This is a genomic window from Brevundimonas sanguinis (assembly GCF_029636725.1).
GTDB classification, from domain to species: Bacteria; Pseudomonadota; Alphaproteobacteria; order Caulobacterales; family Caulobacteraceae; genus Brevundimonas; species Brevundimonas sanguinis.
Window position 1 is genome coordinate 643,411 of sequence record NZ_CP116770.1, and the last position, 55,049, is coordinate 698,459.

Annotated in this window: 57 protein-coding genes (2 of these 57 only partly in view); 34 read left to right on the forward strand and 23 right to left on the reverse strand. The window is 68.0% G+C overall.

Going from position 1 to position 55,049, the window contains the following annotated elements; genetic code table 11:
* A protein-coding gene (locus PIB44_RS03175) for a cell wall hydrolase (protein ID WP_278070386.1) crosses the window boundary here: on the reverse strand, positions 1-381 show its beginning. The gene continues 702 nt to the left of window position 1, outside the view; only the first 381 of its 1,083 coding nucleotides appear in the window; the start codon lies at positions 379-381; the stop codon falls past the left edge of the window.
* A gap of 427 nt (positions 382-808) precedes the next feature.
* Here PIB44_RS03175 and PIB44_RS03180 point away from each other — a divergent pair, with 427 nt between their 5' ends.
* From PIB44_RS03180 to PIB44_RS03195, 4 genes are all read left to right on the forward strand, one after another.
* Positions 809-1,006, forward strand: a complete 198-nt coding sequence (locus PIB44_RS03180) for a hypothetical protein (protein ID WP_134582320.1) — start codon at positions 809-811, stop codon at positions 1,004-1,006.
* A gap of 221 nt (positions 1,007-1,227) precedes the next feature.
* The gene (locus tag PIB44_RS03185; protein WP_025978589.1) at positions 1,228-1,590 is read left to right on the forward strand and encodes a DUF6481 family protein; all 363 of its coding nucleotides are present in this window, start codon (positions 1,228-1,230) and stop codon (positions 1,588-1,590) included.
* A 168-nt stretch (positions 1,591-1,758) separates the two neighbouring features.
* Positions 1,759-2,235, forward strand: coding sequence for a Dps family protein (locus PIB44_RS03190; protein WP_025978588.1), 477 nt, complete (start codon positions 1,759-1,761; stop codon positions 2,233-2,235).
* Between the two features lie 73 nt (positions 2,236-2,308).
* Entirely contained in the window at positions 2,309-3,556 is a 1,248-nt protein-coding gene (locus PIB44_RS03195; RefSeq protein WP_227157434.1) for a cell wall hydrolase, read from the forward strand.
* A gap of 9 nt (positions 3,557-3,565) precedes the next feature.
* On the opposite strand, the gene trxB is transcribed toward PIB44_RS03195, so the two are convergent.
* From trxB to PIB44_RS03250, 11 genes are all read right to left on the reverse strand, one after another.
* On the reverse strand, positions 3,566-4,573 hold the full coding sequence (gene trxB, locus PIB44_RS03200; protein WP_278070387.1) for a thioredoxin-disulfide reductase: 1,008 nt from the start codon (positions 4,571-4,573) through the stop codon (positions 3,566-3,568).
* Between the two features lie 76 nt (positions 4,574-4,649).
* The gene (locus PIB44_RS03205) at positions 4,650-4,991 is read right to left on the reverse strand and encodes a hypothetical protein (RefSeq protein WP_278070388.1); all 342 of its coding nucleotides are present in this window, start codon (positions 4,989-4,991) and stop codon (positions 4,650-4,652) included.
* Positions 4,992-5,150: 159 nt separating this feature from the next.
* On the reverse strand, positions 5,151-6,128 hold the full coding sequence (locus PIB44_RS03210; protein WP_278070389.1) for a mitochondrial fission ELM1 family protein: 978 nt from the start codon (positions 6,126-6,128) through the stop codon (positions 5,151-5,153).
* A gap of 157 nt (positions 6,129-6,285) precedes the next feature.
* The gene (gene greA / locus PIB44_RS03215) at positions 6,286-6,759 is read right to left on the reverse strand and encodes a transcription elongation factor GreA (protein WP_003170051.1); all 474 of its coding nucleotides are present in this window, start codon (positions 6,757-6,759) and stop codon (positions 6,286-6,288) included.
* Positions 6,760-6,948: 189 nt separating this feature from the next.
* The gene (locus PIB44_RS03220) at positions 6,949-7,149 is read right to left on the reverse strand and encodes a hypothetical protein (RefSeq protein WP_278070390.1); all 201 of its coding nucleotides are present in this window, start codon (positions 7,147-7,149) and stop codon (positions 6,949-6,951) included.
* Positions 7,150-7,191: 42 nt separating this feature from the next.
* Positions 7,192-7,389 (reverse strand): cysteine protease, encoded by a 198-nt coding sequence (locus PIB44_RS03225; protein ID WP_278070391.1) that lies wholly within the window; start codon positions 7,387-7,389, stop codon positions 7,192-7,194.
* A 70-nt stretch (positions 7,390-7,459) separates the two neighbouring features.
* Complete coding sequence (locus PIB44_RS03230) at positions 7,460-8,776, reverse strand: amidohydrolase (RefSeq protein WP_278070392.1); 1,317 nt, start codon at positions 8,774-8,776, stop codon at positions 7,460-7,462.
* A gap of 340 nt (positions 8,777-9,116) precedes the next feature.
* Entirely contained in the window at positions 9,117-12,416 is a 3,300-nt protein-coding gene (gene carB / locus PIB44_RS03235) for a carbamoyl-phosphate synthase large subunit (RefSeq protein ID WP_278070393.1), read from the reverse strand.
* 10 nt (positions 12,417-12,426) lie between these two features.
* A complete protein-coding gene (locus PIB44_RS03240) occupies positions 12,427-12,747 on the reverse strand; it encodes a ribonuclease E inhibitor RraB (RefSeq protein WP_134582329.1) in 321 nt (106 codons plus the stop codon).
* Positions 12,748-12,921: 174 nt separating this feature from the next.
* Entirely contained in the window at positions 12,922-16,281 is a 3,360-nt protein-coding gene (locus PIB44_RS03245) for a TonB-dependent receptor domain-containing protein (RefSeq protein WP_278070394.1), read from the reverse strand.
* Between the two features lie 223 nt (positions 16,282-16,504).
* Positions 16,505-17,203 carry an HAD family hydrolase gene (locus tag PIB44_RS03250; RefSeq protein WP_278070395.1) on the reverse strand — a complete coding sequence of 233 codons (699 nt, stop codon included), beginning with the start codon at positions 17,201-17,203 and terminating at the stop codon, positions 16,505-16,507.
* A 134-nt stretch (positions 17,204-17,337) separates the two neighbouring features.
* Here PIB44_RS03250 and PIB44_RS03255 point away from each other — a divergent pair, with 134 nt between their 5' ends.
* The 4 genes from PIB44_RS03255 to PIB44_RS03270 all read left to right on the forward strand — a co-directional run bounded on the left by PIB44_RS03255 (position 17,338) and on the right by PIB44_RS03270 (position 21,584).
* A complete protein-coding gene (locus tag PIB44_RS03255; protein ID WP_278070396.1) occupies positions 17,338-18,051 on the forward strand; it encodes an SDR family NAD(P)-dependent oxidoreductase in 714 nt (237 codons plus the stop codon).
* Between the two features lie 9 nt (positions 18,052-18,060).
* A complete protein-coding gene (locus tag PIB44_RS03260) occupies positions 18,061-19,368 on the forward strand; it encodes an amino acid permease (RefSeq protein ID WP_278070397.1) in 1,308 nt (435 codons plus the stop codon).
* A gap of 86 nt (positions 19,369-19,454) precedes the next feature.
* On the forward strand, positions 19,455-20,615 hold the full coding sequence (gene carA / locus PIB44_RS03265) for a glutamine-hydrolyzing carbamoyl-phosphate synthase small subunit (RefSeq protein ID WP_278070398.1): 1,161 nt from the start codon (positions 19,455-19,457) through the stop codon (positions 20,613-20,615).
* On the forward strand, positions 20,616-21,584 hold the full coding sequence (locus tag PIB44_RS03270) for a hypothetical protein (RefSeq protein WP_025978573.1): 969 nt from the start codon (positions 20,616-20,618) through the stop codon (positions 21,582-21,584).
* Between the two features lie 6 nt (positions 21,585-21,590).
* On the opposite strand, the gene PIB44_RS03275 is transcribed toward PIB44_RS03270, so the two are convergent.
* The gene (locus PIB44_RS03275) at positions 21,591-21,854 is read right to left on the reverse strand and encodes a hypothetical protein (RefSeq protein ID WP_134582336.1); all 264 of its coding nucleotides are present in this window, start codon (positions 21,852-21,854) and stop codon (positions 21,591-21,593) included.
* A gap of 186 nt (positions 21,855-22,040) precedes the next feature.
* On the reverse strand, positions 22,041-23,252 hold the full coding sequence (locus PIB44_RS03280) for a patatin-like phospholipase family protein (RefSeq protein ID WP_278070399.1): 1,212 nt from the start codon (positions 23,250-23,252) through the stop codon (positions 22,041-22,043).
* Between the two features lie 172 nt (positions 23,253-23,424).
* Here PIB44_RS03280 and dnaG point away from each other — a divergent pair, with 172 nt between their 5' ends.
* Together dnaG and rpoD are read left to right on the forward strand one after the other, a co-directional pair.
* Positions 23,425-25,299 carry a DNA primase gene (dnaG, locus tag PIB44_RS03285; RefSeq protein WP_278070400.1) on the forward strand — a complete coding sequence of 625 codons (1,875 nt, stop codon included), beginning with the start codon at positions 23,425-23,427 and terminating at the stop codon, positions 25,297-25,299.
* Between the two features lie 75 nt (positions 25,300-25,374).
* On the forward strand, positions 25,375-27,297 hold the full coding sequence (gene rpoD / locus PIB44_RS03290) for an RNA polymerase sigma factor RpoD (protein ID WP_134582339.1): 1,923 nt from the start codon (positions 25,375-25,377) through the stop codon (positions 27,295-27,297).
* A gap of 199 nt (positions 27,298-27,496) precedes the next feature.
* Here the strand turns inward: rpoD and PIB44_RS03295 are convergent, their stop codons facing one another.
* The 4 genes from PIB44_RS03295 to PIB44_RS03310 form a co-directional block, all read right to left on the reverse strand.
* The gene (locus tag PIB44_RS03295) at positions 27,497-27,850 is read right to left on the reverse strand and encodes a DUF1428 domain-containing protein (RefSeq protein ID WP_278070401.1); all 354 of its coding nucleotides are present in this window, start codon (positions 27,848-27,850) and stop codon (positions 27,497-27,499) included.
* A gap of 159 nt (positions 27,851-28,009) precedes the next feature.
* On the reverse strand, positions 28,010-28,504 hold the full coding sequence (locus tag PIB44_RS03300; protein WP_278070402.1) for a VOC family protein: 495 nt from the start codon (positions 28,502-28,504) through the stop codon (positions 28,010-28,012).
* Positions 28,501-28,977 carry an SRPBCC family protein gene (locus tag PIB44_RS03305; protein WP_278070403.1) on the reverse strand — a complete coding sequence of 159 codons (477 nt, stop codon included), beginning with the start codon at positions 28,975-28,977 and terminating at the stop codon, positions 28,501-28,503. Before PIB44_RS03305 ends, PIB44_RS03300 begins: the two co-directional genes overlap by 4 nt.
* 3 nt (positions 28,978-28,980) lie before the next feature.
* Complete coding sequence (locus tag PIB44_RS03310) at positions 28,981-29,424, reverse strand: VOC family protein (protein ID WP_278070404.1); 444 nt, start codon at positions 29,422-29,424, stop codon at positions 28,981-28,983.
* Positions 29,425-29,547: 123 nt separating this feature from the next.
* Here PIB44_RS03310 and PIB44_RS03315 point away from each other — a divergent pair, with 123 nt between their 5' ends.
* From PIB44_RS03315 to PIB44_RS03325, 3 genes are all read left to right on the forward strand, one after another.
* The gene (locus tag PIB44_RS03315; RefSeq protein ID WP_278070405.1) at positions 29,548-30,207 is read left to right on the forward strand and encodes a winged helix-turn-helix transcriptional regulator; all 660 of its coding nucleotides are present in this window, start codon (positions 29,548-29,550) and stop codon (positions 30,205-30,207) included.
* Between the two features lie 173 nt (positions 30,208-30,380).
* Positions 30,381-32,378 carry a DEAD/DEAH box helicase gene (locus tag PIB44_RS03320; RefSeq protein ID WP_278070406.1) on the forward strand — a complete coding sequence of 666 codons (1,998 nt, stop codon included), beginning with the start codon at positions 30,381-30,383 and terminating at the stop codon, positions 32,376-32,378.
* A gap of 180 nt (positions 32,379-32,558) precedes the next feature.
* Positions 32,559-32,879 (forward strand): Mpo1-like protein, encoded by a 321-nt coding sequence (locus PIB44_RS03325; RefSeq protein WP_025978564.1) that lies wholly within the window; start codon positions 32,559-32,561, stop codon positions 32,877-32,879.
* Between the two features lie 224 nt (positions 32,880-33,103).
* Here PIB44_RS03325 and PIB44_RS03330 read toward each other — a convergent pair whose 3' ends face one another.
* Positions 33,104-33,667 (reverse strand): 3D domain-containing protein, encoded by a 564-nt coding sequence (locus PIB44_RS03330; RefSeq protein WP_253119875.1) that lies wholly within the window; start codon positions 33,665-33,667, stop codon positions 33,104-33,106.
* Positions 33,668-34,061: 394 nt separating this feature from the next.
* Between PIB44_RS03330 and PIB44_RS03335 the strand changes: the two genes are divergently transcribed.
* Genes PIB44_RS03335 through PIB44_RS03345 form a run of 3 tightly spaced genes read left to right on the forward strand, consistent with a single transcriptional unit; the run spans position 34,062 to position 36,923 of the window.
* Positions 34,062-35,093 (forward strand): phospholipase C/P1 nuclease family protein, encoded by a 1,032-nt coding sequence (locus tag PIB44_RS03335; protein WP_278070407.1) that lies wholly within the window; start codon positions 34,062-34,064, stop codon positions 35,091-35,093.
* A 52-nt stretch (positions 35,094-35,145) separates the two neighbouring features.
* The gene (locus PIB44_RS03340) at positions 35,146-36,081 is read left to right on the forward strand and encodes a nucleoside hydrolase (protein ID WP_278070408.1); all 936 of its coding nucleotides are present in this window, start codon (positions 35,146-35,148) and stop codon (positions 36,079-36,081) included.
* Positions 36,078-36,923 (forward strand): ribokinase, encoded by an 846-nt coding sequence (locus PIB44_RS03345; RefSeq protein WP_278070409.1) that lies wholly within the window; start codon positions 36,078-36,080, stop codon positions 36,921-36,923. The genes PIB44_RS03340 and PIB44_RS03345 overlap by 4 nt, the downstream gene beginning before the upstream one ends.
* A gap of 163 nt (positions 36,924-37,086) precedes the next feature.
* Here PIB44_RS03345 and PIB44_RS03350 read toward each other — a convergent pair whose 3' ends face one another.
* Positions 37,087-37,296: a hypothetical protein gene (locus tag PIB44_RS03350; RefSeq protein WP_025978559.1), complete on the reverse strand. Its 210-nt coding sequence runs from the start codon at positions 37,294-37,296 to the stop codon at positions 37,087-37,089.
* Between the two features lie 125 nt (positions 37,297-37,421).
* On the opposite strand from PIB44_RS03350, the gene PIB44_RS03355 reads away from it, so the two are divergent.
* Complete coding sequence (locus tag PIB44_RS03355) at positions 37,422-38,195, forward strand: YebC/PmpR family DNA-binding transcriptional regulator (RefSeq protein WP_025978558.1); 774 nt, start codon at positions 37,422-37,424, stop codon at positions 38,193-38,195.
* Between the two features lie 3 nt (positions 38,196-38,198).
* Here the strand turns inward: PIB44_RS03355 and PIB44_RS03360 are convergent, their stop codons facing one another.
* On the reverse strand, positions 38,199-38,897 hold the full coding sequence (locus PIB44_RS03360) for a hypothetical protein (protein ID WP_278070410.1): 699 nt from the start codon (positions 38,895-38,897) through the stop codon (positions 38,199-38,201).
* 128 nt (positions 38,898-39,025) lie between these two features.
* On the opposite strand from PIB44_RS03360, the gene PIB44_RS03365 reads away from it, so the two are divergent.
* The 17 genes from PIB44_RS03365 to ftsH all read left to right on the forward strand — a co-directional run bounded on the left by PIB44_RS03365 (position 39,026) and on the right by ftsH (position 54,480).
* Complete coding sequence (locus tag PIB44_RS03365; RefSeq protein WP_025978556.1) at positions 39,026-39,544, forward strand: hemerythrin domain-containing protein; 519 nt, start codon at positions 39,026-39,028, stop codon at positions 39,542-39,544.
* Positions 39,537-40,238: an MgtC/SapB family protein gene (locus PIB44_RS03370; protein WP_278070411.1), complete on the forward strand. Its 702-nt coding sequence runs from the start codon at positions 39,537-39,539 to the stop codon at positions 40,236-40,238. The genes PIB44_RS03365 and PIB44_RS03370 overlap by 8 nt, the downstream gene beginning before the upstream one ends.
* A gap of 59 nt (positions 40,239-40,297) precedes the next feature.
* Positions 40,298-41,020: an MgtC/SapB family protein gene (locus PIB44_RS03375; protein ID WP_278070412.1), complete on the forward strand. Its 723-nt coding sequence runs from the start codon at positions 40,298-40,300 to the stop codon at positions 41,018-41,020.
* Between the two features lie 71 nt (positions 41,021-41,091).
* Entirely contained in the window at positions 41,092-41,604 is a 513-nt protein-coding gene (gene ruvC, locus PIB44_RS03380; protein ID WP_025978553.1) for a crossover junction endodeoxyribonuclease RuvC, read from the forward strand.
* Positions 41,601-42,227, forward strand: coding sequence for a Holliday junction branch migration protein RuvA (gene ruvA / locus PIB44_RS03385; RefSeq protein ID WP_227157510.1), 627 nt, complete (start codon positions 41,601-41,603; stop codon positions 42,225-42,227). Before ruvC ends, ruvA begins: the two co-directional genes overlap by 4 nt.
* 172 nt (positions 42,228-42,399) lie before the next feature.
* A complete protein-coding gene (gene ruvB, locus PIB44_RS03390) occupies positions 42,400-43,431 on the forward strand; it encodes a Holliday junction branch migration DNA helicase RuvB (protein ID WP_253119861.1) in 1,032 nt (343 codons plus the stop codon).
* A gap of 78 nt (positions 43,432-43,509) precedes the next feature.
* A complete protein-coding gene (locus tag PIB44_RS03395; protein ID WP_278070413.1) occupies positions 43,510-43,887 on the forward strand; it encodes a hypothetical protein in 378 nt (125 codons plus the stop codon).
* A 6-nt stretch (positions 43,888-43,893) separates the two neighbouring features.
* Entirely contained in the window at positions 43,894-44,343 is a 450-nt protein-coding gene (gene ybgC / locus PIB44_RS03400) for a tol-pal system-associated acyl-CoA thioesterase (protein WP_278070414.1), read from the forward strand.
* Between the two features lie 302 nt (positions 44,344-44,645).
* Positions 44,646-45,401 (forward strand): protein TolQ, encoded by a 756-nt coding sequence (tolQ, locus tag PIB44_RS03405; protein ID WP_025978549.1) that lies wholly within the window; start codon positions 44,646-44,648, stop codon positions 45,399-45,401.
* Between the two features lie 3 nt (positions 45,402-45,404).
* Positions 45,405-45,869 carry an ExbD/TolR family protein gene (locus tag PIB44_RS03410; RefSeq protein WP_025978548.1) on the forward strand — a complete coding sequence of 155 codons (465 nt, stop codon included), beginning with the start codon at positions 45,405-45,407 and terminating at the stop codon, positions 45,867-45,869.
* 6 nt (positions 45,870-45,875) lie between these two features.
* Complete coding sequence (gene tolA / locus PIB44_RS03415) at positions 45,876-46,751, forward strand: cell envelope integrity protein TolA (protein WP_278070415.1); 876 nt, start codon at positions 45,876-45,878, stop codon at positions 46,749-46,751.
* 124 nt (positions 46,752-46,875) lie between these two features.
* Positions 46,876-48,258, forward strand: coding sequence for a Tol-Pal system beta propeller repeat protein TolB (gene tolB / locus PIB44_RS03420; protein WP_278070416.1), 1,383 nt, complete (start codon positions 46,876-46,878; stop codon positions 48,256-48,258).
* A 151-nt stretch (positions 48,259-48,409) separates the two neighbouring features.
* Entirely contained in the window at positions 48,410-48,964 is a 555-nt protein-coding gene (pal, locus tag PIB44_RS03425) for a peptidoglycan-associated lipoprotein Pal (protein WP_278070417.1), read from the forward strand.
* A 107-nt stretch (positions 48,965-49,071) separates the two neighbouring features.
* Positions 49,072-50,220 (forward strand): DUF3667 domain-containing protein, encoded by a 1,149-nt coding sequence (locus PIB44_RS03430; RefSeq protein WP_278070418.1) that lies wholly within the window; start codon positions 49,072-49,074, stop codon positions 50,218-50,220.
* Positions 50,221-50,263: 43 nt separating this feature from the next.
* Positions 50,264-51,112, forward strand: coding sequence for a tol-pal system YbgF family protein (locus PIB44_RS03435; RefSeq protein ID WP_025978543.1), 849 nt, complete (start codon positions 50,264-50,266; stop codon positions 51,110-51,112).
* A complete protein-coding gene (gene tilS / locus PIB44_RS03440) occupies positions 51,112-52,503 on the forward strand; it encodes a tRNA lysidine(34) synthetase TilS (protein WP_278070419.1) in 1,392 nt (463 codons plus the stop codon). Before PIB44_RS03435 ends, tilS begins: the two co-directional genes overlap by 1 nt.
* 42 nt (positions 52,504-52,545) lie before the next feature.
* Positions 52,546-54,480, forward strand: a complete 1,935-nt coding sequence (gene ftsH / locus PIB44_RS03445) for an ATP-dependent zinc metalloprotease FtsH (protein WP_025978541.1) — start codon at positions 52,546-52,548, stop codon at positions 54,478-54,480.
* Between the two features lie 71 nt (positions 54,481-54,551).
* On the opposite strand, the gene rnk is transcribed toward ftsH, so the two are convergent.
* Together rnk and PIB44_RS03455 are read right to left on the reverse strand one after the other, a co-directional pair.
* Positions 54,552-54,959, reverse strand: coding sequence for a nucleoside diphosphate kinase regulator (gene rnk / locus PIB44_RS03450; RefSeq protein ID WP_025978540.1), 408 nt, complete (start codon positions 54,957-54,959; stop codon positions 54,552-54,554).
* 41 nt (positions 54,960-55,000) lie between these two features.
* Positions 55,001-55,049, reverse strand: partial view of a hypothetical protein gene (locus tag PIB44_RS03455; RefSeq protein ID WP_167309529.1) — the end only. Its footprint extends 119 nt past the window's final position; the window shows 49 of its 168 coding nt (coding positions 120-168); the start codon falls outside the window, past its right edge; the stop codon is at positions 55,001-55,003.

Here is a 55,049-nt window from a genome sequence, read left to right on the forward strand (position 1 = left end):
GGTCGCGCCGGCGGTTTGCAGGTTGGCGCGGCGCAGGCCGTCCTGGCCTTCAAGCTGTTCCAGGCGGGCGGTCAGCAGCTCGGCCTGGCGGTCGCGTTGGGCCGAGCCGGCGACGGAGTAGGGGTCGTGGCGGTGGGCGATGGCAAGGGCGCTGGCGTCCAGTCCGCCGGCCGCTTCGGCCAAGGCTTCCTGAGTATAGGCGCCCTGCAGGCGCTCGGCCTGTTGGCGCACGGTCGAGGCCTGGGCGGCCAGGCCGCCCAGATAGGCCCCTCCGACTGCGAGGCCGACCACGCCGCCGAACACCGCCGCGGCCGTCGTGGGGCGCAGGCGGAATGAGCGGGCGGCGTGCATCAGCGCGCGCGTCTGCGAGGAGAAAGACAAAGGCGTAGTCCTGTACAACAGGGCGAGGATGCCGCCCCCGTAGTTCCCGAACCCTGGCGACAAGGACGCGTCGCGCTTCAAGCGGGTCGGGTGAACGCCGACTGAACGCCGGCCCTCGAAGGCGGGCCTTTATCCATTGGTTTATGGCCTCAATGTGACTGATTCGCTAGAATCACAATTTCTGCAGCATCCAGAAATTGTCTAAAAGTCATTATTTTCACTGTTTTAAATCATGACGAAATTGCGCGCCAGACCTTCTTGCGAATACCGTATTGAGATGTTGACTGAAGATTTGGTGGGCCGCATCGGATTGTCGAATAAGCTATTTGAGGGGGTGTGACATCTTGGATGACAGAGTCGTGCCTTAGATGGGAACCGGGCGGTAATTTTCGCGTTCCAAGCTGAGCTATTTCAAGGAGTTGACCCCATGACCCACATCGTATCTCGTCTGGCCGTTCTGACGCTAATCGGCGCCGGCGCCCTGGCCCTGTCGGCCTGCGGCCATACCGTGGAACAGAAGGCGGCGACCGGCGCCGTGGCAGGGGCCGTGGTCGGCGGTCCGGTCGGCGCGGCTGTCGGCGGCGCTGCAGGCGCTGCGGTGGGCCACGCTCAAAAACCGCACTAACGACGCGCCTCTTCGTCGCGAACCGTGGTCGAGAGGCGTCAGTCGCATTAAATCCCATGAAATCGGGCTGTAGAGCTTGATTTCGGCGCGAAATTCGGCTTTGCCCTCCCGCCGGGCCGAGCGTGTTGAAACGCGCTCATCGCCCCGTCTTGCGGCCGTCGCTTCTCCGATCGGCCCCATTCGCCGTTTCCATTCGCTATCAAGGACACCCGCCTCTCAGCATGCGCGACCTCAAGAACACCGGCTTCAACGACCGCCTGTCCGCCCAGAAAGACGCCAAACAAGCCCTGCTGGCCCGGTTCAAGCCAAAGCCGATGGTTCAGGACCCCGAGTTCGAAAAGCTGGCCGCCAAGCGCGCCGCCGAGAAGGAGGCCCTTCGCCAGCAACACGAACTCGCCAAGGCCGAACAGCGCCGTGAGAAGGCCGAGAAGGACGCCGCCCGCCTGGCCGCCGACATGGCCGCCCAGGAAGAGGTGGACGCCGCCAAGCGCGCCGCTCGCAAGGAGCGCAAGCAACTGACCAAGGAAGAGCAGAAGGCTGCTCGCGACGCCCGTTACGCCGCCCGCAAGGCGCGCAATCGCTGATTATGACGGTTCGTGCCCCTTCCTGACCGGGAAGGGGCGACGCTGACGCCGCTCTGACATGACAGGCGCGAAGATTCCTGCGATGTGACGCCGCCGGCCCCTTGGAACGCGGGCCAGACGACCTAACTGCAAGGCTGATCTTCCCCAGCCATGCGAACAGGAGCCGTCATGAACGCCATCGACACCGGTCTGAAGCCCAAGGAACGCGCCGACGTCGCGCGCGAACTGTCCAAGGTTCTGGCCGACAGCTACGCCCTCTATCTGAAGACGCACGGCTATCACTGGAACGTGCGCGGGCCGGAGTTCTTCAGCCTGCACAACCTGCTGGAAGAACAGTACCGCGAGATCTGGGCCGCGCTGGACGAGATCGCCGAGCGCATCCGCGCCCTGGGCGAGCTGGCGCCGCAGAGCGCCGCGGCCTTCGCCAATCTGACCTCGATCAAGGACGGCGATCCTGAGAAGGATTCCGCAGCCATGCTCAAGGAGTTGGTCAAGGACCACGGCGTGGTCATCGCCACCGCCCGCGCCGCGCTCGACGCCGCCGATGAGGTCGGGGACGAAGCCTCGGTCGACCTGATGACGGTGCGGCTGGCCGCGCACGAAAAGGCCGCCTGGATGCTGCGCTCCAGCCTCGGCGACCGATAGCAGGCTGACGGATCGCCGGGCCGCCTCAAGGAACGGTAATCTTCGCGTCTGAAAAGCGCCGGATTGAGCGGTCATGCAGATCGCTGGTTTCCGGCGCCGTCAGGCGTCGCTATACGGACAGCGCATGATCCTCGGCCGCCTCACGCCGCTGAAGACGACTGGACGCCGCGCCCTGGCTGCGGCGCCCGCCGCCATGGCCGTGACCCTGGCGGCGATGGGCGTGGCCATGTCGGCCAGCTCGACGCCCCGCCCCGACATCGACCGCACGGCCGAGGCCCTGGCCCACGCCACCGGCGGCGACCTGGGCCCGAACGGTCTGGCGGCCGTGATGGCGCGCATGGACGCGGGGCAGCTGGCCGTGGCGCGACGGCACGACCCGGCGCTGGGCCTGCCCGAACTGTATGGCCTGACGCCCGGCTGGGAGAGCCTGACCTTGGGCGGCAAGCCCAGCCTGGATCAGGGCGTGGCCGGCGTCGCCGCCCAGCAGTTGAACGCCGCCATGCCCAACGCCCTGGGCGCGCTCCAGCCCGCGCGGCCCTTTGTCTTCCGCCCCGCCGATGAGGCGTCGCGCCGGCGCGCCCTGCGCTGCCTGACCCAGGCGGTCTATTATGAGGCGGCCTTGGAGCCGACCGAGGGGCAGGAGGGCGTGGCCCAGGTCGTGCTGAACCGGGTGCGCGATCCCAACTATCCCTCCAGCGTCTGCGGCGTCGTCTATCAGGGCGCCGAGCGGACCACGGGTTGCCAGTTCAGCTTCACCTGCGACGGCTCCCTGGCGCGCGGGCCGGTGCGCTGGGCCTGGGACCGGGCCGAGCGGGTCGCGGCTCGCGCTCTGAACGGCCATGTGGCCGAGCGCGTGGGCACGGCCACGCACTACCACGCCGATTACGTCCACCCCTGGTGGTCGCCGACCCTGGCCAAGATCACTCAGGTCGGGGCGCACATCTTCTATCGCTGGAAGGGCGCGGCCGGAGAGACGGCCGCTTTCGTCAACGCCTATGCGGGCCGGGAGCCGTCGATCGACGAGGCGCGCTTCGCCCAGTCGCGCGTTTTGCTGGCCACGGCGGCGGACAGCGTCGAGGAGGCTCTGGCCGGCGCCAAGTCCGGCGAACTGCGCACGGTCGAGATCGACGGCCAGACCCGCGTGGTGGGGATCGCCAGCCTCGGCGGCCGTCGGCAGGCCAGTAAGGACGAGATCGCCGCCATCAACGAGCGGCTGAAGGCCTTTGAAAGCGGCGCCGTCCCCAGCGTGACCGTAACCGCCCCGCCGCCCGCCGGCGTCACCCCCATGGCCGTCGAAGAGGTCGGCAAGCCGCAGGGGTGAGAGCGTGGTTCACCAGGCGCCGATCTTCTCGGCTTCCTTGTGGCTGATGGGATTTTGGGCGGCCTTGTGGTCTTCCTCGGCCAGGAAGCGGGCGGCCTCCAGCGCAGCCATGCAGCCCATGCCCGCCGCCGTCACGGCCTGGCGATAGACGTCGTCTGTGACGTCGCCGGCGGCCCAGACGCCTTCGATGGCCGTTGCCGCCGTGCCCGGCTTGACGACAAGATACCCGCCGGCCTTGGTCTCCAACTGACCCTGGAACAGCTCTGACGAGGGCGCGTGGCCGATGGCGATGAAGACGCCGTCGGCGGGGATTTCGCTAATTTCGCCGGTCTTGACGTTCTTCAGGCGCACGCCGGTGACGTTGCGGGCGACGCCGTCCACGACCCCGACAATCTCCTCAACGGCCGAGTCCCAGATCACCTTGATCTTGGGGTGGGCGAACAGGCGCTCCTGCAGGATCTTTTCGGCGCGGAACTCGTCGCGGCGGTGAACCACGGTCACGATCTCGGCGAAGTTGGTCAGGAACAGGGCTTCCTCGACCGCGGTATTGCCGCCGCCGACGACCACCACCTGCTTGCCGCGATAGAAGAAGCCGTCGCAGGTGGCGCAGGCGGACACGCCGAAGCCCTGATATTTTTGCTCGCTCTCCAGCCCCAGCCACTTGGCCTGGGCGCCGGTGGAGATGATGACCGTCTCGGCGAGGATTTCCGCGCCTGAATCGAGCGTCAGGCGGAAGGGGCGCTGGGACAGGTCGGCTTGGGTCACGATGTCATGCAGGACTTCCGTGCCGACATGTTCAGCCTGGGCCTGCATCTGCTGCATCAGCCAGGGGCCCTGGATGGTCTCGGCGAACCCGGGGTAGTTCTCGACGTCCGTGGTGATGGTGAGCTGGCCGCCAGGCTGAAGCCCGGCGATCATCACCGGGTTCAGCGAGGCGCGGGCGGCGTAGATGGCTGCGGTCCAGCCGGCGGGGCCGGAACCGATGATGGCGACGCGGACGTTACGAGCTTGGGTCATGGCGCCTATTTAGGCGCTGATTCCCTGAAGCGCGATCCCGGTTCGACATTTCACCCCCTGCGGCGCCGAGAGCGCGTCAGGCGTGCGCCAGCTGGCCTTCAGAACTGCGGGCGGCGCGCAGGTTCTCCAAGGTGTCGGCGACGTCGGACAGGAACGCCTCACGGCGCGCGGCCGCTTCGGCGGGGTCGGTGCCGTTGCGCATGACGCGGCCGTTGAAAACGGCGGCCTCTTCGCGGATTCGGGCCACCAGTGCGGCGAGGTGTCCCTTGCCCTTATGTTGGTCCATGACTTGGGCGTGGTTGTCGGCGTCTCGCAGACGCCGGGCCAGAGCATCATCGATATCCTGTCCCAACTCGGCGCGGCCAGCCATCTGGCTGAAGTCGTGGGCGTACATCCGGATGAAGTTTTCTACGATCAATTCGAAGCGTCCTTTCGGTGGAAAAAGAGCCACAGAGTTCAAGGCGCGGTCGGCCGCCCAGCGGTTCCGCCGTCGGATGGGGGGCCGGGTTTTGCCTTGATGCCTACATATGGGGATGGCGAGGGCGTTTCGCCACCCTAGCCGGGCGGGTCCCCAGACTCAGCGGGTCTGCAGGGCCGTCAGGATGGCGCGGGCGGCGCGTTCCGTCTCGTCCAACGGCGCATAGGTCCACGGCGTCAGCGCCCCGTCAAAGGGGCGGGCGGCGCCGCGCGCCTGAAGGTCGGCGTGCAGGCGGGCGAACTTGCCGGGCGCCTTCTTCGCGACCATCGGCAGGATATGGACGGGCTTGCCGGTCGAGGCGGCCTCGGCGGCCATGTTGGCGCTGTCCTCGGTGACGAGGATGTGGTCGGCGGCTTCGAGCATGGCGAACAGGGGGTTGTCGCCCTCGCCGTCCCAGATCCAGCCGGGCAGGGCCGACAGGCGCTCGGTCATCGCCGCCTTGGCGGCTTCCGGCGTGCGGCGCGAATAGGTCAGCAACAGGGAGCCCTTCGCAGCGGCGACGGCTTCGGCGATGCGCTCGGCCAGATCGGCGGCGTGAGCAGGCGGCAGGTCGAAGGCGGCGGAGGTTCCGCCGATCATCACCGTCACGCGCGGATGGGGCAGGGGGGCGATGCGCGCGGCGAAGGCGGGCGCCGCCTCGGCCAGTCTTTCGCGCGTGATGCGGTGGGGGCTGCCGGTGATCGACAGGACGTTGGGGCCGCTGAGGCCGTCATGGGCGGGGGCGACGATCAGGTCATAGCGGTCGTTACGCCACCGCGGGTCCTGGGTCTGGACGACGAAGGTCTCGCCGCTGCTCCAGTCGCGCACACGCGCCGACAGGGGCAGGCTGGCGCGGCCCGTGGCGATCCACAGGTCCGGCCACTGGGTCACGGTGCGGGGATCGAAAGACCCCGGCGCCAGCATGGCGGGGGACTTCAGCGCCGACGGCCACCGGTCGAAGGCGGGGCGCCAGCGGACCTGCTTGGTCTCGATCTGCGCGGGGGTCATGCGGGCGACGGCCTCGGCCAGGCCCAGGGCCTGGTTCTGGATGCCGGTTCGCCCGTCGGAGACGACCCAGATGGCAAGAGGGGCGCTCACCCCTCTCCCTCCCCGTCCCGGGGAGGGTGGTCGCGCAGCGACCGGGTGGGGAGGGCCGGGTGATACGAACGTGGCGCTTGAATAGCCAAGCCGCCCCCACCCGGCCTCGCCTGCGGCTCAGCCACCCTCCCCGGGACGGGGAGGGAGAGGCTTTGTGTTACTTCCACTCGACCTTGAGGATCTCATAGGCCTTCACGCCGCCGGGCGTGTTGACCTCGACCACGTCGCCGACCTCCTTGGAGATCAGGGCGCGGGCGATCGGCGAGGCGATGGAGATCTTGCCCAGCTTCACGTCGGCCTCGTGTTCGCCGACGATCTGGTAGACGCCTTCTTCCTCGGTGTCTTCGTCCACGAAGGTGACGGTGGCGCCGAACTTGACCTGGTCGCCCGACAGTTTGGACACGTCGATGACCTGGGCGCGGGACAGCTTGTCCTCGATCTCGGCGATCGAGCCCTCGATCCAGCCCTGACGCTCCTTGGCGGCGTGATATTCGGCGTTTTCAGACAGATCGCCATGCTCGCGGGCTTCCGCGATGGCGGCGATCACGCTGGGTCGCTCCACCGACTTCAATTGCTTGAGTTGGTCGTCGAGGGCGCGATAACCCTCGGCCGTCATCGGCACTTTTTCCATTGTGTCGTGAGTTTCTTGCTACGCCCGAAGACAGATGAGAGACGGTTTGGTGCACCGCGGCCACGGGGGCGTCGCGTGACCGGCCAAAGAAGGTAGGGCACCCCGCGCCCAAACTCAAGATGGGCCAGGCAGGTCGCTGGACGTTGTTCGTCGCGGCGGACCAGCGCAAGCCGCGCTTCGCCGCCCCTTCTATTCGCTAGACGGCGGCCGTGGCAGACGATCCTTACCAAAGGCGCGGCGTAGGGCCGTCCAGGCGATAAAGCCCAGCGCGGCCAGCGCGAGCAGCATGAAGGCGCCGGAGACGACGGCGACGCCCGTCGCGACAAAGGCGATGATGAAACAGACGGCCGAAAACAGGGCCGCGATCACTTGGATTACAGACAGGCGCATGGGGGTGTTAACGCCTCACGGATCGCCGGGTTGCGACTGAGTTCAGCGCCGGGGCCTGCGTCGCGACGCCGGGGCCGCCTTGACCGCAGGCGCGTCTTCAACGGGGCCGTGACGGCGCTTCCACAACTGCCAGGCTATCCCCGCCAGAGCGATCTTGCCCATGTGGCGGCCCATCATCGCGCGGCCGCGACGCGACAAAAGCAGACTGCTCACCAGGGTCGGCAGGCTAGGCAGGAACATGGGCGCGTCTCCGGACGGAAAGGGAATGTTCCTGCCTCAACGACCAGGACGCCGCCCGGTTCATCAGCCTTTACCGTTTCGGCATCAGGGCCTCGGCGGCCAGGACCGAACCTTCCACGCCCAGGGTGACGGCGGGCTCGGGCGTGATGCGGAACAGGCCTGAGTGGTGGCCCGGCGCGCCCTTAACCTGATCGGCCGGGGTGCCGCCGACGCGGAAGTAGACGCCCTTCACCCCCAGTTCCGGGGTGACGAACTCGGCGAAGTCTTCGGCGCCCATGCCGGTGCGCGGATTGTCGATCAGGACGCCGTCGCCCAGACCGGCCGTCAGGGCCTCGCGGACGCGGGCGGCCGTCTCGGCGTCATTGATGGTGGGCGGCGTGTTTTCCAGCGGCGATCGTACGACGGTCGGCAGCTTGTCTTCGGGCACGCCCAGGGCGCGGGCGGTGTTCGCCGAGATGCGGTCGATGCCGTCCAGCAGCTTGGCGCGAACTTCGGGGCTGTCCGAGCGTACGGTCAGCTGCATGTCGACGCGGTCGGAGATGATGTTGTGCTTGATGCCGCCCTTGATGGCGCCGACCGTGACCACGGCGCCCTCCAGCGGGCTGGTCTCGCGGCTGCGCAGGGATTGCAGCGCGACCACGATATGCGAGGCGACCAAGATCGGATCGACCCCCAGGTGCGGGGAGGCGCCGTGGGTGGCGACGCCGTGCACGGCGATGTCCACGCTGTCCGAACTGGACGAGGTGATGCCCAGCGGCACGCCGATCCGGCCCGTCGGCGTGTCGGACGAGACGTGGAAGGCCAGGGCGTAGTCCGGCTTGGGGAAGCGGGAGTAGAGGCCGTCCTGCACCATGGCGCGGGCGCCGAAGATGCGTTCCTCGGCCGGCTGGGCGACCAGGACCAAAGTGCCGGACCAGTTGGCCTTGCGCGCCTGCATCTGGCGCGCCGTGCCGACCAGGGCGGTGATGTGCACGTCGTGGCCGCAGGCGTGCATGACGGGCTTCTCCACCCCGTCGGTGTCGACCTGACGGGCGGTGGAGGCGTTGGCGAGGCCCGACTTCTCCTCGACCGGCAGGCCGTCCATGTCGGCGCGGATCATGACCGTGGGGCCGGGGCCGTTGCGCAGGACGGCGACCACGCCCGTGCCGCCGACGCCGGTGGCGACCTCATAGCCGAGAGCGCGCAACTCCTGCGCCATGCGGGCCGCAGTCTGGACTTCGAGACCCGACAGCTCGGGGTTGCGGTGGAAGTGGTCGAACAGGGCGCCGAGGTTGGCGTCGTAGTCGGCCTTGACGGCAGCCTTCAGGGCGGCGTCCTGCGCCACGGCGGGCGCGGCGCCTGCGGCCAGAACGGCGGCCAGAACGGCGGTGAGCGTGGTCTTCTTCATGATGGCGTCCCCTCCAATGTCACGCACGACCTTAGCCGCTGGTGGGGATCGGGCAACCGGGGAAGGGCGTTCCCCGCCGTCATCCTCGGGCTTGACCCGAGGATCCAGCCGTCCGCCTGCATGAAGTCGGCAAGGAAGAGCGCGGCGCTGCACTGGATCCTCGGGTCAAGCCCGAGGATGACGGCGGAAGGCGGAAGGCGGAAGGCGGAAGGCGGTGGGGGGAAGCGCGTGAAGCCGCCCCTCCACCGCTTCGCGGTCCCCCTCCCCATGAAATGGGGAGGAAAGGAAAAAGCCCCCGCTGATCGCTCGGCGGGGGCTCTGTTCAACTCGAAGCCTGGTCTCAGTTGTAGCTCTGGATCGGACGCACATCCATTTCGCCGTGGCGGACGGCGGCGATGCCCTGGGCCGCGGCCAGCGAACCGGCGGCGGTGGTGTAGTAGGGGATCTTCATCATCAGGGCCGTGCGGCGGATGGAGAAGCTGTCGGCCAGGGCCTGCTTGCCGTCCGTGGTGTTGAAGACCAGCTGGACTTCGCCGTTCTTCATGGCGTCGACGATGTTCGGACGGCCTTCCAGCACCTTCTTGACCAGGCCGACGTCCAGGCCCTGCTCGCTCAGATAGGCGTGGGTGCCGCCGGTGGCGATGACGGCGAAGCCCTGGGCCAGCAGCGTCTTCACCGCCTCGACGATGAAGGGCTTGTCGGCGTCCTTGACCGAGACGAAGGCCGTGCCCTCGGTCGGCAGGATGGTGCCGCCGCCAGTCTGCGACTTGGCGAACGCGCGGGCGAAGGCAGGCGCCAGGTCGGCCTCGCCCTCACGCTTCCAGTCCAGGCCCATCACCTCGCCGGTCGAGCGCATTTCCGGGCCCAGGATGGTGTCGACCCCGGCGAAGCGGGCGAAGGGGAAGACGGCTTCCTTGACGGCGATATGGTCCAGTTCCTTGTCGACCAGGCCGAAGGACGCCAGCGGAACCCCGGCCATGACCTTGGCGGCGACGGCGGCGACCGGCTGGCCGATGGTCTTGGCGACGAAGGGCGCCGTGCGGCTGGCGCGCGGGTTCACTTCCAGCACGAAGATGCGCGGGTTCTCGCTGTGCGGCTCCTCGATGGCGAACTGCACGTTCATCAGGCCGCGCACCTTCAGGGCCTTGGCCATGGCGGCGGTCTGGCGCTTCAGCTCGGCCACGGTCTCGGGGCGCAGGGAGAAGGGCGGCATGGAGCAGGCGCTGTCGCCCGAGTGGACGCCGGCTTCCTCGATATGCTCCAGCACGCCGGCGACGAAGACGGTCTCGTCGTCGCACAGGGCGTCCACGTCCACCTCGGTGGCGCGGTTCAGATAGTGGTCGATCAGCACGGGGTCGTCGCCCGAGACGCGCATGGCCTCGTGGACGTAGCGGTCCAGCTGCTCGCGGTCGTGGACGATCATCATGCCGCGGCCGCCAAGCACATAGGACGGGCGCAGGACGACCGGATAGCCGACTTCCTCGGCCTTCTGGGCGGCTTCCTCGGCGGAGCGGGCGAGACCGTTCGGCGGTTGGATCAGGCCGATCTCGTTCAGCATCTGCTGGAAGCGCTCGCGGTCCTCGGCCAGGTCGATGGAGTCGACGCTGGTGCCCAGGATCGGCACGCCGTCTTCCTGCAGCGCATGGGCCAGCTTCAGCGGGGTCTGGCCGCCGAACTGGACGACCACGCCGATCAGCTCGCCCTTGGAGCGCTCGACGTCGATCAGTTCCAGCACGTCCTCGGCCGTCAGCGGCTCGAAATACAGGCGGTCGGAGGTGTCGTAGTCGGTCGAGACCGTCTCGGGGTTGCAGTTGACCATGATGCTCTCGACGTCGATGTCGGCGAAAGCGAAGGCCGCGTGGCAGCAGCAGTAGTCGAACTCGATGCCTTGGCCGATGCGGTTGGGACCGCCGCCCAGGATGACCGCCTTCCTGCGATCCGAAGGGGCGGCTTCGCAGGCCGGGACCTGGCCCAGGGCCCCGGTCTCATAGGTCGAATACATATAGGCGGTGGCGCTGGCGAACTCGGCGGCGCAGGTGTCGATGCGCTTGAACACCGGGCGCACGTTCAGGGCGCGGCGGGCCTTGCGGACCTCGCCCTCGGTCTTGCCGGTCAGGGCGCCCAGGCGGGCGTCGGAGAAGCCCTTGGCCTTCAGTTTGCGGAAGTCGGCCGCCTCGGTCGGCAGGCCCTGGACGCGGACATGGCCCTCGGTGCGCACGATGTCGGCGATCTGGCGCAGGAACCACGGTTCATACGAACAGGCGGCGTGGACCTCCTCGACCGTCAGGCCGTGGCGGAAGGCCTGGGCGATGACGCGGATGCGGTCGGGCGTCGGCAGGCCCAGGGCGCGGATCACCGCCGCCTTGACCGAGGCGTCGTCCTCAGCCCCGGTCACGCCGTCGATCTCGATATCGTCGAAGCCGTTTAGGCCGGTCTCCAGTCCGCGCAGGGCCTTCTGCATGGATTCCTGGAAGGTGCGGCCGATGGCCATGACCTCGCCGACCGACTTCATCGCCGTGGTCAGCGACGGCTCGGAGCCCGGATATTTCTCGAAGGCGAAGCGCGGGATCTTGGTGACGACGTAGTCGATGGCCGGCTCGAAGCTGGCCGGGGTGACCATGGTGATGTCGTTCTTCAGCTCGTCCAGCGTATAGCCGACGGCCAGCTTGGCGGCGATCTTGGCGATCGGGAAGCCGGTGGCCTTGGACGCCAGCGCCGAGGAACGCGACACGCGCGGGTTCATCTCGATGACGACCAGACGGCCGTCCTTGGGGTTGACCGCGAACTGGACGTTCGAGCCGCCCGTCTCGACCCCGATCTCGCGCAGCACGGCGATCGAGGCCGCGCGCATCATCTGATATTCCTTGTCCGTCAGGGTCATGGCCGGGGCGACGGTGATGCTGTCGCCGGTGTGGACGCCCATCGGGTCGATGTTCTCGATCGAGCAGATGATGATGCAGTTGTCCGCATGATCGCGGACGACCTCCATCTCATATTCCTTCCAGCCCAGCACCGACTCTTCGATCAGCACTTCGGTGGTCGGCGACAGGTCCAGGCCCCGCTCCACGATCTCGTGGAATTCCTCGACGTTGTAGGCGATGCCGCCGCCGGTGCCGGCGAGCGTGAACGACGGGCGGATGATGGCGGGCAGGCCCACGAAAGCCAGGGCCTCGTCGGCTTCCTCGATGTGGTGGATGGCGCGCGAGCGGGGCGATTCCAGACCCAGCTTGTCCATCGCGTCGCGGAACTTCTGACGGTCCTCGGCCTTGTCGATGACCTCGGCCTTGGCGCCGATCATCTCGACGCCGTGGCGGGCCAGGGCGCCCGAGGCGTTCAGCGCCAGGGCGGTGTTCAGCGCCGTCTGGCCGCCCATGGTGGGCAGCAGGGCGTCCGGCTTCTCCTTGGCGATGATCTTCTCGACCATCTCGGGCGTGATCGGCTCGATATAGGTGGCGTCGGCCACCTCCGGGTCGGTCATGATGGTGGCGGGGTTCGAGTTGACCAGGATGACCCGGTAGCCTTCCGCCTTCAGCGCCTTGCAGGCCTGAACGCCGGAATAGTCGAACTCGCACGCCTGGCCGATGACGATCGGACCGGCGCCGATGATCAGGATGGACTTGATGTCTGTGCGCTTGGGCATCGGCGTCTACTCAGTTCGTCACGACCGCGCACTCCCAGCCGTCGTAGTCGAGCTGGAAGGCCGCGGCCCAGGTTTGCATCATGGCCGACACAGGCGCAAACGACGCCTCGTCGACCGGCATGGTGGTCTCCAGGACTGTCATGTCGCCCTGGCCCCGCGTCAGGAAGCCCGCACGGCGGGCCACCTCGCACAGGTCGCCGTGCGCCTCTTCCTCGCCGTAGAAGTAGAACAGCGTATGGCGCGGGGTGATCCCGCTGTCGCCCTGCTCTGCGAGCGCGGCGCGCACCATGGCGTCCTTTTCTTCATGACTGGTCAGGGCGGCGGTCTCCACGCGCGCAGACGGCCGGGCGCGAGCGCTGTCGCGGCCGATCCGTTCGGGTTGTCGGTTAAGCGGCCCGTTTAGAGAGGAGGGGGCCGGGGGGCAAGGGCTTATCCCCCCCGAGCGCACAAGAAAAAGGGGCGGCCCGTAAGGACCGCCCCCAGAGTTTCAAACCTCGTCCGTCCTTTAGAAGGGACGGAAGTTCAGGCCGACGAAGAAGCGACGGCCGTACGGGTCGAAGTTGGAGTAGATGGTGGTGCCCAGGATGTCGCGCTGTTCGGCGTCAAACAGGTTCACCACGCCGGCGCGCAGCGTCAGGTCTTCACGCACGTTGTAACGCACGGTCAGATCGTGACGGACGAAGTTGCCGGTGTCCATCTGGTCGGCCAGACGCGAGTCCGCGTTGTTCACGAAGTCGCGGGCGCGGACGATGTTGGTGGCGGACTGCCAGTCGGCGGTCCAGTTCACGTTCCAGATGTCGTTCGGACGCCAGGACAGCGACGAGGCCATGCGGACGCGCGGGTAGGCGTTGGTGCCGCTCAGGCCGATGCTGGCCGCCAGTTCGTTGTAGTCCGACGGATCCGCCTCGTTCAGGTACTGCTTCTGCTCGATCAACCACGAGCCTTGCAGACGCCAGTCGAAGGAGCCCCAGTTCTTGCCCCAATCCGCGGTGTCCCACGAATAGTTGGCGCCGAAGTCCAGACCGCGGGTTTCCAGGGCCGCGTAGTTGAACGAACGCTCGATGAAGCCGCCGATGGGATCGCCCGAGGGGGCCCCCATGCCGAACGGAATGTTCGGGTTGTTGCGGAAGATCGAGTTACAGGCGTCCATGTTCAGTTCGGCGCCGCTCACGCAGTTGGCGGCGATGCCGGCAGCCGACACGGCGGCGATGACCTTGTCGATGCGGATTTCATAGTAATCCAGCGACAGGGTCAGGCCCGGGACGTAGCTCGGCTGATAGACGGTCGAGAAGGTGAAGGATTCCGACTCTTCCGGCTTCAGGTCCGGGTTGCCGCCCGAAACGCCGGCGATGCCCGAGGTGTAGTTCGGACGGAAGTCGTCGGTGTTGGTGGCGGTTGCGCCGGCGAAGTCGAACGACAGGCCCTGCTGTGCGGCCAGGGCCGTACAGTTCTTCACGCGGTTGGCCTTGATCTCCTGGTCGTCCAGATTCGCGATGTTGGCCGTGGCGCACGGGTCGCTGAAGTTGTTGGCGAACGTCTGGCCGTAGGGCGAGTAGTTCTCACCCAGGTTCGGCACGCGGACCGAGGTGTTGAAGCTGGTCTTGAAGGTCAGATCGCGGATCGGACGGTAGACCAGGTTCACGCCGTAAACGTCGACGTTGCCGACGGTCGAATAGTCGGCCCAGCGGTACGAGCCGCTCAGTTCGGCGTATTCGCCCATGAAGGAGTCGCGGAACAGCGGCACGGAGACTTCCGCGAACAGTTCCTTGGACTCATAGCTGACTTCCGGGAAGTCGGCGCCGGTGTTCAGGAACAGCAGGCGGTCGCCGGCCGTGGAGCTGCGGCCGACGGCCGAGGTGGTTTCCTTGCGCCATTCGCCGCCGAAGGCGAAGCCCAGGTTGCCGGCGCCCCAGAAGTCCCACAGCTCGGTCGAGATCGAGCCGAGGAGCTGGTGCTGCTCGTTCATTTCCTCGACGCGGACGAAGGCGTCCACGTAGTCCAGAGCTTCGGCCGACTGGTTGCCGGCGCCGAAGATGTTCAGCGGGGTGCACTGGGCGATGGCGTTGCGGCCATACTCGGTTTCACGCAGGTCGCCGCCACGGACCGGGTCATACAGACCAGCCTGGATGACCTGGCCCTTTTCGTTGACCTCACGCATCGGCACGCCGCGCGCATTCAGCAGGGCCGAACGGCAGACGACGGCGCCGGCGGAGCCCAGCAGGCCCGTCGTGTCGACCACGGCGTCAGCGGCCAGGGCCATGCGCTGCACGTCCACGCCACGCTCGATGTTTTCGATCTCGACCTTGCCGTAGGTGTAGCCCAGATCCCACGACAGGGACTTGGCGAAGCCGATCGGGCCGTGGTCGCCGTCGAAACCGACGACGTAACGTTGCAGGTCACGGGTGTTCTTCTGCGAACGCTCGGGGCCGAAGAAGCTGTGACGCGCGATCGGCAGGCTTTGCGAGCCGATCAGCTCGCCGGCGTTCTGGGCCGTCGGCGGGGCGTAGATGTCGATCTTGTTGTTGGCGATCGCGCTCTTCATCGACTGCGGCAGGAAGGCGTTGTCGTCCCAGCGCAGGTCGAAGGCCGAGGTGGCCCAGATCGAGTTCGTCTCGCCGGCGCCATAGGAATCGTTGTCCAGGTCGACGTCGAAGAACGTCGGCTGGCCGCGCATGAAGGTTTCCTCGGTGATGTATTTGGCCGAGGCGTGGAAGTTGATCGAGTCGGTGACCTTGAAGTTGGTCCCGACCTGATAACGCTGCGATTCCGATGCCGGAATGCGGCTGTAGCCGGCGACTTCGCCGATCGGCATGCCGTCGCCGCCGATGTTGTACGGGCGGTTGATGCCGACGTTGCCGACGCGTTGACCGAAGTTGGCTTCACGGGCCGCGCCGCCGTCATAGACGAAGGTCTTGCCCGGCATGATGCCGTAGCAGTTGGCGGCGTAGGTGAAGTCGCCGTCCGAGAAACAGTTCTGGTACGGGACGTTCGGGTTGGTCAGGTCGCTGGGACGCTGCAGGTTTGCCAGGGTGGTCTGACCCCACGGCAGGATGTCCAGGCGGTTCAGGCCGTAGAAGACCTGGGCGTCCAGACGGCCGTCATACGAATTGTTCGTCGGGTCGGCGTCGATGGCCAGGCGGGCCGGGCCGCGACGGATCCAGTCGATGTCCATCGAGTCGACGTTGTCGATCTTCTCATACTCGGCGTGAGCATAGACGTTCAGACGGTCGTCGAAGAAGTTCTTGCCGATCAGGCCCGAGATGCGGCGGGTGGCTTCGCCGTTGTCGTTGATCTGGCCGTAGTTGGCGTCGATCTCCAGGCCTTCGAAATCCTTCTTGAGGATGAAGTTCAGCACGCCCGAGACGGCGTCGGCGCCGTAGACCGACGAAGCGCCGCCGGTGATGATCTCGACGTTCTGGATCAGCAGACGCGGGATGGCGTCGACGTCGACCGACAGTTCGCCGCCCGAAGAGCCGACGTGGCGACGACCGTCGACCAGCGTCAAGGTGCGGTTGGCGCCCAGCGAGCGCAGGTTGGCCAGCGACAGGCCGCCGGTGTTCAGGCTGGAGCCGGTGGTGTCGGACGGCACCGTAGAGTTCTGCAGAGCCGGGATGGTGGCCAGGTAGTCGATCAGGCTGGTCTGGCCGGTCGACAGGATCTCTTCCTGCGTAACCTGGATGATCGGGGTCGGCGCGTTGGCGGCGCTACGACGGATACGCGAACCGGTGACGACGATTTCGCCGACTTCAGTGGCTTGGGCGTCCGACGCGGGCTGTTCAGCGACCTGGGCCGAAGCAACGCCAGCGGCGGCGATGGCGCTGATCAGAACAGTGCTGCCCAGCAAACGGGAGCGGGTAATACGCATACAGTTAAGCCTCACATTGCGACACGGTACGAACCATGATCCGCCACAGGATTGCCTCAACCAGATGAGGTCAAGTTGCATCGCTCGCATGAGGGCCGAAGTACGACGGTAATGTTGCCGTGTTGCAAATTTGGGACGAAATCTGCCCAATAATGACGAGATAACGGCACGTTATTGTGACAAATGGGGCGAACTGTGTTTGAAAGTGGGCCAGGCAACCTGGTTATGGGTCGACTGTCTGAAGCCAGTCTGACACTTCATCGAAACGGCTCAGGCTGACGAAACGAGGATGGCCTTCGGGGGCTTCGGCCAGCTCGTGCGCCCATGTGATCGGGTATGGGATATGGATTCCCCAGGCGCCGGCCTCGATGGCGGGCAACACGTCCGATCGAATGGAATTGCCGACCATTGCGGCGTCGGCGGGAGCGACGCCGTGACGGGAAAATACCGTTTGGTAAGTTCGCCGGTCCTTTTCCGACACAATTTCGACGCCCGAGAAGTAGTCGCCCAGTCTTGAGGCGGCGAGCTTGCGTTCCTGGTCCATCAGGTCGCCCTTCGTGATCAGAATGAGGCGGTAGCGCGTCGACAGATCGGCGACTGTCTCGGCGACGCCTGGCAGCGTCTCGACCGGGTGGACCAGCATTTCGCGCCCGGCGGCCAGGATTTCCCGCACGATGTGGGGCGGGGCCGAGCCCTCGCACAGCTCCATCGCCGTCTCCAGCATCGACAGGGTGAAGCCCTTCACCCCGTAGCCGTAGAGCCGCAGGTTGCGCCGTTCGACCTGCGCCAGGCGGTCCATCATCACCGGCTCTTCGGCATGGTCGGCCAGCAGTTCGGCGAACCGCTTCTGGCTGAGGCGGAAGAGAGTCTCATTGTGCCAGAGGGTGTCGTCGGCATCGAGGCCGACCGTGGTGATGCTCATGGGGGGCGTCGTCCAGGCGCGAGGGGGCTGCCCGCTTCCTAAACCCGCGTGGATGGCGAAGGTAGGGCGTCATCGGTCCAGAGACGGTTCAGCGGCGTATTCCCGGAGACAGGCGCGCGCGAAAGGCGAAAGACATGAGGACGGGTTCGGCGATCATCGTGGGGGTGTCGGGCGGCGTGGGGAGGGCGCTGGCGCAGCAGCTGGGTCAGGCGGGCGACCGCGTGGTGCACGGCCTGTCGCGTACGCCGGCGGCGCCCATCGAGGGCGTGACGCACGGCTATCTGGATCTGGAGGACGAGGCCAGCATGGCCGCCGCCGCCGCGCGCATCGCCGGGGGTCCTGCGCCGACCCTGGTCATCGTGGCGACCGGGGTGCTGCACTCTGGCCAGACGCCCGAACGAAGCTGGCGCGAGTTGTCGGCGGAGCATCTGATGCGCGACTATCGGATCAACGCCGTGGGGCCGGCTTTGGCGGCGCGTCACTTCCTGCCCTTGCTGCCGCGCGACGAGCGGGCGGTGTTCGCGGCCCTGTCGGCGCGGGTCGGGTCAATCGGCGATAACCGGCTGGGCGGCTGGCACAGCTATCGCGCGTCCAAGGCGGCGCTGAACATGATCCTGAAGACCCTGTCGGTGGAACTGGCGCGCACCCATCCGCAGGCGGTGGTCGCGGGCCTGCATCCGGGCACGGTGGACACGGCCCTGAGCGCGCCCTTCCAGCGCGGGGTCAAGCCCGAGAAGCTGTTCTCGGCCGCCTTTTCCGCCGCCAGCCTGCTGACGGTGATCGAGGGGCTCACGCCGGCCGACAGCGGCGGCGTATTCGCATGGGACAGCGCGCGAATTCCCGAGTAAAGGGCGCGTATGAGCCAACTGGACGTCCTGCCTGAACCGTCGCGCCGCATCGGCTGGGGTCTGGCCGCCCTGGTGGTGGCCGGCAATATGATCGGATCGGGCGTCTATCTTCTGCCCGCCACCCTGGCGCCGACCGGCAGCAGCAGCCTGATCGGCTGGATCGTCTGCGGCGTCGGGGCCGTGACCCTGGCGCTGGTGTTCGGCGGTCTGGGGCGAATGCAGCCCGAGGCCGACGGCCTGTCGGATTTCGCCCGGCGCGGTCTGGGGCGGTTCCTGGGCTATCAGACGGGACTGGCCTATTGGGCGGCATGTCTGACCGGCAATGTCGCCGTGGCGGTGGCGGGGACCGGCTATCTGGCCTTCTTCTTTCCGGCGCTGAAGGAGCCCATGTGGGGGGCGCTCAGCAATCTGGCGCTGATCTGGCTGACCACGGCGGCCTATGCGGCCGGGTCGAAGACGGCGGCGCGCTTCGGGGCGATCACCCTGGTGCTGGGGCTGATCCCCATCGGCCTGGCCATCATCGCCGGCGTCATCGCCTTCAGCGGCGACACCTTCGCAGCGTCGTGGAGCCCGGCGGGCGAGCCGCTGATGAAGACGGTTCCGGCGTCGCTGGCCGTGATCTTCTGGGCCTTCCTGGGCGTCGAGAGCGCCGCGGCCCTGTCCAGCCAGGTGAAGAATCCGGCGACCGATGTCGGCCGCGCCTCGCTTGGCGGGGTTTTGCTGGCCTTCGTCGTCTATGTGGCGGCCAGCGTGGCGGTGTTCGGCGTCATCCCGGCCGATGTCCTGGCCCATTCCACCAGCCCTTACGCCGATCTGGTGGCGCGGGTCATGGGAGCCTCGGTGGCAGGCCTGGTGGCGGCCTGCGCCGTCATCAAGGCGACCGGCACCATCGCCGGCTGGACCATGATGGGCGGCGAGACGGCGCGCGCCTCGGCCGAGGCCGGGTGGCTGCCGCGCTGGTTCGGCGGAGCGCAGAAGGGCAAGACGCCCCTGTCCAACCCCCTGATCAACGGCGTCATCATGAGCGCCATGGTGATCGCCAGCGCCCAGCCGACGCTGGGCCAGCAGTTCGGCGTGCTGATCGGCGTGACCTCGGTGCTGACGCTGTGCCTTTACGCCCTGTGTTCGGTGACGCTGTGGAAGCTGACGACCAAGCCGGGCTGGCGTCTGCTGGCCGTCGGCGGGGCGGTGTTCTCGGCCTTTGCGGTCGCGGCGGCGGCGGGCGGGTACATCTGGCCCAGCGTCGGCTTCTTCGCCGTGACCAGCCTGGCCTGGTTGTGGGTTCGCAAGCGCCAGGGGCGCTTCCAGACGGCATAATCGCAGGCCGTGTTGACACGGCCCCTTCATCTCTTTAGCGACCCCGCCGTTTGTCCGCCCGTATTCACTGCTAGGAGCCCTGCGCCATGACGACTCAAATCCTGTCCGGCGCCACCGGCGTCCTCGTGCTCGCAGATGGAACGGTGCTGTCGGGAATCGGCGTCGGGGCGACCGGATCGGCCGTGGGTGAAGTCGTCTTCAACACCGCCATGTCGGGCTATCAGGAAATCCTGACCGATCCTTCGTACATGAGCCAGATCCTGGCCTTCACCTTCCCGCACATCGGCAACGTCGGCGTGAACCTGGAAGACGTCGAGCAGATCGGCGAGGCGCCTGAGCGCGCCGCGCGCGGCGTCATCCTGCGCGACGTGCCGACTGAGCCGGCCAACTGGCGCGCCACTGGAAGCCTGGATGGCTGGATGGCGTCGCGCGGCGTCATTGGTCTGGCCGGCGTGGACACCCGCGCCCTGACCCAGCTGATCCGCGAGAAGGGCGCCCCGCACGCCGTCATCGCCCACGACCCGGACGGCCGGTTCGACCTGGAGGCCCTTACGGCGCGGGCCCGCGACTGGAAGGGCCTGGTCGGCCTGGATCAGGCCAAGGACGCCTCGACCACCCAGGCCTTCGAATGGACCGAGGGCGCCTGGGAATGGCCGACCGGCTACGCCAAGCCTGAGGCGGGCGACAAGTCGGTGGTCGTCGTCGACTATGGCGTCAAGCGCAACATCCTGCGGGCCCTGGCCTCGACCGGGGTGAAGATCACCGTGGTCCCCGCCTCGACCACGGCCGAGGACATTCTGGCCCGCAACCCCGACGGCGTGGTGCTGTCGAACGGTCCGGGCGATCCGGCTGCGACCGGCGAATACGCCGTGCCCGAGATCAAGAAGCTGCTGGATAGCGGCAAGCCCCTGATGGGCATCTGCCTGGGCCACCAGATGCTGGCCATCGCGCTCGGCGCCAAGACGCTGAAGATGGAACAGGGCCACCACGGCGCCAACCACCCGGTCAAGGATCTGACCACGGGCAAGGTCGAGATCGTGTCGATGAATCACGAGTTCTCGGTCGACGGCGCCAGCCTGCCCGAGGCGGTCGTTGAAACACATGTGTCGCTTTTCGATGGCACAAACTGCGGCATCGCGATGAAGGACCGTCCGGTGTTCAGCGTGCAGCATCACCCGGAGGCCTCGTCGGGTCCGACCGACAGCCTCTATTTGTTCAAGCGTTTCGTGGATTCCATGAGGGCGTAAATGGCTTCACCGGCGGCGAAGTCGGCCTATCTGGGCTGGGTAACCGCCGCGATCGCGGGCGAGAGGGGGGCCTCTCCGACCTTTGCGGCGGCTGAGCATGATCTGATCCTGGGCTACGCCACCGGCTATGAAGCGGCCGATGTGGCGGTCTTTGTGCGTTCCCTGCGGGCGGTCTACGCCGGGCCCGTCGTGCTGGTGACGGATCAGGAGCCGGCGCTTCTGGACTTTCTGGCGCAGCATGGCGTGGAGTCTGCGCCGCCGCCTTCGGCCTGCAACGGCGTCTGGCGTCCGCATCCCGTAATGCAGCGCTTCGCCGCCTTCGACGCCCTGATGAGCGAGCGGCCCTGGGCGCGCCAGGTGTTGCTGACGGACGTGCGCGACGTGGTCTTTCAGGCGCCGCCGTTCGATCCGCCGCCCCAGAAGCTCGAGTTCTTCGTCGAGTATGACGGCGGGCTGAAGGGGCATGCCTTCAACATGAAATATCTGCGCGGCGTCGGCGGCGAGGCCGTGGCGCGCGCTTTGGCGGACAAGCCGTGCGTCTGTGTCGGCACCGTCGTGGGGCCGCGCGCGTGCATGATCCGTTTTTGCCGCACCTTGTTGATGCTGGCGGCCATCCCCCGGTCGGAGATCGGCGGCGCCTTCGGAGCGGATCAGGCGGCGTGCAACATCGCTCTGCACCTGGGCCTGATCGAGGGAGAGACGCGGCCCAACTACGGCCGGATCGCCACCGTCGGCCTGACGCCCGGCGACGCGCTGTCGCTGGACGGGACGGGCCGGATCGTGAACCCGGACGGCGGGGTCAGTCCGATCGTGCACCAGTATGATCGCCACCCGGCGCTGATGGCCGCCATGCACGAGCGCTGGGGGCAGGGTTTCGAGGCGCGCGAGCGGCGTCGGGGCAAGAGCCTGTCCGAGCGGGGGCGCAAGCTCAGAGATTCCGTGGCGCGACGCCTGCCGGAGCTGCGCTGAGGCGTCCTAGGGCAGGAAGGCCGGTTCGGCGCGACGCAGGGCGGCGGCCTTGCTGACGGCGACGCAGGCCGCATGCAGCCAGTAGTCGGCGTCGTCGCTGCGGTTCTCCTGACGCCGGAGCAAGCCGCGTTGGCGTCGCAGGGCGGCGTTGGCCAGCAGGCGGGCGTGTAGCGCGCGCGGGTTGAGCAGGGGAACAGCGGGAGAGCCGGGGACGGCGACGGCGTCGGGGCCTTGGGGCTCCACCGCCGGGCGGGCGATGGCGATGAACATGGAGAATACCCATCTGAAAACGGCGGTGGTCGCGGTCTGCGACGGGGCCGTCCGGCAAGCGTCTCCGTTTCTCGGAGACGTTAGAAGAATCCACAGATGCTGTGGATAGTTCCGCTGTTATACGAGAAATATTGTTCGTAATCAGATGGTTGTGGCCGCATTGCGGTCAATATAGTTAATGAAGTCCTAATGTGTCGGGGGAGCAAGGACCACCGTGGCCGGCGCCCGCTCCCCGGATCGACGGCCTGTGGGGCGCGGTTCGGACGGGTCGACGCGCCGGTCGAAGGCGCGGCCGGCCAGGGCTTCCGCCTCGCCCGTCTGGAACAGCGCGGTCATATGAGCCTGTGTGAAGTCCAGGGTGATGGCCTCGGCGTGGTCAGGGATGGCGGCGACCGCCAGCGTCAGGTCATAGCGGCGGGCGAACTGGGTGATGGCCGTCAGATCCGAGCGTTGCAGGGCCTTCATCATGGTGTCGAAGCTGCGGGCGGCGATGCTGATGGCCGAGATGCGCGAGACCTCGAAGCGCGGGTCCCATTTGCCGTTGACCACGATCCAGATGCGGGCGTCGTCCAGCGGGCGGACGTTCGGCGCGTCCAGCAGCAGGGCCTGGGGCACCACCAGGAAGCTGGACACCGTGCCGCCGTCCACGTGCAACTCCTGAATGCGGCGCCCCTGATGCTCGACATTCAACAGCACGGGCGGAAAGGCGCCGGGGATGCTGGCCGAGGCGATCAGCACATTGACGAACAGCAGACGCGAGGCCTCGTCGTTTTGCTGGGCGATGGCGCCCATGTCCCAGACGACCTGGGTCTGGGTGTCCAGGCTGGTGGTCGAGACGTAGAGGCGACGGCCCTTGCGATGCTCCTCGGCGATGGCGGTCAACAGCTCGGGCGAGATGTTGTTCAGCACCAGGTTGGTCAGAGGCTCGGGCTTGAACACGCCCGGCAACGTCAGGGCCAACAGGCCGCGCGATTTCAGCAGATCGTCCGTCTGTCCGCTGGTGTAGGCGTGCTCCAGCGCCGCGTCGAACCGAGGGCCGGCGAAGACGAAGGGGGCGATCAGGGCGCCGGTGGAGACCCCGGTCACCACCTCGAACTGGGGCCGGTCGCCGGCCTGGCTCCAGCCGACCATGACGCCAGCGCCATAGGCGCCGTTGGCTCCGCCGCCTGACAGGGCCAGGATGTCGAACGTCCCGTCCGTCGCTGCGTTCTGGGCCCTGACCGTCTCGCGCACGAAGCGGTCGCGCGCGTCTGCAGTCAGGAAGTCGTAGCGCCACGGCGGGCTGGCGGCGGCCAGATCGGCGGCGTCGAAGGCCGGGCGCGGGATCGTCTGGCAGGCGCCGAGCGTCAGCAGAACCGCCGGCAAGAGCATCAGGATCAGAAGACGAAGACGGCGCATGGTCGCAAAGGCTCCGGCGAGGCTTGAATGAGTTAAAGCCCAGACGCTCGCCCGAAGGAAGTCAGCGGTTGTCCCCGCACTTATCCCCAGGCGAGGTTTTGCTCGGGGGCCGTCCGGTCGGCGCAGCGGCGGGGGCTGGCTTTCGCCCGCCATCGGACGGCATAGGTCCAAGGTGCGATTTGACGAGCGGTTCATTGAAGAGCTGAAGGCCCGCCTTCGGCCGTCCGACATCATCGGGCGGACGGTGAAGCTCAAGCGTCAGGGACGCGAGTTCGTCGGCCTGAGCCCCTTCTCGAAGGAGAAGTCGCCGAGCTTCTTCGTCAATGACGACAAGGGCTTCTTCCACGACTTCAGCTCGGGCAAGCACGGCGACGTCATTACCTTCCTGCAGGAGACGGAGCGGCTCAGCTTCGTCGAGGCGGTCAGCCGACTGGCGGGCGAGGCGGGGATGCAGCTTCCTGCCGAAGACCCCCATGCCGCCGAGCGCGAACAGAAGCGTCAGGGCCTCGCCGACTGGATGGACCTAGCCCAGAAGTGGTTCGCCGCCAATCTGCGCCGCAACGTCGGCAAGGCGGCGCGCGACTATCTGGAAAAGCGCGGCCTGCCCGAGGATCAGTGGGAGCGCTTCGGCCTGGGCTATGCGCCCAACGACCGCGAGGGGCTGAAGCAGGCGCTGGTCCAGCGCGGGGCGCGGCCGGGCGATCTGGTCGAGGCCGGGCTGCTGATCGCGCCCGAAGGCGGGGGGCAACCCTACGACCGTTTCCGCGACCGGCTGATCTTCCCCATTCTGGATGCGCGCGGGCGCATCGTCAGCTTCGGCGGCCGGGCGATGAACCCCGACGACCGGGCCAAATATCTGAACGGGCCGGAGACGTCGCTGTTTCACAAGGGCGCGACCCTCTACGGCCTGCCCGAGGCGCGGCGGATCATGGGGGCCGAGAGCCGGGGCGAGCAGGGGATCATCGTCGTCGAGGGCTATATGGACGTCATCGCCTGTCACCGGGCGGGGCTGCCGGCTGTGTCGCCGATGGGCACGGCCCTGACCGAAGAGCAGATGGCGGTGCTGTGGCGCGTGTCGTCCGAGCCGGTGCTGAGTTTCGACGGCGACGCAGCGGGCCTGCGCGCCGCCTATCGCTCGATCGAGCGGGCCCTGCCGCTGCTGAAGTCTGGCAAGTCCTTCCGCTTCGCCCTGCTGGAGGGCGGGCAGGATCCGGATGATATCCTGAGGGACAAGGGGGCGCCGGCCCTGCGCCAGGCCATGGCGTCCACGCGGTCCTTCGCCGAGGTGCTGTTCCGCCGCGAGGTCGAGGCTGAACCGCTGGACACGCCCGAGCGCAAGGCGGGGCTGAAGGGGCGGCTGCGACAGGCGGCCAATGCGGTGCAGGACAAGGATCTGGCGGAGCAATATCGCCGCGACCTGTTCGACCGTTTCGACGCCCTGTTTCCGCGCCAGCCGCGGCCGCAGCCGCAGGGCGGTCGACCGGGGCCGGGCGGGCGCTGGCGCGGCCCGCCGCCGCTGCAGGGGCAGACGGCGGAGGGCGCTCAGGCCATGCAGGCCCTGTTCCGCTCCATAGAGCCGATCGCGGCGGCTCTGGCGCACGGGGCGTTGGACGACCCGGAGCGGCTGGACGACCACATGGAGGCGGTGGCCCGCTATGGCTTCGGCGATCCGGCGTTGGACGGGCTGGCGCAGGAGATGGTGTGCCTGCGTTTCTCAGGCCGGACCCTTGACTCCGCCGCCCTGCGCCGCCATCTGGCCCAATCGGGTCATGACGCCATGTTGCGCGAGGTCGAGAAGGCGGCGGCGAAGTCCGGCGCGCCATTCCTGGCTACAGACAAGCCCCTCGGCGAGGCGAGGACCCGGTGGTCGCAGGCGTTCGACGCTCTGACCCGCGCAGCGGCGTTGGACGAGGCGCTCGCTTCGGCAAAGTCGGAGGCCCACAAGGCTTTCGACACCTCGGCTTTCGCTCTGGTGAAGGCCGAGCGCGATGCGTTGCGACGGGCCATCAAGACCGGAACGATTTGGGAAGACTCGGCTTCTTCGTAGTGAACGAAGTTGTCGGGCGTTGTATTTTCGCCGCAGGGGCCTGATCACCCCCCGTCGGCCGTGGAGACAGACTGAATGAGCGCGCAGACCGAGACGCAGGACGCCGAAACCAACGCCGACGGGCCCCTGCTCGATCTCACCGACGCCGGGGTGAAGAAATTCATCCGCCAGGCCAAGACGCGCGGCTATGTCACGATGGAGGAGCTGAACAAGGTCCTGCCGTCCGAGGAAGTCACGCCGGACCAGATCGAAGACATTCTGGCCATGCTGTCGGAGATGGGCGTCAACGTCGTCGAAGCCGAAGAGGACGCCGCCGAGGCGACCGGCACCGACGTGGCCGCCGCCGCCGAGACCTCGGTCGCCGAGGCGCCCGCCAAGTCCGCCTATGACCGCACTGATGACCCGGTGCGGATGTATCTGCGCGAAATGGGCACGGTCGAGCTGCTGAGCCGCGAGGGCGAAATCGCCATCGCCAAACGCATCGAGGCCGGCCGCGACGCGATGATCTCGGGGCTGTGCGAAAGCGCCCTGACCTTCGAAGCCATCATGGTGTGGCGCGAGGAGCTGGCCAACAACCGCATCCTGCTGCGCGAAGTCATCGACCTGGACGCCACCTACGGCATCCTGAACCCCTCGTCCCTGCCGCATAACCAGCCCGCCCCGGCCCAGCCGACCGGCGAGCCGGACGGCGACGGCGAAGAGGATGACGAGGACGATTTCGACGACGGCGGCGCCATGTCGATCTCGGCGCTGGAAGCCGAGCTGCGCGACGGCGTCATGGAGGTGCTGGACGCCATCGCTCTGGACTTCGGCGAGTTCCGCAAGTTGCAGGACAAGCTGGTCGAGGCGCGCCTGAAGGGCGATGTCCTGACCGCCAAGGACCAGAAGACCTATGAGTCCTTGTCGACGGCGATCTCGGACCGCCTGAAGACGATGAAGCTGAACAACGCCCGCATCGAGGCGCTGGTCGAGCAGCTCTACGCCATCAACAAGCGTCTGATCGGTCTGGAAGGTCGCCTGCTGCGTCTGGCTGACGGCTACGGCATCTCGCGTCCGGAATTCCTCAAGGCCTATTTCGGCTCGGAGACCGACCCCAACTGGGCCGAGCGCATCAAGGAGATGGGCGTCCGCTGGACCAAGTTCAGCGAAAACGAGACCAGCCAGATCGCCGACATCCGCAGCCGGATCGCCGCTGTGGCGTCCGAGGCCGGGGTGCCGATCGACGACTATCGCCGCATCGTCCAGATGGTTCAAAAGGGCGAGCGCGAGGCCCGTCAGGCCAAGAAGGAAATGGTCGAGGCCAACCTGCGCCTGGTGATCTCCATCGCCAAGAAATACACCAACCGCGGCCTGCAGTTCCTGGACCTGATCCAGGAGGGCAACATCGGCCTGATGAAGGCGGTCGACAAGTTCGAGTACCGCCGCGGCTACAAGTTCTCGACCTACGCCACCTGGTGGATCCGTCAGGCGATCACCCGCTCGATCGCCGACCAGGCGCGCACCATCCGCATCCCGGTGCACATGATCGAGACGATCAACAAGATCGTCCGCACCCAGCGCCAGATGCTGCACGAGATCGGCCGCGAAGCGACCCCGGAAGAGCTGGCCGAACGCCTGGCCATGCCGCTGGAGAAGGTCCGCAAGGTGCTGAAGATCGCCAAGGAGCCGATCAGCCTTGAGACGCCCATCGGCGACGAGGAAGACAGCCACCTGGGCGACTTCATCGAGGACAAGAACGCCATCCTGCCGATCGACGCCGCCATCCAGTCGAACCTGCGCGAGACGACGACCCGCGTGCTGGCCTCGCTGACCCCGCGTGAAGAGCGCGTCCTGCGGATGCGCTTCGGCATCGGCATGAACACCGACCACACCCTGGAAGAGGTCGGCCAGCAGTTCTCGGTCACGCGCGAACGCATCCGGCAGATCGAGGCCAAGGCCCTGCGCAAATTGAAGCACCCCAGCCGGTCGCGGAAGCTGCGGAGCTTCCTGGACTCCTAAAACGATCAAAGGGCGGCTCCGACGGAGCCGCCCTTTTTTCTCCTCCCCATGACATGGGGAGGTGGATCGGCGGCGAAGCCGTCGAGACGGAGGGGCTGCTCGCTTCCGCTGTCGCAAAGCCCCTCCACCACTTGGCTGCTCCGCGCCGCCCTTCGGGTCGTGGTCCCCCTCCCCACGATGTGGGGAGGAGAGCACCGCTTTACTGCTTCTCGTCGAAAACCGTCTCGAACCCGCCCCACATCATGCGCTTGCCGTCGAAGGGCATGTCCATGTCGGCCATGGCGGGGTCGTTCGGCATCTTGGCCCAAGCGTCGTCGGCGGTCTTTTTGTCGGGCCAGATCAACCAGGAGAAGACGACCACCTCGCCATCTTCCAGCTTCACCGACATGGGGAAGCTGGTGACCTTGCCGTCGGGCACGTCGACGCCCCAGTTTTCGACATGGGCCAGGGCGCCGTAGCCCTTGAACAGCGGCCAGGCGACGCGGGCGGACTCGATGTAGCGGTCCTTGTTCTCGACCTTCACGGGGGTCAGGAAGCCGGTGATGTAGGTCATTTTAGCTCTCCTTCGGAGGGTTGGCCCCTATCGCTCGCCGCGCGGCGGCTCGCTGCTTGAGGGGCGGGGCGGATAGTCGGGGCAGGCGCAGGCTCAGGCTTGGTGGAAAGCGACAATTCAGGTCGGGTCGAGAAGGCGGAGCCTTTTGACCGCGGCCCGCTAGGAAGAAACCGCATCAGCGGCGGCGTCCAGGGCGCTGATGTCGATCTTGTGCATGGTCATCATGGCCTCGAAGGCGGCCTTGGCGCGGGCGGGATCGGGGTCGTCGTAGAAGGCCATAAGGCGGCGCGGCGTGATCTGCCAGCTCACGCCCCAGCGGTCCTTGCACCAGCCGCAGGCGCTTTCAGCCCCGCCATTGCCGACGATGGCGTCCCACAGGCGGTCGGTCTCGGCCTGATCGTCGGTCATGATCATGAAGGACACAGCCTCGGTCTGAGGGAAGATCGGGCCGCCGTTCAGCCCCATGTAGCGCCTGCCGGCCAGGGTGAACTCCACCACCAGTTCGGCGCCTTCGGGATTGGACGGATTGTCGGCGGGGCTGGCGACGACGCGGTCGATGCGGCTGTCGGGCAGGCCGAGCGAGACGTAGAACTCGGCCGCCTTCTTCGCCTGGCCCAGATCGTACCAGATACAGGGAATGATCTTGTCGCTCATGACACGCCCTCCTGCGGCGAGAGATTTTCGGCGACCTGGGCCAATTGGTCGGCGGCGGCGCCCCACCCGGTCTCGAAGCCCATGTCGCGGTGGGTCTGCATGGCTTTTTCGGTCCAGTGGCGGGCGCAGGCCGTGTAGCGCGTGCCGTCCCCTTCGGGCTCGAAGGTGTCGATGCGGACGAAGTTCATGTCGCCGGGCTGCGGGATCCAGCCCTCGGTGAAGGCGCCGGTGGTCACCAGGCGGCGACCCGGCTCCACCTCCAGCACTACGCCGCGATACTCATGCCGCTCGCCCTCGGGCGACTGCATGACGACGTCGGCCCGCCCGCCGGGGCGCAGGTCGTGGTCGACGGACACCGTGCTCCACGGGCGCGGGGTGAACCATTCGGTCGCGTGCCGGGTCCAGGCCCGCCACACCCTCTCGGGCGGGGCCTGGATGAAACGGCTGACGCTGAGTTCGTAAAGCTCGCTCATGGCTCAGCCCCCGCCGACCTGGGAGGCGAAGCCTTCCGGACCTTGCGCGGCGGCTTCCGGGTCCATCCACATGATCTCCCAGATGTGGCCGTCGGGGTCGGCGTAGCTGCGGCTGTACATGAAGCCGTAGTCCTGTTTGGCGCTGGGGTCGGCCTGGCCGCCGGCCTGGGTCGCGCGCTCGACCACGGCGTCGACGGCCGCGCGGCTGTCCTCGGACAGGCAAAGCAGCACCTGGGCCGTCTTGTGCGCGTCGGGGATGGCGCGGTCGGTGAAGGTCGCCCACTTTTCATGGGTCAGCAGCATGACGTGGATGGTCTCGGAAAAGACCATGCAGGCCGCCGTCTGGTCCGAAAACATCGGGTTCATCTTTGCGCCGACCGTCTCATAGAAGGCGACGGAGCGCGGCAGGTCGGCGACCGGCAGGTTGACGAAGATCAGCTTGGGCATCGGCGGGTTCCTCCCTCTGCGCGGCCCTCCCTCCCCGGACGGCCTGCCCTGTAGTGTGGCGATTTCTGCGCCTCGATGTTATGTTAGTCAACTATGAAGTTAGAAAAAGTAACTACTGAGCCCTTGTCCCGAGCCCGTCGGTATCACGACGCCTGCGGGGCGGCGCACGGGCTGGACCTGGTCGGCGAGCGCTGGGCCTTGCTGGTCATCAGAGAACTCATGATGGGGCCGCGTCGTTTCAGCGATCTGCGAAAAGACCTGTGCGGCCTGTCGGCCAATGTGCTGACGCAGCGGCTGGAGGGGCTGGAGGCTTCGGGCGTGATCCAGCGCCGCAAGCTGCCGCCGCCCGCCTCGGTCCAGGTCTATGAGCTGACCGACTGGGGCTATGAGATCGAGCCGGTCTTCATGGTGCTGGGTCGGTGGGCCGCGCGTTCGCCCCTGCACGACCCGACCCTGCCGATCAGCGCCGTCTCCGTCATGCTGTCGTTCAAGACCATGTTCGACCCGGCCCGCGCCCAAGGGGCAACGATGCGGCTGGGCTTTGTGCTTGGCGAGGACCCGATGGTCGTGACGGTCGCGGGCGGCGTCATCGACGCCGTCCGCGGCGACGTCGAGGGTTGCGATGTGGTGGTGCGCGCCCCGGCTCGGGCCGTTGCGGCTTTCGTTTACGGCAAGGCCCCGCTGCAGGCTCTGGAAGGCGAGGGGGCTATGGCGGTCGAGGGCGATCGGGCGGTGTTTGAGCGGTTCGTCGACTTCTTCCACCTGCCTGCCAAGGCAGGGTAGGGGGCCGCCCTATTTGCCGCTCCGGTGGTGAACGCGGGTCGATTTGTAAAAATCGGCCGCACCGCGGCCGTTATTCGTGTATAGGGAGCGCCTTTCCCGACGCCCGGCAGGCTGCGACGCCTCGCCGGGCGCGGCCGTTTAACGGTCGCCTCATCTGAATTTCCAGGCCCTTCATGCCCTTTCCCGCGATCCATCCCGCGCTTGACCGCGCCTTGCTGAACAAGGGCTATCTTGAGCCCACCCCGGTCCAGGCGGCCGTGCTGGAAGGCCACGGCGAAGGCGATCTGCTGGTCTCGGCCCAGACCGGCTCGGGCAAGACGGTGGCCTTCGGCCTGGCCGCGGCGCCGACCCTGCTGGGCGAGGACGAGCGGTTCGGCCAGGCGGACACGCCGCTGATGCTGGCCATCGCCCCCACGCGCGAACTGGCGCTGCAGGTCGCGGCCGAGCTGGAGTGGCTCTATGCCGAGGCGGGCGCCAAGATCGTCACCTGCGTCGGCGGCATGGACGCCCGCAAGGAGGCCCGCGCCCTGAACTACGGCGCCCACGTCGTCGTCGGCACGCCCGGCCGTCTGAAGGACCATATCGACCGCGGGGCGCTGGACCTGTCGGCCGCCCGCGTCGTCGTGCTGGATGAAGCCGACGAAATGCTGGACATGGGCTTCCGCGAGGACCTGGAATACATCCTGGAACAGGCGCCGGAAGAGCGCCGGACCCTGCTGTTCTCGGCCACGATCGCCCGCGACATCGCGATCCTGGCCAAGCGCTATCAGAAGGACGCGGTGCGCATCGACACCGTCGACCGCAGCCAGCCGCACAACGACATCGAATACCGCGCCATGCGCATCGCGCCGAACGAGATCGAGCGCGCCGTGGTCAACGTCCTGCGCTATTTCGAGGCGCCGGGGGTGCTGGTCTTCTGCTCGACGCGGGATTCGGTGCGTCACCTTCAGGCCTCGCTGCAGGAGCGCGGCTTCGCCTCGGTGTCGCTGTCGGGCGAGATGGGCCAGCGCGAGCGCAATGAGGCGCTGCAGGCCCTGCGCGATCGCCGCGCCCGCGTTTGCGTCGCCACCGACGTGGCCGCGCGCGGTCTGGACCTGCCCGACCTGGGGCTGGTGATCCACGCCGAACTGCCGATCAACAAGGCGACCATGCTGCACCGCTCGGGCCGCACCGGTCGCGCGGGCAAGAAGGGGATCTCTGTCCTGCTGGTCCCGCACAGCCGTCGCCGCAAGGCCGAGATGCTGCTGGGTTCGGCCGGGGTCGAGGCCGTCTGGTCCGGCGCGCCGACCGCCGAGGAGATCCGCGCTCAGGACGAACAGCGCCTGCTGGCCGCGCCTGTCTTCGCCGAGGAAGGCTCGGACGAGGATGCGGGCCTGATCGAGACGCTGGTCAAGGAGCGCACGCCGGACGATCTGGCCCGCGCCCTGCTGGTGCTGCTGCGCAAGAACCTGCCGGCGCCGGAAGACCTGAGCGATCCGGGCGAAGGCCCGCAGCGCAAGCCGCGCCGCGAACGCGATGCGGTGGGCGGCGACGACTACGCCCCCGCCCCTTGGCCGGGCGACCGCCTGCAACCGGACGAGGTCCGCTGGTTCCGCCTGGACATCGGCCGCAACCGCAACGCCGACCCGAAATGGCTGATCCCGCTGATCTGCCGCATCGGCGGCGTGACCAAGCAGCAGATCGGCTCGATCCGCACCTTCCCGGAGGAAACGCGCTTCGAGATCGCCCTGAGCCACGCCGACGCCTTCGCCCGCTTGGCTGAGATGAGCAAGGAAGAGGCCCGCATCACCCCGTCCGAGGCGCCGACGCCCGGGTCGATGAAGGGCGCGCGCAACCGCAATGCTGAACGGGACGGCGACGCTCGCCCCTACGCCAAGAAGCCCTTCCGCCGCGATGAGGACGGCCAGAGCCGTCCGCCGTTCAAGAAGAAGCCGTGGAGCCCTGACGGCGACGCGGCCCGCAGCGCGGATGGCGAACGCCCCTTCAAGAAGAAGCCCTATGCGCCCCGCGCGGATGCGACGCCGGGCGAAGGCGGTTTCAGCAAGAAGCCGAGCTTCAAGGACAGGAACGACAAGAAGCCGTTCACGCCCAAGCCGGGCTTCAAGGGCAAGCCGGACTTCAAGGCGGGCGCCAAGCCTTTCGCCAAGGGGCCGAAGGGCAAGCGGGCTTAAACACCCGCGGTTGTTTCCGCCATCCCGGCCGAAGCCTCTCTGGCGAGGCGTAGGCCGGGGACCGCCCAGGGGGCTGATGTTCGTATTCCGAGCCGTCCCGGATAGCGGCGGCGCCGCTTCCGGGATGACCGGAAGAGGGGCTCTCTTGCCCCCGGCGCGATCCGGGGGCAGGCTGGGGCCATGAGCATCGAGCAACCCCAAGGGCGGTACGCCTCGTTCGAGGCCTTCTACCCCTATTATATTCATGAGCATTCCAACCGGACGTGCCGCCGCATCCATGTGGTCGGGACGGGGCTGGTGATCGCGGCGTTCGTGGCGTTTGTGGCGACGCGCAACGCCTGGTGGCTGCTGGCCATGCCGCTGGTCGGCTACGGCTTCGCCTGGGTCGGACATTTCTTCTTCGAGAAGAACCGGCCGGCGACGTTCAAATATCCGCTGTGGAGCCTGATGGGCGATTTCCGTCTGTTCCTCGAGACGGTCAGCGGCAAGCGGAAGTTCTGACTGACGCTTTCCTCCCCATGCAATGGGGAGGGGGACCGCGAAGCGGTGGAGGGGCCGGGACGGCGAGTCCTGTGCAGGCGGTCAGTTTTTAGGTCGCGGAACCAAGCAGCCCCTCCGTCACGTCGCCTTCGGCGCCGCGCCACCTCCCCACTGCGTAGGGAGGAGAACGAAAAAGGGCGGCCGGTTCGATCCGGCCGCCCTTTTTGTCGTCAGGCTCAAAGGCCTTAGTTCGAGGCCGTTTCCCACGCCGGGGGGCAGCCGTCGAAATCGCCCGCGTCGGCGATGGTCAGGGTCTTCATGTTCAGGGTCCGGGCCTGCTGCATCGAGCCGCGGCCGTGGCCGGTGTAGAGGTCGACCTTGGCGCCCTTGATCGCGCCGCCGGTGTCGGACGCATACCAGTAGCCGTCGTGCACCGTGCCGTCGCTCATGCGCAGACCCACGGTCTCGCGGATGAACAGCTTGGTGCGGCGCGGGATGACGCGCGGGTCGACCGCGACCGTGCGCATCGGAATCGGTCGGCAGCCCAGGGAATCGTTGCCCGTCGCTCCGCCGCCGCCGGCGTGATAGAGGCGGGCCGAGGCGCGCCAGTCGGGATCGCCGGCCATCAGCTCAAGCTGTTCGGCCGACAAATCCGCCGTTTCGACGGGTTCGATGGAACCAGGGGCCGTCGCGGCGGCTTCTACGATTGCGGCGTCGCGGACGACGGCGGTTTCGTACGGGACAGGCTCTCCGGACCCGGAGAAGGCCATGGTCCACAACATGGCAAGCGCGGCGGCCGTGCTCAACATCGTTCAAACTTCACGCAGCACCGGTCCCGACACGCTCCGGCACGGCGGTTTTTGACGGCCAATTACGGCGCAATTGCGGCGAATGAGATCAGTGGCTGTATCGATAGTGGATAAGGCGCAAATGGGGCCAGTCTATCGCCGGTCGGTCTCAGACTATCATGACTATATCATATCAGTATTGGTCCGATTTAAGTTCTATACTTTGGAGGGCGTCTGCGTCGTTAACGACTTGATCGGTCTCGCTAACACTTTATTGGCAAGAAAAGCTGGCGATAACGACAAGATAACGGCGGCGTGATGGGCGCTTCGGCTGTCGTCCGGGGCGGGTAGAGGCGGGCGCGGGAATGGGATAAGCGGTCGTTTCCCCTTCTGAAATTTCCGATGGCGTCGCCCCATGAACCGACAAGTCAAACGACTGATGATTTCCGCCGCCGCCCTCATGCTGGTCGCGGCGCCCGCCGTTCAGGTCGAGGCGTGGGGCAGTTCGGGACACCGGGTGATCGGCGTGGCGGCGATGCGCCACCTGCCGGGCGATCTGCCCGCCTTCCTGCGCACGGCCGGGGCCGCCGCCGACGTCGGCGAATATTCGCGCGAGCCGGATCGTTGGAAGGGCGGGGGGCAGCCGCACGACCGCGAGCGCGACACCGCCCATTTCGTCGACATGGACGATCAGGGCCGGGTGATGGACGCGCGCGGCATGACCATGGCCGATCTGCCGCGCCTGAAATCGGAATACGACGCCGCCCTGATCCGCGCCGGTCTGGACGTGGATAAGGCGGGCTATCTGCCCTACGCCATCATGGACGCCTGGCAGAACCTGGAGCGCGACTTCGCCTATTGGCGCGTGCTGAGCGCCGCCGAGGCGCGCGAGCCGGACCTGGCCAAACAGGCCTGGTACCGCGCCGACCGTCAGCGCCGCGAGCAGTTGATCCTGCGCGACATCGGGGTGTTGAGCCACTTCGTCGGCGACGCGGCCCAGCCGCACCACACGACCATCCACTTCAACGGCTGGGCCGGCGAGACCAATCCGGAGCGTTTCACCACCTCGCGCCGCACCCACGGGGACTTTGAAGGCGCCTTCACCAGCCGAACCCTGCGTCAGGATGCGGTCGAGGCGGCCATGATCCCGATGAGCATCGAAGGCTTCGACGTGCGGGCCCGCACGGCCTCGCACCTGAACGCCACCCTGGCGACGGTCATCCCGTTCTATCGCATGGAGAAGGCGGGCGCGTTCAAGGATGCGGATCCGCGCGGCGCGGTCTTCGTCACCGAGCGGCTGGCGGCGGGCGCGTCGGAACTGCGCGACTTCGTGTCGGCCGCCTGGCGCGTGTCGGCCAGCAGCAGCATCGGCTGGCCCGCCGTCAAGGTCGCCGAGGTCGAGGCTGGACGGGTCGATCCCTGGACCTCGATGGTCGGCGAAGACTGATCTCAGGCGAAGCGCGATTGATTCGCGCCGCGGCAGGCGGCACATCAGGCCGGTGAAACAGAGCCTGATCATTGATTGCGACCCCGGCGTGGACGACGCCACCGGGTTGCTGACCGCCTTCGCCTCGCCTGACCTCGACCTGCTGGCCGTGACTACGGTCGGCGGCAACGTCAGCGCCGCCAAGACCGCCCGCAACGCCCGGATCCTGCGCCAGATCGCCGTGCGCGAGGACGTGCCGGTCTATGCCGGCGCCGAACGGCCCCTGCGCCGCGCCCCGGCCGGGGCGGGCGAGTTTCATGGAGCTGAGGGGCTCGGCGACCTGACGCCGTTCGAATCCGTGGCCCCGGTCCCCGAGGGGACGGCGGCGGGCGCCATCGTGCAGCAGGTGATGGCGCGTCCTGCTGGCTCCGTGGCCGTGGCGGTCATGGGGCCGATGACCAATCTGGCGCTGGCCATGCAGGCCGAACCGGCGCTGGCGGCGCATCTGGGGCCGGTGGTGGCCATGGGCGGCGCGCGCGCAGAGGGCGGCAACATCACCGCCTCGGCCGAGTTCAACATCTGGGCCGACCCGGACGCGGCGGCCGAGGTCTTCGCCTCCGGCTGCCGCATGATCGTCATGGGGCTGGACGCCACCCACCAGGTGCGCGCGACGGAGGAACGGATCGCGGCCATAGAGGCCCTGCCCACGGCCTCGGCGAGGACGGCGGCGGCCATGCTGCGCTTCTCCCAGCGGGTGGAGCGTCGGATCGTCGGCTGGGACGCCGGGCCGCTGCATGACCCCTGCACCGTGGCCTGGCTGTTGAAGCCGGAGTTGTTCGAACTGGCCCCCTGCCGAATCGCGGTGGAGACCGAAAGCGAGCTGACCCGCGGCCACACGGCGGTCGAGTTCCGCGTCGAGGCGGCGAACGCCAACCACTTCTGGGCGACCAAGGCCGATGCGGCCGGAATCTTCGCCCTGATCACGCAGCGGCTGGGAGAAGGCGCATGAGGATCACCGTCGTCGGCTCGATCAATCTGGACTTCGTGGCGGCCGCGCCGTCTCTGCCGGCGCCGGGCGAGACGGTGACGGGAGCCAGCCTGTCCCGCCATCCCGGCGGCAAGGGCGCCAATCAGGCGCTGGCGGCGCGTAGGCTGGGCGCCGAGGTCAGTCTGATCGGGCGCGTGGGCGATGACGAGATGTCCGGCGCGGCGGTCGCCTTGATGCTGGCCCATGGCGTCGACCTGTCGGGGGTGGAGACGGACATTGCGGCCCCCACCGGGGTGGCGTTGATCACCGTCGATCCGACCGGCGAGAACCAGATCACCGTGGCCGCCGGTGCCAACCACTTCGCCACGCCGGAACAACTGCCTGCGCGCATCGAATGCCCGCTGATCGCCCAGCTGGAGCTGCCGATCGAGACGGTCGAGGCGGCGGTTGGGCGGGCGACGGACTTCGTCTGCGTCAACCTGGCGCCGGCCGCGCCGGTGTCGGAGGCGCTGCTGCGCCGGGCCGACCTGCTGGTGGTCAATGAGACGGAGGCCGCGTTCTACGGCGACGCCCTGCACGTCGGCGGGGGCATGGTGGTCGTCACCAAGGGCGCGCGCGGGGCGGTCATGTATCGACGCGGGGTCGAGATGGCCTGGGCCACGCCGCCGCGCATCAAGGCCGTCGATGCGGTGGGGGCGGGCGACGCCTTTGTCGGGGCGATCACGGTCGCGCTGCTGGAGGGCATGACGCCGAACGACGCGCTGCATTTCGCCTGTGCGGCCGGGGCGCTGGCGGCGACCCGACCGGGCGCGCAGCCGTCGCTCGGCGACCGCGCTGAGGTGGAAGCCCTGTTGGGGAAATAAAACAAGCGCCGCCTTTCTCCCTCCCCGGCCCGGGGAGGGTGGTCGCAGCGAAGCGGAGACCGGGTGGGGAGGGCTTGGCTATTCAGTCGCGCGCCCTCATCACCAAGCCGCCCCACCCGGCCTCAGCCATCCTCCCCGAGACGGGGAGGGAGAAATCTGAGCCTTAGTCCCGGTCGTACAGACGCATGACGGCCAGGGCGCCGATGGTGGTCAGAACCCCCAGGGCGAAGGCGCCGACCAGGGAGCTGGTGGCGGCGGCGGTGGAGACCGTCACCGGGCGCTTTGCGTACCATTGTACGATCTCGCCGGCATGGGCGTGGTCGATGCCTTCGTCATAGGCGTCGTCCAGATAGGTGTCGTCAGCGGCGGCCATCGGCGTCTCCCAATCATGCCCGCGCTTAATCCCCGGCGCGGTTCGGCGGTTCCCCTCAGGTGACAGAAGGGAGCCTGTCCATTAAAGGACCTGCCCCAACTTACAAATTCCTGTCGGGTGAGACCATGGCCGGCCATTCGAAATTCAAGAACATCATGCACCGCAAGGGGCGCGCCGATGCCGTGCGCTCCAAGCTCTTTTCGCGCCTGTCACGGGAAATCACCGTGGCGGCCAAGTCGGGCATGCCCGACCCGGCGATGAACCCCCGGCTGCGCCTGGCGGTGAACAACGCCAAGGCCGAATCGATGCCGAAGGACAACATCGAGCGCGCCATCAAGAAGGCGTCGGGCGGCGAAGTCGATGCGATGGAGGAGATCCGCTACGAGGGCCGCGGCCCCGGCGGCGTCCAGGTCATCGTCGAAGTCCTGACCGACAACCGCAACCGCGCCGCTTCGGGCGTGCGCTCGGCCTTCGCCAAGAACGGCGGGGCGTTGGGCGAGAGCGGCTCGGTCACCTTCATGTGGGACCGGGTCGGCAAGATCCATTACCCCGCTGAAGCGGGCACCGAGGACGCCGTCATGGAAGCCGCCATCGAGGCGGGCGCCCAGGACGTCGAGAGCGATCTGGTCAAGCCGGACATCTATGAGGACGCGCCGGGCCACACCATCTGGACCGCCTTCGAGGACCTGAACGAGGTCGCCGAGGCCATGTCCAAGGTTCTGGGCGATCCCAAATCGACCTCCATCGTCTGGAAGCCGCAATCGGAAATCGACCTGGCGGGCGACTCCGTGGGCGTCCTGTTCAAGCTTCTGGACGCGCTGGACGCCGAGGACGACGTGCAGCAGGTCTATTCCAACGAGAACATCTCGGACGAAGACGCAGCCAAATACGCGGGCTGATCCCTAGCTGCAGTCCGCAGACCAATCTGAATCGGGCTCGGCGGCCCTGAGGCCGTCGAGCGTCGGGATGCGCCGTTCCGCGTCCGCCGTGATCGTCAGGGTGGACCAAGCGGCGCCTGTCGGCGCCTCGCGTCGATAGACGGTCATGGCGAAGGGGACGTGTCCCGCCGCCTCGACGCGGTAGACGGTGTTGGATTCGCCGGCGCCGAAGGCGTAGCAACCGACCGGGACGACGCGAGCGCCGCGCGTCCGCAAGGCCTCCACGACCTCATAGGGCACGGGTTCGCCGACGGCGGTCCAGCTCAATTCCAGCACAGCGCCCGGTGCGCGACGCGCCACGGCCTTCACCGGTCCGATCGCGCCTTCGAACGCCTGGGCGCCAGGGCGGGCGGGCAGCCAGCGCACGGCGGTGGTCCGCGCCTTCACGTCGGCGGGATCCAGCGCGGCGGGCGTTCCCTCGACGAAGGGCGCCAGGATGGCGTCGACCAGGGGATTGGAGCGCGTCACCGCCGGCCAGGTTTCGGCGCAGTAGGAGTCGGCCCAGTTGACGCCAGGATTCTGCGCCAGGGCGCGCTCGCGGCAGCGGCTCATGAAGTCGGCGCGAGCATCTTGCGGGAATGAGGCGGCGGGCGCGGTGGCGCTCGCGGCGGCCGCCAGGCTCAGACCGGCGATGACAAGCAAGCGAAGGATACGAGGAGACATGGGACGGCTCCGACGTTTGTTCCAAGCCGCCATTATGCCTCAATTCTCGCCGGCGCGGGAGCCGGGAACTCACAAGCGTCACCGCGGCTTCTAGAGGGTCAAGCCTGGCCGCTAGGGAGCTTTACGCCATGGATATCACCCAGCTGATCCTCGACGACCACGCCGAACAGCGGCGTCTCTTCTCGCTCATCGAGCAGATCGACGGCAAGGACGTAGAGGCGCTGGAGGCGGTGTGGGGGCGGCTGTCGGCGTTCCTGGACGCCCACGCCGAGGCCGAGGAACAGCATTTCTATCCCCAGTTGCTGAAGCTGGGCGAGGGGGCCAACGACGCCGAGGACGGGACGGTGGAGGGCGAGACCGAGGACGCCATCGAAGACCACAACAAGCTGCGCGACGCAGTCAAGGCCGTGGCCCAGCACAAGGTCGGCAGCAAGGCCTGGTTCGAGGCGGTGGGCGAGGCCAACGTCGTCAACTCCAAGCACATGGGCGAGGAAGAGCGTCAGGGGCTGACGGATTTCCGCATCAACGCCGACCTGAAGACGCGTCATGAGCTCGGCGTGCGCTACGCCGCCTTCCAGGCGCGTCACATCACCGGGGTCAAGCCGGTCAACAAGGACCCCGAAGCCTACGTCGAACAGCATGGTTGACGCGGCCTGGCTGGAAACGATCGTCCTGCCCATAGCCGGGGCGCTGGTCGCCGGCGGCGCGATCGGCTTTGAACGCGAGTGGCGGGGCCGGGCCGCGGGGTTCCGCACCCACATCCTGGTCAGCCTGGCGTCGTGCCTGTTGATGCTGGCGGCCATGACGCAAGCCGATTGGGCCTTCCGGGCCCTGCCGGACGAGAACATCGTCACCGACCCAACCCGCATGGCCCACGGGGTGCTGACCGGGATTGGTTTCCTGTGCGCAGGCGTCATCTTCCGCACGGGCTTCTCCATTCACGGTCTGACGACGGCGGCGTCGTTGTGGATCACCTCGGCCATCGGCTTGCTGTTCGGGGCGGGGCTGTTCGGTCTGGGCGCGGCAGGGACGGTGATTACGGGCCTGATCCTGATCTCGCTCAGGGTGGTGAACGCGCGCCTGCCGGATCGCACCCTGGCGGACGTGGAGGTACGATGGCGCCGCGACGCCCCCTCGCCGGAGGCGGAGGTCGAGGCCGCCCTGCGCGCCTTGGACCCGGCGCCTGCCCCCGATCGCTTCGAGCTGATCGACGAGGGCGCTGTGGTGCGCCGCAGCTGGCGCGTCCGCATCGAGGGCGAAGGCGCGCTGAAGGCCTTGGCGGCGCGGCTGTCGGCCCTGCCTTCCGTCTGCGGCTATGTGCTGGATCCGCGCGACGACTGACGACTTGCCGGGCGCCCCGGCGCGGTTCAACCTGAACGGTCGTTGGGAGCGGTTAAGACATGGCGATTGACTGGGGCGTGACGCATTGGGACGTCGAGGATCTGAGCCTGCTGGCGCCGGCGGCGGCGGCCATGATCGCAGGCGGCCTGATCGGGATCGAGCGGACCTATCACGGCCATCCGGCGGGGTTCCGCACCCATATCCTGGTCTGCATGACGTCTTGCGTGCTCATGCTGGCGGCCATGCACCAGGCCAGCTGGGGGTTCGTCGCCCTGCCGGAGCAGCGTCTGGTGATCGACCCGACGCGCATGGCGCACGGCATCCTGACCGGCATCGGCTTTCTGTGCGCCGGGGTGATCTTCCGCGAGCGCTTCTCGGTGCACGGCCTGACCACGGCGGCCTCGCTGTGGACCACCTCGGCCATCGGGGTCATGTTCGGCGTCGGCCTGTGGAAGCTGGGACTGATCGCGGCGGGGGCGACCCTGCTGGTGCTGGCCATTCTGCGCTTTCTGGATGCGCGCCTGCCGCACGTTGGCGTGATGGACGTCACCCTGCGCTGGACGCGCGGCGCGGCTCCGGACGAGAAGGTGCTGCGCGCCTTGCTGGCCGACAAGGGGTTGAGACCGACCCGCATCGGCCACGTCGTCAGCCCCGACGGCCTGATCCATGAACACCACGTCAAGGCGCGCGGACCCATGCCGCTGCAGGTCGACGCCCTGTCCAGCGTCCTGGCCGAACAGGCAGGCCTGGCGGGCTTTTCAGTCATGCCCCGAGACGACTGAGCGGACGACTGAGGCTGACCGCCCAGCGCCCGGTCATTGTTCGCTAACCCTCTTTGGGGCAATAGGAACGGATGGCGAACGAAACGACTCGGATCCTGGGGCTGGACCCCGGCCTGCGCCGCACCGGCTGGGGCGTCATCGAAAGCGAGGGCAGCCGCCTGCGCTGGATCGCGCACGGCGTCGTCGCGCCCAGCGAGAAGGCGCCCTTCTCCGAACGGCTGCTGCATCTGTTGGAGCAGGTCGGCGAGGTCTGCGCCGCTTATGATTGCGACGAGGCGGCGATCGAGGAGGTCTTCGTCAACGTCAATCCGGCCTCGACGCTGAAGCTGGGCCATGCGCGAGCGGCGGTCATGCTGGCCCCGGCGCGGGCGGGCCTTTCCGTCGCCGAATACGCCCCGACCCTGATCAAGAAGGCGGTGGTGGGGGCCGGTCAGGCCGACAAGAGCCAGATCGCCTTCATGGTGAAGCGGCTGCTGCCCGCTTCCGGCGAAGTGAAGGCCGACGCCGCCGATGCGCTGGCCGTGGCCGTCACCCACGCCCACCATCGGCGGTTCAAGACGATAGCAGTGAGAGGGGCGGCATGATCGGTCGTCTGCGGGGTGTTCTGGCCGAGGTCGGGGAGGCGGAATGCCTGATCGACTGCGGAGGGGTGGGTTATGTGGCGACCTGCGGGGCGCGGACGCTGGGCCGCCTGCCGGCGCCGGGCGACGAGACCACCCTGTTCATTCACAGCCAGTGGAGCCAGGATCAGGGGCCGCGCCTCTACGGCTTCCTGACCCGCGACGAGCGCAAGGTCTTCACCCTGTTGCAGACCATTCAGGGCGTGGGGCCGAAGGCGGCGCTGGGCGTGCTGGACGTGCTGCCGCCTGCCGAGCTGGCCGCCGCCGTCGCGCGTGAGGACAAGGCCGCCGTGGGCCGCGCCAACGGCGTGGGGCCAAAGCTGGCACTGCGCATCGTCACCGAACTGAAGGGCAAGAGCCTGACCGACGGCGTCTTCGCCCCGACTGCGCCGGGCGTCCACGCCGAGGCCGCCGTCGCCGCCCCGCCGCCGCCCAGCGTCACGGGCGAGGCGGTCGCCGCCCTGCTGGGCCTGGGCATCGCCGAGGTCAACGCCCGCCGCGCCGTCGATCACGCCCTGATCAAGCTGGGCGAGGAGGCCGAACTGCCCCTGGTCATCCGCGCGGCCCTGCAGGAGCTGGGACGATGAGGGGCGCCCTCTTGCTTCCTTCTCCCTTGAGGGGAGAAGGTGGGCGCCGGAGGCGCTCGGATGAGGGTGCTGTGTCCGCGCGCTCTTCCAGCCGTCGTTCAGCTTGCCGCCGGGCTCACCCTCATCCGTCTCGCTTCGCGAGCCACCTTCTCCCCTCAAGGGAGAAGGCGAAATGACCGACGACCGCATCATCTCGCCCGCGCCCGCGCCCGGCGAACAGTACGATCGCGCCCTGAGGCCCCAGACCCTGTCCGAGTTCGTCGGCCAGTCGGCGGCCAAGGGCAATCTGAAGGTCTTCATCGACGCCGCGCGCGGCCGTTCCGAAGCGCTGGATCACGTCCTGCTGTTTGGGCCTCCGGGCCTGGGCAAGACGACGCTGGCGCAGATCGTGGCGAGAGAGTTGGGCGTGGGCTTCCGCGCCACCTCCGGCCCCATTCTGGCCAAGGCGGGGGATCTGGCGGCGATCCTGACCAACCTCGAACCGCGCGACGTCCTGTTCATCGACGAGATCCACCGCATGGCCCCGCAGGTGGAGGAAATCCTCTATCCGGCGATGGAAGACCATGTGCTGGACCTGATCATCGGCGAAGGGCCGTCGGCGCGCAGCGTGCGCATCGACCTGGCGCCCTTCACCCTGGTCGGGGCGACGACGCGGGCGGGCCTGCTGGCGACGCCTCTGCGCGACCGGTTCGGCATTCCGCTGCGGCTGGAGTTCTATACGCCCGAAGAGCTGACCGCGGTGATCCGGGGCGCGGCGCGTAAGATGGGCGCGGCCATCACCGAGGACGGGGCGATGGAGATCGCACGCCGGGCGCGCGGCACGCCGCGCATCGCCGGGCGCCTGTTGCGCCGGGTGCGGGACTTCGCCGACGCGGAAGGGACGCCTATCGACCAACTGGCCGCCGCGCGGGCGCTGGCGCGGCTGGAGGTGGACGAGGCCGGACTGGACAGCCTGGACCGCCGCTTCCTCAAGGCCCTGATCGAAAACTATGGCGGCGGGCCGGTCGGCATGGACACGCTGGCGGCCGCCATCGCCGAGGCGCGCGACGCGGTCGAGGACGTGATCGAACCCTATCTGCTGCAGCAGGGCTTCATCCAGCGCACGCCGCGAGGCCGGATGGCCTGCGCCAGGGCCTATGAGCACCTTGGGCTGGAGACACCCGCCGCGCCGCCCGCCGCCGCCCCGGACCTGTTCGGCAAATAAGCCGCGACTGTTTCGCAACAGGGCTTCACCTCGGCGGCGAAGCCGGTCATCCTCCGGTTTCCCAGAAGGAGGCTGGCCTTGGCCCATCCCCGCAGGATGAACCGGATGATCGTCGCGCTAGGCGCGGCTGTCGTGGTGCTGGGCGGGTTCAGCCTCTACGCCGTCAATCAGGGCGCGCGCTTCGGGCCGCGTCAGACGACGCCGGCGGAGCGGGCCTTGTCTCAGGTGTGCGAGCAGATGGGGGCCGAGGCCGAGGTGCGCTATGTCGAGGCCGGGCGCGGCCGGGCGGCCTGCGGCTACGCCGGGCTGAAGGGCCGCAAGGAGGCGGTGGCCTTCGTCTCGCGGCCCAACCGCATCCTGATGAGCCACGATCCGCTGACCGGCGAGTTCGCGACGCTGAAATCGCGCTATTGTCCGGGGTTCGACGCCCCTGTTCCCGCCGCCGGCAAGAGCTGACCGACCATGACCGATCAACCCAGCGCAGGCCGTTTCGACGGCGGCGACCACCTGTTGCCCGTGCGCGTCTATTATGAGGATACGGACTTCACCGGCCTGGTCTATCACGCCAACTATGTCCGCTATTTCGAGCGGGGACGGTCGGACTTTTTGCGTCTGGCCGGGGTGGGCCATGCGGACCTGCTGGAGCAGGATGAGCCGCTGGCCTTCGTCGTCTCGGACCTGACGATCAAATATCTGAAGCCGGCGCGCATCGACGACGCCCTGGTGGTGCGCACCCGCTATGAGGCGATCAAGGGACCGCGCCTGATCATCCGCCAGACGGTCGAGCGGGACGGAGAGGCCTTGTGCCGGGCGGATGTCGTCGCCGTCTGCATCCACCTGGACGGACGGCCCCGGCGGCCGACAAAGCGGCTGGTGGAACTGGTGACGCCCTGGCTCTCAGGGACGGAATAGGCGCAATTTCTCCCTCCCCTTCATGGGGAGGGTGGCTGAGGCGAAGCCGAAGCCGGGTGGGGGCGGCGAGGCTATTCACGCGCCGCGCCTTGCATCACCCGGCCCTCCCCACGCGGTCGCTGCGCGACCACCCTCCCCATGAAGGGGAGGGAGAGGTGGAGCGCTTGTTTCCTCAATAACGAGGTTGTCACCCTTTCGCCTGATGACGCCGGGCGCGACGCCGGTTAGACCGCCGCCATGAAACCGCCATGTCCGCCCGGTGCAACTGGCGGACTGATCGGACCCTTCGCCAAGGACCACGCATGACACCGCCCGTCGACGCCTCTCTGCTGAACCCCATCGAGCTGTTCATGACCGCCGACTGGGTGGTGAAGACGGTGATGATCGGCCTGGCCGTGGCTTCGGTCTGGTCCTGGACCATCATCATCGACAAGGCGGTGCGTTTCTCGCGCATGAACGCCCGCGCGACCGAGTTCGAAAAGCAGGTTGAAGGCGGCCGCTCGCTGGAAGAGGTCGCCGCCCAGGCCGGGCCGCAGCCGGCCGACCCGCTGCCGCGCATGCTGGTGCTGACGCTGCAGGACTGGCGCGAGGCGCGCGCGCGCGGCGCCATGACCGACACGCAAGGCTCCATGCTGATCGCCCGCATCGACCGCGCCCTGGATTCCGTCATCGCCCGCGAGAGCCAGAAGATCGAGAACGGCCTGGGCGTGCTGTCGGTGGTCGCCACCGCTTCGCCCTTCATCGGCCTGTTCGGGACGGTGTGGGGGATCATGAACGCCTTCGACAGCATTGCGGCGGCGGGCAACACCAATCTGACCACCGTGGCCCCGGCCATCGCCGAAGCCCTGTTCGCCACGGCCATCGGTCTGGCGGCGGCGATTCCGGCCTATATCGCCTTCAACGCCTTCTCGGTGTCGGCGGGCAAGTTCACCGGGCGTCTGGAAGCCTTTGCGGACGATCTGCAATCGGCCATCGCCCGTCGTCTGGGCGCGCCTGCGACCCCGCCGCCTCCGCCCCCGCCGCCGTCTGCGGACCTGAACCTGCGCCGGGGCGCCTGATCCATGGCCCTGGGTGGAGGAGGCGGCGGAGAAGCGCGCGGACGCGGCCGTCGCCGTAGCCGGAAACGGCCGCTGAGCGAGATCAACGTCACGCCTCTGGTGGACGTCATGCTGGTGCTGTTGATCATCTTCATGATCTCGGCGCCGCTGCTGACGGTCGGGGTGCCGCTGGAACTGCCCAAGACCGAGGCCAGCGCGGTCGAGACGACCGACAAGCCCGTCACGGTCAGCATCGACCAGAACGGCGCCATCTTCATCGGCGAGGGCGAGGTGCGCTGGGAGCAGCTGGCCCTGCGCGTGGCTGAAGAGGGCGGCGACAAGGCGCGCGAGAAGCCGATCTTCATCCGCGCCGACGGCCGCGCGCCGTATCAGGCCGTGGCGCGGGTGATGGCCCGCCTGTCGGCCTCGGGCTTCACCAAGCTGAACCTGATCACCGACACCGCCGCCGACGAGCCGACGGAGGGCTGACGGACCTTGCGCCGCCCCAGTCCCGCCATCCTCGGCTCCATCGCCCTGCACGCGGGGGTGGTGGCGCTCGCCCTCGTGTCATGGTCGTCTAAGGACGAGATGAAGCCGCTGGTGAACTCGGTGCCGGTGTCGATCGTCTCTGATATCGAGATCGCCGCCGCTCCGGCCGACAATCCGCAGGAAGAGCCTTCGCCCGACGACGGCGAAACGGCGCCGGTCGAGACCCTGCCGGAACCGACGCCGCCGGAACCTGAGCCGAGCCCGCCAGCGCCTCAGCCGCAACCGCGCCCGACGCCGCCCGCGCCGCGCCCGACGCCGACGCCGCCGCAGAAGAAGGCGCCGACGCCCGCGCCCGCGCCGACCCCGCGTCCGACGCCGACTCCGCCAGAAAAAAAGGCGCCCACCCCTACACCGCCGCGTCCTACGCCCGCTCCGCCCGAAAAGAAGGCGCCCGCGACGCCGGCGCGCCCGGCGCGCCCGGCGCCGGGTCTGGACCTGGACGCCCTGGCCGGACCGCCGCGGCCGACCCAGAATTCCGGCCGTCCGGCCGCGGGCCAGCAGGGAGCGGGCGCCGCGCCGCGCGCCACCGGCCCGCAATTGGCCGCCCTGGGCGCCCAGGTGACGCCGAACTGGAACATCAACTGCGACATGCCGGGCATGGACGATCTGGTCATCCGCGTCACCGTGCGCCTGAGCGCCGACGGCCAGATCATCGGCACGCCGCGCCTTCAGGACGTGCAGAACGATGCGACCTGGCGGGCGGCGTCCGACGCAATGCAGCGGGCCTTGCGGGCGACCTCGCCGTTCACCGTGCCGGACGGTTTCCAGGCCCAGGACGTGCCCTTCCGCTTTGAAACCAAGCGCCAATGCGGGAACCGTTAGGGGCTAAGGCCGTCTATCACCCCAAAGTCGCCCAAATCCTTGTGAAGCTGGCGATTGTCGGTCGCGCCGATGCTATGAGGGGCGACCGGGCCCGACCCTGTCACGATCTGCGAAGGAATGACCCATGCGCCTGAACCGTTTTCTCGCCTCGGCCGCTGCGTTGGCGTTGACCGCCCCTCTGGCGCTGGGCGGATCGGTGCAGGCCCAGTCGACGGCCCCCTCGGCGGCGCCGATGCAGGACGTGGTGGTCGATGAGGGCGTCCTGCGCCCGCTGCAGATCGCCGTCGCGCCTTTCACCGGCCAGAACGGCTCGCAGATTTCGGGCGTCATCAGCGGCAATCTGAAGCGGTCGGGCTTCTTCGATCCGCTGAACCCGGCCAGCTTCGTCGAGACGGGCCTGACCCTAGCCAATGCGCCGAACTTTCCGCAGTGGACCTCCATCGGCGCCCAGGCGGTGCTGTACGGCGGCGTGACGCCGCGCGCGGACGGTCGGATCGACGTGGGCTTCCGTTTGTACGACCCCTATCGCCAGTGCCAGCTGGTTTCCTACCAGTTCACCGCCACGTCGGAGCAGTGGCGCCGCATCGCGCACAAGATCTCGGACGTGGTCTATCAGCGCCTGACGGGCGAAGCGGGCTTCTTCGATTCGCGCGTCCTGTTCGTGTCTGAAAGCGGCACCCAGCTGAATAAGCTGTCGCGCCTGACCATCGTGGATCAGGACGGCTACAACCCCGTCTTCCTGACCCAGGGCGACGAGGTGATCATGTCGCCGCGCTTCTCGGCCTCGAACCCCGATGAAGTGACCTATGTGGCCCTGGGCAGGGACTACAGCCGCATCTACCTCTACAATCTGTCGACCGGCCGCCGCGAAAGCCTGGGCGAGTTCGACGGCCAGGTGCTGGCGCCGCGCTTCTCGAACGACGGATCGAAGATGGCCTTCTCGATCATCCGGGGCGGCAACACCGACGTCTATGTGATGAACCTGCGCAGCCGGCAGCTGTCGCGCCTGACGACCGATCCGGGCATCGACACCTCGCCCTCGTTCAGCCCCGACGGCAATCAGATCGTCTTCACCTCGGACCGTTCGGGCTCGGCGCGCCTCTACACCATGCGGGCCGACGGCTCGGGCCAGCGCCCGATCAGCCGTGGCGGCGGCCTCTACACCGCCCCGGCCTGGAGCCCGCGCGGCGACCTGATCGCCTTCACCAAGCAGCAGGGCGGCCGTTTCCACATCGGCGTGATGAAGTCCGACGGCACCGGCGAGCGCATCCTGTCGTCCTCCTATTTCGAGGAAGGTCCGTCCTGGGCGCCGAACGGCCGCTATATCGCCTTCGCGCGTCAGAGCCCGGGCGGCGACACCCGTCTGTGGACGGTGGATCTTTCGGGCCGCGTCGTGTCGCAGGCGGGCTATGACGGGCGCGGTTCCGACCCCGCCTGGTCGGGGCTGCTGGATGCGCCGCCGGTCAATCTGGGCATCGGTCAAGGCCCGGATTCCTGCCCGGCGTAACGCGGATTCGCCGTCGCTGCGTCGGTAGCGGAGCCATTGCCATAAACTGTGCGTTATCACCGCTAGCGTACCGCTGCGTAGCGCTGTAGCAGCCGTGAAATACAGCTAAGCTAGAGGCATCGGCCTCGAACCGAATGAGAAGGAGAATTACATGAACGCCTCCACCCTGATCCGGCTCGCCGCCGTCGGCGTGGCCGTGACCTGGCTGGCCGCCTGCACCAAGCCCAAGGTCGAGCCCGCCGTCCCGACCGAATCCCCTCCGCCCGCCACCGGGCCGCAGTATCCGACCGCGCCGAGCACCCCGGTCACCGGCGGCAACGTCGGCGCCGCCGCGCCGGGCTCGGAACAGGACTTCGTCGTCAACGTCGGCGACCGCGTCTACTTCGACCTGGACTCCTATTCGGTCCGTTCCGAGGCCCAGCCGCGTCTGGACGCCCAGGCCGCCTGGCTGGCCCGCTACCCGCAGGTGACCGTCCGCATCGAAGGCAACGCCGACGAGCGCGGCACGCGCGAGTACAACCTGGCCCTGGGCGCCCGTCGCGCCGAGGCCATTCGCTCTTACCTGATCAGCCGCGGCGTCGCCGCCAGCCGCATCGACACCATCAGCTTCGGCAAGGAACGCCCGATCGCTGAAGGCTCCAATGAGGCGGCCTGGGCCCAGAACCGCAACGGCCGCACGGCCATCGTGTCGGGCGCCCCGCGCTAAGCGGCAGGCGAAGAACTGAGGGATCGAGGCGTCGGCGCAAGCCGGCGCCTCTTTTCTTTGCGCCCAGTGAGGATCAAAGTCCGCCTTGAAACGGGGAGAGGCGCGCTATGGATCTGGAGGCGGCAGGCGGGGCCATGACGGCAGGCGTCATCGCTGGAGCGATCGAGAAGCCGACCGGCCAAGCGGGTCAGCCTCGTAGCGTGTGCGCCGACTGCGGCGCAGAGGTCACGAGCCGGTTCTGCTCCAACTGCGGTCAGCCGGCCCACGTCCACCGCACCCTGCTGCATCTGGGCGAAGAGCTGCTGCACGGGGTCATGCATTTCGACGGCCGGCTGTGGCGGACCCTGCCGCTGCTGATCGTCAACCCTGGGCGGCTGACGCGCGAGTGGGTTGAAGGCAAGCGGACGCGCTATGTGTCGCCGCTGGCGATGTTTCTGTTCACCCTTTTCGTCATGTTTTTCGCGCTCAGCTTCATGCCCGAGCGGGAGGTGACGTTGGCGTCCTTGCCGCAGCAGATCGAGGCGCAGAAAGAGGCCGTGACCGCCGCCGAAGCGGCTGTCGCCGCCGCGCGGAAAGAGGCGGACCTCGCACAGACGGCTTCGCAGCCCGTTGACGGATCGCCCCCGCCTGTCGACAGCGGCGCTCGGGCGGGGGTGGCCGCCGGCGTGCTGGCTGCGGCCGAAGCGGGGCTGATCACCGAGAAGGCGCGACTTGAGCGCCTGCAGAAGGACGCCGTCGAGGGGCGCAAGGACGGTCTGGCTCCGGGAAGCTGGCAGGCTCAGGTGGCTGATATGGCCGCAAGCGCCGGAGAGGACGGCAAGACCAACGGCCTGACCAAGACGATCGCCAAGAAGCTGAAGAACCCTGACCTGGCGCTCTACAAGCTGCAGCAGACCATTTACAAATTCGCCTTCCTGCTGGTGCCGTTGTCGATCCCGTTCGTGGCCCTGATGTTCCTGTGGAAGCGAGGCTTCACGCTCTACGACCATGGGGTCTTCGTCCTTTACTCCCTGACCTTCATGTCGCTCTTGTTGATGGCGGTCGTCGTCGTGGCGACGACGCTGAAGGGGGCGGGCGGAGCCGTCGGCGTCATCGCGGCCCTGATCGTACCGGTGCACATGTTCGCCCAGCTGAAGGGCGCCTACAGCCTGTCGGTCTTCTCGACCCTGTGGCGGACGGTCGTGCTGTTGATCTTCTGCGAGATCGCGGCGACGCTGTTCATCGTCTCCATCCTCTATCTAGGCTTCGGACATTGATCTGGGCCTTGCCGTCGCCGCAAATCGGTGGGACGACAGAGCCATGCTGAAGACGCCTTTCCGCCTTACGAAACCCGCCGTCCTGACGGCGATCGGCCTGACGTTGATCGGGGGCGCCGTCGTCGCCCAGGTCCAGCCGATGGAGCCGATCCAGTGGGACAAGCGCCGCCTGGACCAGCTGGATCGCAACGTCCGCCGTCTTGAGCGCGCCCTGACCCAGCGCAACGCTGCCGGAGAACCCGTTCTGGTCGAGCTGGACCCCGAGGTCGTGGCGCTGCAGGGGCAGGTCTCGATCCTAGAGCGCCGTCTGGGCGACGTGGAACAGACGTTCCAGCGCATGAACGCCGACAGCGAGCGGCTGACGTTCCAACTTGACGAGGCGACGCGCGAGAATACGCAGTTGAGCCGTCGCCTGCGCGATCTGGAAGGCCGGGTCGAGCGCGCCGAGAAGGCTGCTGAGGAAGCCGCTGAACTGAACGGCCCGGTGGTCGCCAACTCGCCGACCGGCGACGCGGCTCAGGACCTGCAGGCCGCCATGCGCCTGGCGGGCGAGGACGCCGTGCGCGGCGGCCGCGCGCTGGAGACCGTCATCGTCACCTGGCCGAACACGCCCCAGGCGCGCGAAGCCAACAGCCGTCTGGGCGACCTGCACGTCGCCGCGCGCGACAACGCCGCGGCGGTTCAGGCCTATGCCGCGGCCCTGAACGGCTGGCCGCGCACGCCGTGGGCGCCTGAGACGACGCTGAAGCTGGCCGAGGCCCTGCGCGCCACCGATCGCGCGACCCAGGCCTGCGGCGCCCTGACCGAGTTCGGCCGCCGCTACGCCGAGGCGGCCACGGCGGCGCAGAAGACCCGCGCGACTCAGCTGCGGACGCGCGCCAGCTGCAGCTGATGAGCGATCTCGCCGGCCGGGTCTTCGCCCGGCTGGACGCGCGTCTGAACCACATTGGACCTGAGCCGGTCGCCCTGGCCCTGTCGGGCGGGGGCGACTCCATGGCCCTGCTGGACCTCGCCGCCGAATGGGCGCGCGCGAGGGGGCGGGGGCTGCTGGCCCTGACGGTCGATCACAACCTCAATCCCGACAGCGCGGCCTGGACGCGGTTCGCCGCCGAGGCAGCGCGCGCGGCGGGCGCCGACTGGCGCGGTCTGGTCTGGGCGCAGGCGCGAGGCGGCGCCGGGCTTCCGGCGCGGGCGCGGGCGGCGCGCCACGCCCTGCTGGCCGAGGCGGCGCGGGATGCGGGGGCGCGCGTCATCCTGACCGGCCACACCGCCGATGACGTCGCCGAGGGCGAGTGGATGCGGGCCGAGGGCGCGACGCTGGGACGCCTGCGCCGCTGGTCGCCGTCGCCCGCCTGGCCTGAGGGGCGCGGGCTGATGCTGCTGCGTCCGGTGCTGGAGGAGCGGCGCGAGGCGTTGCGTGATCATCTGCGCGCGCGCGGACTGTCGTGGCTGGAAGACCCGGCCAACGCCGACGTGCGCTATGGACGAGGCCGGGCGCGGGCGGCCCTTTCTAAAGCCCTCCCCCTCGAGAGGGGAGGGGTGTGCGGGGGTGTGGACGCTGTGGCTTCCGCTCAGGCGGGGGTGACGGCGCCGTCTCTTGAGGCTCCTTCCCAGGCCTCGCGCGCCCACCCCCATCCCCGGCCCTTTCCTCCTCAAGGGGGAAGGGGGAGTGCCAGCGATCAGGCATGGGCCGGGGTTTTGCCTCTGTCGCGCGACGCATCCGCCTCGGCGCTGGCCGCCGTCCTGCTCTGTGCAGGCGGAGGCGCGACGCCGCCGCGCGGGGACCGGCTGGCGGTTCTTCAGTCCCGGCTGGCGTCCGGAGAGGATTTCACCACCGTCCTGTGCGGCGCCCGCATCGAGGCGTCCGGCGCCCGCGTTCGAGCGATGCGCGAGCCGGGCGAATGGCGGCGTCGTCCAGTCGCGCCGCTCGACCTGACGCCGGGCGTCGCCGCCGTCTGGGACGGGCGCTTTGAGATCACGACCGATCGGACCGGTCTGCGCGTGGAGGCGGCGGCCGGGCGGTTGGCGCAACTGTCGGATCAGGAGCGGGCGGCCTTGTCTGGTCTGCCGCCCGCCGCCCGGGCCGCCGCACCGGTGCTGATTGACGGCGCGGGGCGGGCGCGGCTGGCCTGGCGCGCGGCGCAGGTCAGGGCGCTGGGCCTACGCCGATTGGCCTTGGCTCTGCCTCCCGCCGAGGGCGAAACGACGCAGGAAGCCGGACTCTTTCAAACCCTTCATGGCGAAACGCCGCCGTCTGACCTATTTTCAGGCGAAGACTGCTGATCGACGAGCCCAGCGCGGCCCTGTCGAGGAACCGAGGACCGAATGAACCTGCGCAATTTCGCCATCTGGGCCGTGATCCTGTTGGGACTGGTGAGCGTCTACGCCGCGATCAGCCAGAACGGCGGCCCGGCCATGCCCGGCGCCAAGGACGGCGCCGCCGGACGCCCTGAGACCCTGACCTATTCGGAGCTGATGACCGCCGTAGAGGCGCAGCAGATCAAATCCGTGGTCGTGCGCGGCGACGCCATGACCGGCGAGAAGAAGGACGGCGTCAAGTTCAACGCCGTGACGCCGGTGCCGAATGTCGACCTGCTGAACCAGATCCGCACCAGCGGCGGCGACGTCGAGGTCAAGAGCACCCGCCAGCCGTGGTGGTCGGGCCTGCTGGGCCTGCTGCTGCCGGTGGCGCTGATCGTCGCCTTCTGGCTGTTCATCATGAACCGGATGCAGGGCGGGGCGAAGGGCGCCATGGGCTTCGGCAAGTCCAAGGCCAAGCTGCTGACCGAACACAAGGGCCGCAAGACCTTCGACGACGTCGCGGGCGTGGACGAGGCCAAGGACGAACTGCAGGAGGTCGTCGACTTCCTGAAGGACCCGGCCAAGTTCCAGCGTCTGGGCGGCAAGATCCCCAAGGGCGCCCTGCTGGTGGGCCCTCCGGGCACCGGCAAGACCCTGTTGGCGCGCGCCGTGGCGGGCGAGGCGGGCGTGCCCTTCTTCTCGATTTCGGGTTCGGACTTCGTCGAAATGTTCGTCGGCGTCGGCGCCAGCCGCGTGCGCGACATGTTCGAGCAGGCCAAGAAGAACGCGCCGTGCATCATCTTCATCGATGAAATCGACGCCGTGGGTCGTCACCGGGGCGCCGGCCTGGGCGGCGGCAACGACGAGCGCGAGCAGACGCTGAACCAGCTGCTGGTCGAGATGGATGGCTTTGAGGCGTCCGAGAACATCATCCTGATCGCCGCGACCAACCGTCCCGACGTGCTGGACCCGGCCCTGCTGCGCCCGGGCCGCTTCGACCGTCAGGTCGTGGTGCCCAATCCCGACGTCTCGGGTCGCGAGCGCATCCTGCGCGTCCACATGAAGGACGTGCCCCTGGCCGCCGACGTCAACGTCAAGACGCTGGCGCGCGGCACGCCGGGCTTCTCGGGCGCGGACCTGGCCAACCTGGTCAACGAGGCGGCCCTGATGGCGGCCCGCAAGGACCGCCGCATGGTCACGCACCGCGACTTCGAGGACGCCAAGGACAAGGTCATGATGGGCTCTGAGCGCAAGTCCATGGCCATGAACGAGGAAGAGCGCCGCCTGACCGCCTATCACGAGGCCGGCCACGCCATCGTCGCCATCAACGTCAAGATGGCCGACCCGGTGCACAAGGCGACCATCGTCCCGCGCGGCCGGGCGCTCGGCATGGTGATGCAGTTGCCGGAAGGCGACCGCTACTCCATGAAGTTCCAGCAGATGATCGACCGCATCGCCATCATGGCCGGCGGCCGCGTCGCCGAAGAGTTGATCTTCGGGCCGGAGAGCATCACCTCGGGCGCCAGCTCGGACATCGAGCAGGCCACCAAGCTGGCGCGCGCCATGGTCACGCGCTGGGGCTTCTCGGAGCGTCTGGGCACCGTGGCCTATGGTGAGAACCAGGAAGAGGTTTTCCTGGGCCACTCGGTCTCGCGCAGCCAGAACGTCTCTGAAGAGACGGCCCGCATCATCGACGAAGAGGTCCGCCGCATCGTCACCGAAGGCTGGGAAGAGGCGCGCCGCATCCTGACCGACAAGGCGAGCGACCACGAGAAGCTGTCGCAGGCCCTGTTGGAATACGAAACCCTGTCGGGCGACGAGATCCGGGACCTGCTGGAAAAGGGCCAGCCGCCCAAGCGGGATGAGGAAAACGACACGGTCGCCGGCCCGTCGCTGTCCGTCCCCGCCACGCCGGAGGACGAGCCTGCGGCGCCGGCTGAACCGGCTCCCGCGGTCTGAACGGCGATATAGCAGCCACGAAAAAGGGGCGCGTCCGATGGGCGCGCCCCTTCTTTAATTCAGGCCTCGACTTAGTTCGCTGGCTCGGGGTCTTCCAGCTTGACCAGGGTCAGCTTGCGCGCAGCGCCGGACGGATCAGGCCACGTGATGGACTGGCCTTCCTTCAGGCCGATCAGGCCCGCGCCGACGTAGGACAGGATGGAGACGCGACCGGCGTCGATGTCGGCTTCCTTGGGCAGGACCAACTGGACGCGCCGCACTTCGGGGCTGTGGTCGTCCGAATAGTGCAGCCAGCGGTTCAGGGTCACGACGTTCTTGGGCATGGCCTTGGGTTCGCACACCTTGGCGCGGTCCAACTCCTGTTGCAGCAAGCCGGCGGGGCCTGAGCCGGGCAGGTCGCCGACCAGGCGGTCCAGGGCGTCGAAGTCGTCGCTGCGAAGCGTGATGGCGGGCAGGGCGCCCTTGCGAGGGGTGGTCATGGAACGTCTCGTTCTCGAAAAAAGCGATAGGGCCGACGCGCTCAGGCGGCTGAGGGGCCGTCGTCGTCGGGTTGATGGTCGTCAGGATCC

Bases quoted from the DNA above. Each gene is read 5' to 3' on its own strand.
- PIB44_RS03180 (WP_134582320.1), top strand. From the start codon at position 809: ATGACCCACATCGTATCTCGTCTGGCCGTTCTGACGCTAATCGGCGCC.
- PIB44_RS03185 (WP_025978589.1), top strand. From the start codon at position 1,228: ATGCGCGACCTCAAGAACACCGGCTTCAACGACCGCCTGTCCGCCCAG.
- PIB44_RS03190 (WP_025978588.1), top strand. From the start codon at position 1,759: ATGAACGCCATCGACACCGGTCTGAAGCCCAAGGAACGCGCCGACGTC.
- PIB44_RS03195 (WP_227157434.1), top strand. From the start codon at position 2,309: ATGCAGATCGCTGGTTTCCGGCGCCGTCAGGCGTCGCTATACGGACAG.
- trxB (WP_278070387.1), bottom strand. From the start codon at position 4,573: ATGACCCAAGCTCGTAACGTCCGCGTCGCCATCATCGGTTCCGGCCCC.
- greA (WP_003170051.1), bottom strand. From the start codon at position 6,759: ATGGAAAAAGTGCCGATGACGGCCGAGGGTTATCGCGCCCTCGACGAC.
- PIB44_RS03220 (WP_278070390.1), bottom strand. From the start codon at position 7,149: ATGCGCCTGTCTGTAATCCAAGTGATCGCGGCCCTGTTTTCGGCCGTC.
- PIB44_RS03225 (WP_278070391.1), bottom strand. From the start codon at position 7,389: ATGTTCCTGCCTAGCCTGCCGACCCTGGTGAGCAGTCTGCTTTTGTCG.
- PIB44_RS03230 (WP_278070392.1), bottom strand. From the start codon at position 8,776: ATGAAGAAGACCACGCTCACCGCCGTTCTGGCCGCCGTTCTGGCCGCA.
- carB (WP_278070393.1), bottom strand. From the start codon at position 12,416: ATGCCCAAGCGCACAGACATCAAGTCCATCCTGATCATCGGCGCCGGT.
- PIB44_RS03245 (WP_278070394.1), bottom strand. From the start codon at position 16,281: ATGCGTATTACCCGCTCCCGTTTGCTGGGCAGCACTGTTCTGATCAGC.
- PIB44_RS03250 (WP_278070395.1), bottom strand. From the start codon at position 17,203: ATGAGCATCACCACGGTCGGCCTCGATGCCGACGACACCCTCTGGCAC.
- PIB44_RS03255 (WP_278070396.1), top strand. From the start codon at position 17,338: ATGAGGACGGGTTCGGCGATCATCGTGGGGGTGTCGGGCGGCGTGGGG.
- PIB44_RS03260 (WP_278070397.1), top strand. From the start codon at position 18,061: ATGAGCCAACTGGACGTCCTGCCTGAACCGTCGCGCCGCATCGGCTGG.
- carA (WP_278070398.1), top strand. From the start codon at position 19,455: ATGACGACTCAAATCCTGTCCGGCGCCACCGGCGTCCTCGTGCTCGCA.
- PIB44_RS03270 (WP_025978573.1), top strand. From the start codon at position 20,616: ATGGCTTCACCGGCGGCGAAGTCGGCCTATCTGGGCTGGGTAACCGCC.
- PIB44_RS03275 (WP_134582336.1), bottom strand. From the start codon at position 21,854: ATGTTCATCGCCATCGCCCGCCCGGCGGTGGAGCCCCAAGGCCCCGAC.
- PIB44_RS03280 (WP_278070399.1), bottom strand. From the start codon at position 23,252: ATGCGCCGTCTTCGTCTTCTGATCCTGATGCTCTTGCCGGCGGTTCTG.
- rpoD (WP_134582339.1), top strand. From the start codon at position 25,375: ATGAGCGCGCAGACCGAGACGCAGGACGCCGAAACCAACGCCGACGGG.
- PIB44_RS03295 (WP_278070401.1), bottom strand. From the start codon at position 27,850: ATGACCTACATCACCGGCTTCCTGACCCCCGTGAAGGTCGAGAACAAG.
- PIB44_RS03300 (WP_278070402.1), bottom strand. From the start codon at position 28,504: ATGAGCGACAAGATCATTCCCTGTATCTGGTACGATCTGGGCCAGGCG.
- PIB44_RS03305 (WP_278070403.1), bottom strand. From the start codon at position 28,977: ATGAGCGAGCTTTACGAACTCAGCGTCAGCCGTTTCATCCAGGCCCCG.
- PIB44_RS03310 (WP_278070404.1), bottom strand. From the start codon at position 29,424: ATGCCCAAGCTGATCTTCGTCAACCTGCCGGTCGCCGACCTGCCGCGC.
- PIB44_RS03320 (WP_278070406.1), top strand. From the start codon at position 30,381: ATGCCCTTTCCCGCGATCCATCCCGCGCTTGACCGCGCCTTGCTGAAC.
- PIB44_RS03325 (WP_025978564.1), top strand. From the start codon at position 32,559: ATGAGCATCGAGCAACCCCAAGGGCGGTACGCCTCGTTCGAGGCCTTC.
- PIB44_RS03330 (WP_253119875.1), bottom strand. From the start codon at position 33,667: ATGTTGAGCACGGCCGCCGCGCTTGCCATGTTGTGGACCATGGCCTTC.
- PIB44_RS03335 (WP_278070407.1), top strand. From the start codon at position 34,062: ATGAACCGACAAGTCAAACGACTGATGATTTCCGCCGCCGCCCTCATG.
- PIB44_RS03345 (WP_278070409.1), top strand. From the start codon at position 36,078: ATGAGGATCACCGTCGTCGGCTCGATCAATCTGGACTTCGTGGCGGCC.
- PIB44_RS03350 (WP_025978559.1), bottom strand. From the start codon at position 37,296: ATGGCCGCCGCTGACGACACCTATCTGGACGACGCCTATGACGAAGGC.
- PIB44_RS03355 (WP_025978558.1), top strand. From the start codon at position 37,422: ATGGCCGGCCATTCGAAATTCAAGAACATCATGCACCGCAAGGGGCGC.
- PIB44_RS03360 (WP_278070410.1), bottom strand. From the start codon at position 38,897: ATGTCTCCTCGTATCCTTCGCTTGCTTGTCATCGCCGGTCTGAGCCTG.
- PIB44_RS03365 (WP_025978556.1), top strand. From the start codon at position 39,026: ATGGATATCACCCAGCTGATCCTCGACGACCACGCCGAACAGCGGCGT.
- PIB44_RS03370 (WP_278070411.1), top strand. From the start codon at position 39,537: ATGGTTGACGCGGCCTGGCTGGAAACGATCGTCCTGCCCATAGCCGGG.
- PIB44_RS03375 (WP_278070412.1), top strand. From the start codon at position 40,298: ATGGCGATTGACTGGGGCGTGACGCATTGGGACGTCGAGGATCTGAGC.
- ruvC (WP_025978553.1), top strand. From the start codon at position 41,092: ATGGCGAACGAAACGACTCGGATCCTGGGGCTGGACCCCGGCCTGCGC.
- ruvA (WP_227157510.1), top strand. From the start codon at position 41,601: ATGATCGGTCGTCTGCGGGGTGTTCTGGCCGAGGTCGGGGAGGCGGAA.
- ruvB (WP_253119861.1), top strand. From the start codon at position 42,400: ATGACCGACGACCGCATCATCTCGCCCGCGCCCGCGCCCGGCGAACAG.
- ybgC (WP_278070414.1), top strand. From the start codon at position 43,894: ATGACCGATCAACCCAGCGCAGGCCGTTTCGACGGCGGCGACCACCTG.
- tolQ (WP_025978549.1), top strand. From the start codon at position 44,646: ATGACACCGCCCGTCGACGCCTCTCTGCTGAACCCCATCGAGCTGTTC.
- PIB44_RS03410 (WP_025978548.1), top strand. From the start codon at position 45,405: ATGGCCCTGGGTGGAGGAGGCGGCGGAGAAGCGCGCGGACGCGGCCGT.
- tolB (WP_278070416.1), top strand. From the start codon at position 46,876: ATGCGCCTGAACCGTTTTCTCGCCTCGGCCGCTGCGTTGGCGTTGACC.
- pal (WP_278070417.1), top strand. From the start codon at position 48,410: ATGAACGCCTCCACCCTGATCCGGCTCGCCGCCGTCGGCGTGGCCGTG.
- PIB44_RS03430 (WP_278070418.1), top strand. From the start codon at position 49,072: ATGGATCTGGAGGCGGCAGGCGGGGCCATGACGGCAGGCGTCATCGCT.
- PIB44_RS03435 (WP_025978543.1), top strand. From the start codon at position 50,264: ATGCTGAAGACGCCTTTCCGCCTTACGAAACCCGCCGTCCTGACGGCG.
- tilS (WP_278070419.1), top strand. From the start codon at position 51,112: ATGAGCGATCTCGCCGGCCGGGTCTTCGCCCGGCTGGACGCGCGTCTG.
- ftsH (WP_025978541.1), top strand. From the start codon at position 52,546: ATGAACCTGCGCAATTTCGCCATCTGGGCCGTGATCCTGTTGGGACTG.
- rnk (WP_025978540.1), bottom strand. From the start codon at position 54,959: ATGACCACCCCTCGCAAGGGCGCCCTGCCCGCCATCACGCTTCGCAGC.